We start from the raw sequence: 54,658 nt of genomic DNA, 5'->3' as shown, positions 1-54,658 counted from the left end.
CGATTGACATCGACAGGCTCGACCTGTCGTCGGGTACGGCGCGCATCACCGTGTCCGGACCGGTCTCCGTCGACGCGGAAGGTCTGGTCGACGCAAGCCTGATGATCAAGCTCAAGGATCCCAAGGCGGTGGCAGCCATCCTGGCCGGCGCGGTTCCGGAGCATAAAAGCGAAATCGAGCAGGGTTTCGCCGCCATCGCCATGCTTGGTAAGGAACCGTCCTTGCCGCTGAGGGTCGTCAAGGGCAAGGCCTCGCTCGGCTTCATCCCGCTCGGCAAGATCAAGCCGTTGGAATAACGCAGCGATGGCGAAGCCGGTCAGACTGCTCAGCGTCGGCGCCTTCACCCTCGACACCATTCTCCGCGTCGAGACGCTGCCCGCGCATCAGGGCAAGTTCATCGCCAGCGACGGCGTTCAGATCGCCTCCGGCATGGCGACCAGCGCCGCCTGCGCCGCGCATCGCCTCGGAGCCGAGGTCTCGCTATGGGCAAGCGCGGGCGACGATCCGGTCGGCGACCAGTTGATCGCCGATATTCAAGCCGAAGGCGTCGACTGCAGCCTAATCCGCCGCGTTCCCGGCGCGCGATCGGCGCTGGCCGCGATCGTGGTGGATGCGCATGGCGAGCGCATCATCGTCCCCTTCTACGACAAAACGGCGCAGGCCGATCCCGAGGCACTACCGCTCGCCGACCTCTCCGCCTTCGATGCCGTGTTGGTCGATGTCCGCTGGCCTGGCGCCGCGGCGCTCGCCTTGAGCGCGGCGAGATCGATCGGCCGCCCGGCGATCCTTGATGCCGACACCGCGCCCGTCGAGGTGCTGGAGCGGCTCTTGCCGTTGGCCTCGCATATCGTCGCGTCGGAGCCTGCGGCGCGCATCGTCTGCGGCCACGCGCTGGACCCTGAAAGCGCTTGCGCCGATCTCGCCTCGCGCACCGACGCCTTTGTCGCCGTGACCGGGGGCGCGGCCGGAACCTGGTGGCATGACCGGGCAACCGGGCGCGTGCGCCATGTCGAGGCGCCGAAGGTCAAGGCCGTCGACACGCTCGCCGCCGGCGACGTCTTCCACGGCGCCTTTGCCGTCGGTCTCGCCGAGGCCATGCCGATGGAAGAGGCCCTGCGCTTTGCCAGCGCCGCCGCCGCGCTCAAATGCCAGCGCTTCGGCGGCCGCCTCGGCGCGCCGGACAGGGCCGAGACGCTGGCCATGATGGCGGCGCACTGGCCGCCAGCCCGGGAAGGCGAAGGGAGCTGAGATTCAGGTCAGGCCGAGTCGAAAATGGCGGATTTCGAGAACCGGAGCGGAGCGTACTTTTCGTACGTGAGCACCGGAAGCGCAGAAAGCCGTCATTTGCAGGCCGGCCTCACCTGAATATCAGTTCCCTTTGGGATGTTCGATGGCCTGCCGGCCAAAATCCGGCACATCGATGTCCTGGCCGGCCTCGATGATCGAGCGGCGGATAGCGCGCGTGCGGGTGAAGAGGTCGAACAGTTTTTCGCCGTCGCCCCAACGGATCGCCCGCTGCAGCGAGGCCAGGTCCTCCGAGAAACGCGCCAGCATCTCCAGGATCGCGTCCTTGTTGTGCAGGCACACGTCCCGCCACATGGTCGGGTCGGAGGCGGCAAGGCGGGTGAAATCGCGAAAACCGGAGGCGGAATATTTGATGACTTCGCTCTTGGTCACCGCTTCCAGGTCATCCGCCGTGCCGACGATGTTGTAGGCGATGATATGCGGCAGGTGCGACACGATCGCCAAGGTCATGTCGTGATGCTGCGGGTCCATCGTGTCGATGTTGGAGCCGCAGCGGCGCCAGAATTCCGAAAGCGTGTCGAGCGCGGCGGGGTCGGTGCCCGGCAGCGGCGTGAAGATGCACCAGCGGTTCTCGAAGAGATCGGCGAAGCCGGCATCGGGTCCGGACTTTTCCGTGCCGGCCAGCGGATGTCCGGGGATGAAGTGCACGCCTTCCGGCACATGCGGTTGCATCTGCGCGATGACGGAGGCCTTGGTCGAGCCGACATCGGTGAGGATGGCGCCTTTCTTCAGCGCCGGCGCGATCTCGGCCGCGACCTCGCCGGACGAGCCGACCGGCACCGAGACGATGACGAGATCGGCGTCGCGCACCGCTTCCCTGGCATCGGTCGTATAGGAATCGCCAAGGCCCAACTCCTCGGCTCGCTTCAGAGTCGAGGCGCTGCGCGTTGCGATGGCGATGTGCCTGGCGAGGCCCTCGCGGCGGATGACGCGGGCCAGCGACGAGCCGATCAGGCCGATGCCGACCAGCGCTATTTTCTCGAACATCGGTGATGCCATGGTGTCTAGCTTTTCAGGAAGGTCTTGAGCGCGTCAATGACACCGCGATTGGCTTCCTCGGTGCCGACGCTCATGCGCAGCGCGTTGGGGAAGCCGTAGCCGGTGACGCGGCGCAGGATATAGCCGCGCGCGCTCAGATAATCATCCGCGGCCGCCGCCGAGCGCCTGTTATCGTCTGGAAAATGGATCAGCACGAAATTGCCGACGCTGGGCGTGACGCGCAGGCCAAGCCCGGTCAGCTCCGCGCCGAGCCAAGCCAGCCATTTCTCGTTATGTGCCGCGCTGCGCTCGATATGGGCGCGGTCGCGGATCGCGGCGATGCCGGCCTCGATCGCGGTGGCGTTGACGTTGAAGGGGCCACGGATGCGGTTGATCGCATCGACGATATGCGCCGACCCGTACATCCAGCCGATACGCGCGCCGCCAAGGCCGAGCTTGGAGAAGGTGCGGGTCATCACCACGTTCTCCGAGCTGCCGGCGAGCTCGATGCCGGCTTCATAGTCGTTGCGCCGAACATATTCGGCATAGGCCGCGTCGAGCACCAGGAGCACGTTCTTCGGCAAAGCCGCGTGCAGCCGGCGCACCTCCTGGAACGGAACATAGGTGCCGGTCGGATTGTTCGGATTGGCAAGGAACACGATACGCGTCGCAGGCGTGACCGCGGCGAGGATCGCGTCGACATCGGCGCGCTCGTCGGTTTCCTTCACCGCCACCGGCTTGGCGCCCGCCGCCTGGATGTAGATCTTGTAGACCATGAAAGCGTGTTCGGTGAACACGGCCTCGTCGCCGGGCGCGAGGTAGGTCTGTGCCAGAAGCCCCAGGATTTCGTCGGAGCCATTGGAGCAGATGATGTTCGCTGGGTTCAGCCCATGCGTCTCGGCGATCGCCTCGCGCAGTCGCCGCGCCGTGCCGTCGGGATAGACGTCGAGCTTCGCCGCCACCTCGCGCGCGGCCTCGATCGCCTTCGGCGAGGGCCCGAGCGGGTTTTCGTTCGACGACAGCTTGTAGACTTTCGTCACGCCGGCCGGCGCGGTGCTTTTTCCCGGCACATAGGCCTCGATGTCCATGATCCCCGCGCGGGGCGTCGGACGGGGCTGATCCTGCTTCATGTCACAAATCCGTCGAGAGGGCCTTCAAAGGCCGCAGCGGAAATACAAGCCGTGACAGGCAATGTCGAGAGGTCTACTGCATATCGCCGAGAAGTGTGCAGCGGTTCCTAGGACAACGACACGCATTAAAACAAGGGTTTGAAGCGCGTGGCCCGGATCTGTTTCGGCGCCGCGCTTCAGCCGGTCACAGCGTCAATCGTCGCGGCTGACAACCCGGGTCTTGCGCGTCTGCTGAAGCTGCAAAATCCCTCGGCGCAGTTGCTCGAACAAAGCCGGCGGCAGCATTCCATAGGCGTAACTGCCATCGGAACGCGGTCGAACATCGTAGCCGGGCCAAAGGAACCGGTTCAATTCATCAAGGCGCAGCCAATGCCGGCCGCCGTCGAGGCCAAGGGCCCGGCATACTGCCGGCGGAATCTCGATCGACGCGGAATTGTCCGGTGGCGGGCTATGGGTAATCGGTGCGACTATGGTGTGGATGTGGCCATCCGCATCGCGTGGCGTAGCGACAACGATCGCGCAGGGGCGATCCTTCGTACCTTCGATACCGCCCCGCTCATGTTCGGTACTCCAAAGAAAACTATAGCGAATGACAAGACCTGGCTTTGGAGCCGGCAGCGTCACTTCGGTTCCACGCCATATTCGGCAGCTTCGATGGAGGCGATCGTATCCTCATCGAGGTCGCCCACGATCAGGATTTCGCGCTCCCGGCGCTTCAGCAATTCGTAGTGCGCGAACTCGGCGGCAGAGAGATACGCTCCGACAATCCGGCCATGACTGGTCACGTTGATGACCTTCCTGGCGATGGCTTCGTCCTGATATTTCGCAAAATTTCGGGCGAAGTCACTGGCCGGAACCGCAGTGTTGCGTGGCATATCTGCCTCCATCCGATAAAAAGAGCCGGTGAAGTGAGTGAAACGGATCTGTCATGCAATATGCGTAATCTACGTAAATTACGCAAGATGGGCTCATCGGAACGCCGCCGTTGACGTTCGCACAACGCAGACGTAGAAGAGCCATGAACTTCGTGGTGATTTGGCCGGTCGGCTTGCAGCCACGTTAAACAACTCGCTAAAGGGCCGTTTGCAACCTGTAACCGGCTTTGCGACGGCAAGCCGGTTTTTTGTTGTCCGCCGCTGGCCGGACACCGCATCGCGACGAGACAGATGCGGAACAGGATGGGGACGGACATGGCCGCTCAGCGCACTGCAAGAACCAACGACGAGGCAGACCATCCGTCGAGCCCGGTGCTGCAGTTCGGCCCCGACAAGCCGCTGAAACTCGAGGCCGGCACGCTGCTCTCGCCGTTCCAGATCGCCTACCAGACCTATGGCAGCTTGAACGACGCGCGCTCCAACGCCATCCTCGTCTGCCATGCGCTGACCGGCGACCAGCACGTTGCCAACACCAACCCGGTAACCGGCAAGCCGGGCTGGTGGGAGGTGCTGATCGGTCCCGGCAAGATCATCGATGCCAACCGCTTCTTCGTCATCTGCGCAAACGTCATCGGCGGCTGCCTCGGCTCGACCGGCCCGGCCTCGACCAATCCGGCGACCGGCAAGCCCTACGGCCTCGACCTGCCGATCATCACCATCCGCGACATGGTGCGCGCGCAGGCCATGCTGGTCGATCATTTCGGCATCGAAAAGCTGTTTTGCGTGCTTGGCGGCTCGATGGGCGGCATGCAGGTGCTGGAATGGGCGGCGAGCTATCCGGAGCGGGTGTTCTGCGCGCTGCCGATCGCCACCGGCGCCCGCCATTCCTCGCAGAACATCGCCTTCCATGAGGTCGGCCGGCAGGCCGTCATGGCCGATCCGGACTGGCATGGCGGCAAATATCTCGAGTTCGGCAAGCGCCCGGAAAAGGGGCTCGCCGTCGCGCGCATGGCCGCCCACATCACCTATCTTTCGGAAGCGGCGCTCCACCGCAAGTTCGGCCGCAACCTGCAGGATCGCGAGGCGCTCACCTTCGGATTCGACGCCGATTTCCAGATCGAGAGCTATCTGCGCCACCAGGGCATGACCTTCGTCGACCGCTTCGACGCCAATTCCTACCTCTATCTGACCCGCGCGATGGACTATTTCGACCTTGCCGCCGATCATGGCGGGCGCCTCGCCGACGCCTTCGCGGGCACAAGGACGCGTTTTTGCCTGGTCTCTTTCACCAGCGACTGGCTGTTCCCGACCGAGGAGAGCCGCTCGATCGTGCACGCCTTGAACGCGGCGGGCGCTTCCGTCTCCTTCGTCGAGATCGAGACGGATCGCGGCCATGACGCCTTCCTGCTCGACGAGCCGGAGCTGTTCGCGGCCATCAACGGCTTCATCGCCTCAGCCGCCCGCGCCAGGGGGCTCAGCCTATGAGCGTCAATCGCGCCCAGCGTGTCGACCTCGAAGTCGTCACCGATCTCATTCCGGCCAAGTCGCGCGTGCTCGATGTCGGCTCGGGCGACGGCGTGCTCCTGGAACTGCTGCAGGAGACCAAGCAGGTCGACGGCCGCGGGCTGGAACTGTCGCAGCGCGGCGTCAACGAATGCGTGGCGCGCGGGCTATCAGTCATTCAGGGCGACGCCGACACGGATCTGAAATTCTACGCCGACAAGGGCTTCGACTTCGTCGTGCTGTCGCAGACGCTGCAGGCGACGCGCAACCCGAAGGTGGTGCTCGATGAACTGCTCAGGATCGGCAACCGCGCCATCGTCTCCTTCCCCAATTTCGGTCACTGGCGCGTGCGCTTCTCGCTGTTGATCAAGGGCAGGATGCCGGTCACCAAGGACCTGCCCTATTCCTGGTACGACACGCCCAACATCCACTTCTGCACCATCCGCGACTTCGTCAATCTGTGCGAGGAGCTTGGCGCGACCGTCGAGAAGGCGACCGCGCTCGACGCCAACGGCCAGAAGATCGGCCTGTCGATGCCCTGGTGGTTCTGGAATTTCTTCGGCCAGCAGGCGGTGTTTTTGTTGAAGCGGTAGCAACGCTTATCGTTCCTGTCATTTGACAGCGAACAGTAGCGGCTATACCGACCTGAACTAAGGCAGCCTTTTGAAGACACAGCGATGATCGGCAACCTTCCAACTTATTCAATCGTCATCGAGATGGAAAACGCCAGGACGATCGAGTGGGATGAGATCCGCGTTGGGCTAACCGCTTTGGCGAATGAAATCGCCTCCGTTTCGGCGGCCGGCTTCGCAAGGCCGAAAGTCATTATCTCGCACGCCGGGTACGACGCGGACGCGCCGTCGCTGCAAAGCCACATCAACAGACACGCACCCCGGCTGGAAGAGGTGGCCGAGCTCCGTCTGGCTGCCTGTCCCGAAGGCCGCTATTACGAACTCAAGAACAACGGCATCCAGGCGACAGACGCAGATGTCGTGATCTTCATGGACTCCGATACGGTTCCGGAACCGGACTGGCTCTCGATCCTGCTCGACCCGTTTCGGGACCCCGCGACGGTTTGCGTCAATGGCTACACCTATCTTTTCTACGATGACTTCTTCACGCGAACCTTCGCCTTGATCTGGTTCTTCCCTATGGCTCGGGGAGACAAGAGATTCGCCGCGAAACGGGCGATCAACGCCAACAACGTCGCCTTCCGGGGCGACTGGATTGCCGGCCATCCCTTCCCGCGAAACAACGGCTTCAAGGTCTCCTGCACTTTGCTGATGCATCAGCTTCGGAGCGAGGGCCACGAAATCGTCCATGCCGACGCGCGAGTCTATCACTACCCCCCACGGGGTTGGCGTTTCTTTTGTTGGCGCGCGCTGGTGACCGGCAGGGATGCCGACCGTAAGTATGCCGCGCTCTATTCCCCTAATCGCGCGCAACGCGTGGTCAAATCATTTACACGCTGGGGAACAATGTCCTGGCGCACCATCCGACGCGTGACGAGCCTCGCGTCCGAAACCGGCATGCCGCTGTGGCAGATCCCGTTTGCAATGATGGTCGGCCTGGCCTTCTACACGCTGGCGTTTTTCGGCCATTTCGGCCTCGCGACCAGCCTCGTTCGCGACGAGGCCGAAATGATACCGAACTACGTCGGGCATACCTAGACAGCGACCCTGCCTGCTTAGCCAAGCACGTCCGTGGCCTTGTGCGGGTGTTCGACGCCGTCGGGGAAGATGACGTCGGACCGCGAATTCTCGGTACGCAGCGAAAGGATCGCCTGATAGGCCGGCGACTTGTACCAGTCCCGCACACGCCGCCTGTCCGGGAACTCGATGACGATCAGGTGCCCGGACCAGCTGTTCTCGACGACCTCGACGTCGCCGCCATGGACGATGAAACGCCCGCCGAATGGCGCCAGCGTGGCGTCTATCTTCTCAAGATACTCGATCATCCAGGGACCCGGCGTGACTTGGCGCATATGGGCAATGGCGTAAGCGGTCATGATCCTGCTCCTTGATGGGTCGAAGCCGATCGGCCGGCCTCGCGGAGATCACGATGCGGGAGCCAGGTAGTCCGGTCGATTACCTCAGGCGTCATCGAGACAAGGCCGGCTCTTTCGCGCCTGCCGGCGGACGGCCCCGCGGACCGGGAAGGCCGATCCTGTTGCCCTCAAACCGCAATGTTGCGGAAAAGCCGCCAGTTTCGGCATTTCCCAGCCCGCTCGGCGTGACACAAAGGCGGCTTTTTTGTAGCGTCAGCCGCAAATCAAAGGTGAGCCATCAGACCCATCCGACAAACGCCAGATCCGACCGGCAGTGGCAGGCCGATGTCGAGCGAAGACGTTCCGCTGATCACAGTGATCACGCCGACGCACAATCGGCGCAGCCAGGTCGTGCGGGCGGTGGAAAGCGTTCTGGCGCAAACGCTTACCCGCTTCGAGCACATTGTGGTCGACGATGGTTCGACGGACGGAACGGCCGCCGCGCTTGCTGAAATCCGCGACCCCAGGCTGATCTATGTCGGCGCCAAATGGCGCGGCGCCAATGCCGCGCGCAATGCGGGCATCGAGCGCGCCCGGGCGCCTGTGGTGACTTTCCTCGATTCGGACGATGTCTATCTGCCGGACCGGCTGGAGCAGACGTTGGCGCACTTTGACGAGAATCCTTCGCTGGAGGTGCTGATCAGTTCGTTCCTGTCGCTGAAGGGGAGCCGCAGCACCAAATGCATCAATCGCGGCGCCTTTCTCGACAAAAGCAAACTGCAGCGAGCCCTGGTCTCGCAGACCATCTTCATCGCAGGCTCGGCGATCACCGCGAGGCACGAGTCGCTGCTTGCGATCGGCGGCTACGATAGCGACATCACGCGCATGCAGGACCGCGAATTGCTGTTGCGCTTTGCCCAGCGCGGCGGTGCTCTGCTGTCCGAGGACATCGACTGGAAGAAGTACAATTCGGAGGATTCGATCTCCCGCCGCCGCGACGGCTATGTCGAGGCTTATGCCAATCTGATCGACAAGCACCCCTATATTGCCGACCGCTTTCCCGATGTTCCGCCCTATATGATCGCGCGCCAGATCATCGCCGATATCTTGAGAGGCCGTCTGCACCAAGCATTTTCCGGCTATCTCGCCAACCGCTCGTCCAGGGTGCTCGGCTATTCGCTGCCGCAACTGCTGCGTGGTTATGTCGTCGGCCGGCGTTGGCGCCGCGACTGCTATGACGAGTTCCGCGCCAAATACGGCGCCCGCGCGGTCTGAGACGGACTGCTAGAGCAATTCCAGGAAAAGTGTGAGCGGTTTTCCGTCCGGAATTGCGTAAAAACAAGGAAATAGTGCGTTTCACCGTTTCCGTGCAACGGTGAAACGCACTATTTGTCGAGTTCCGGAAAATAGGGATCGGAGAACCGCTGCCGGAGACGCTCGCCCAGCAGGCAATCGACGGGTGCCGTATCGTCGATGTGAATAGGCTTGGCGTCGGCAAGACCGCTCACCTCCTGGATGAGTTTGCGGCGGATGGCTGTCGAGAACTCGGACTCCGCATGGATCGGCAGCACGAAGGATCCTGGACCGCCTATCACGCAGTCGGCATAGTAGCTGTCCAGATGGCCGACACTCGGCGATGGGCTGATCAGAATTGGCAGGCCGTTTATGACGATGCCTTTGGCCAAAGCGGCGTCGCGGGTCGTGGCGACGGGCAGTCCGGTATTGTTGGGGCCGTCGCCAGATATGTCGATGACCCGGCGGGGGGCCGAAAAAGCGCTTTTCTCCAGAAGCCCGGAACCGAAGCCCAGCGCGCCCGAGATCGAGGTGCCGCGAAAGCTCCGGAACGGCCGGGAGGCGATCTTGTCGGCAAAAGCGTTGGCGCTGGCCTCCCCATCGATGATTTGCCAGGTAATGACCCCGTCGTCGCGCACCACCCCTGCCCATTCGAAATAGGCAAGCGCGATGCGCCCGTTCGTCCCCGAACGCACTGCGTTGATGAAATCGCGATGGCGCAGCGCCTCGACATAACCGGCGCGCTGCAGCGCGAACTCGTCCTCGTCCATCGACTGCGAGATGTCGACGGCAAGCACGAGTTCGACATCCACCGGCGCGCCGTCGCCTGGCGCTGGCATCGGCACCGCCGCGGCGCAGGCAAGGCAGGCAAGCAGGCCAAGTTTCGCAAGCATGGCAGCCTCGAACGACCCAGCGAATCTTCCCGGCGATCGCGGCGAAAATAAAGCTACTTCTTCTTGCGGCGGGCAAGAATGGGTGGTGGCTCGATTGCTCCGGCGCGGACGCGGGCCGGCTTCAAGGCCTGAGCCCCGGTGTCCTTCACGATGCTCAGCGCGCGCGGGAAGAACTGGGTGTTGTGCAGGCCGCGTCCGATGTTGAGGATGGCGGTCCCCGGCAGGTGCTTTTCCATCATCGCCAGCACCCGCCGCAGCGAGGGGCCGTCGAACGCATCGAGGGCTTCGTCGATGATCACCCAGTTCGGCTTGCGCAAGGCGAGCCTGGCAAAGGCCAGCGCTCGCTGTTCGTCATCGCTGAGCTCGCGTTCCCACCGCCCGGGATGGTCCAGATCGACTGACAGCCGATCAAGGCCAACCTCGGCAAGCACCGCCGTTATTTCGGCATCGCTGGCTGGGGCCCTCCCGTACGGATGATCGAGAACCTCGCGCAAGGTGCCTGCCGGGAAATACGGCACGCGCGGCACGAAGATCGGAGCCTCGCCTGCCGGCAGGCCGATCCGCCCGCTTCCCCATGGCCACAGGCCGGCAATGGCGCGGAAGAACAAAGTCTTGCCGGCGCCCGGCTCGCCGGTGATCATGACGCGCTCGCCGGCATGGATTTCGACCTCCGCCTCGACAAGCTTGGTGCAGCCTTCCGGCGACGACACCTGAAGCTTGTCGAAGGTCAGCAGGCCATTGGCGTTTTCACCGAACTGGATGCGTTTTTCGGTACCATGCAGCGCGTCGGTTTCGGTGAGCGCGATTCGGAAGTCCGCCACGCGCATCAGCGTGGCGCGCCAGTCGGCGATGCTGCCGATGTTGTTGATGAACCAGCGCAGCGACGAATGGACCTGGTTGAAGGCGCCGACCGCCATCATCAGCCCACCGAACGAGATGTCGCCGGAAAAGTAGACCGGCGAGGCCACCAGGATGGGTGCCACCACCGTTATCCATCCATAGGTGTCGGTCACCCAGGACAGGTTGATCTGCGCGGTAAAGATGCGCCGCATGGCGACCAGCACCATGCCGAGGTCAAGCTCGAGCCGGCGCCGGGCATCGGGCTCGCCATGGTAGAGTGCGATGGCGTCGACATTCTCGTTGACCCTTACCATCGAGGAGCGCAGCTCCGCTTCGCGGGTATAGCGCTCGCTGTTGAGTCCGATCAGCGGACGCCCGACCAGCCAGCTCAGCCAGGAGGCAATGCCGGCATAGAGGAAGGCCGCCCAGACCATGTAGCCCGGTATCGCCAGCGAATAGCCGCCGATGTGGAAGACGAAGCCCGAGGACAGCTCCCACAGCACGCCGATGAAGGAGACGAGCAGGATAAATGACTGCAGCAGGCCGACGCCGAGATCCGTCGACAGGTCCGACAAATGGGCGGCGTCCTGCTGCATGCGCTGGTCGGGATTGACGCCGATGGCGCCGGCATTGGCCAGCCGGAAGGCTCGCGCCGGACGCATCCATTGATCGATGAGGTCGAGCGTCAGCGCCTCGCGCAGCCGCAGCCGGATCATCTGGTTGAGCCAGGTCTGGCCGATATTGAGCACCAGAAGCCCGCCGGCGATCATCGCGAAGACGAGAAGCTGGTCCAGGAAGTCCGCCATGTCGCGCCGCGCCAGCGCATCGTAGAAAGGCTGGTTCCAGCGGTTGAGCAGAACCTGGCCGATCGAGGTTGCGACGATGACCGCGACGATCCCGATCGAGACCCAGGCAAGCTGCCGGCGCACCGGCGAGGACTTGAGCCCCTGCCTGATCGTCGCCACCTGGTCGGCGAGGCTGCTTGCCTCGACCGAGACAGTGGCCCTTTGCGGCGCCGGCTTTTTATTGGTCTGGTCGTCCATGAAGGATATTCCTGATTTCCGCGGCGGTCACGAATGCCGCGCCAAACGAGCATGGCTCAGATCGAGCATGCCTCAGATAGGGTGACGATCGCCGCGCGATGCAAGGCGCTGCCGCGATCACGAACTCGTCACTTGGCCGGGCGCGGCGTCGGCCGCCCGCCGGCCAAGCCGCGTCGCGCCCTGTGGCGAGAAGACCGGCACGAAGACGCGGCGCGAGGCGCGCTGCGCGACCGGCACGCCCTGGTAGAGCCGCTTTTGCGCCTCGACGACGATGACGCCGGAAAAGATCGGCCAGAACCGCCGGCCGGCCCGCTCCAGCACGTTGTGGAACCGCATCATGAACCGCCGCGGCGACGGCGGGAAGAACAGCGCATCGCTCCACGTCGCCGGGGTGAAGTTCGCCTCGCGCAGCAACTCGGTCAGCTGGCCGCGCGAGAACGGACGGCCGTTGCCGAAGGGCGTGTGCTCGAAGCGCGCCCACACACCACGCCGGTTGGGCACGACGATGACGACTCTGCCCGCCGGCGACAGCACGCGCCAGATCTCGTTCAGCGTCTCGCGCGGGTTTTCGGCGTGTTCGAGCGAATGCGCCAGGAGCACGCGATCGATGCAGGAATCGACCAGCGGCAATTCCTCGTCGAAGACCAGCGCCGTCGCCGCCGGCCCGATCGCCGGCCACACCACGGCGCCCTGCGTCGCCGGCATGAAAGCGAAGACGCGCTCGGCATCGGTGCCAAAGCGTTCCAGCCACGGCAGCGTATAGCCGAGGCCGACCAGCCGCTCGTTGGGCACGTTCGTCCAAATGGACGACAGCGCCGTGGTGATCGAATGCTCGGCCAGGCGGCCGAGCGTGGACGAGTAGAAGGAACGCAGGTCGACGATGTCCGAATGCATGCGCGGGACGGTAGCCGCGATACATGCCAAGTTCAACAAAAGCGCCAAGTTCGATAAACGCGCCAAGTTCGATAAACGCGCCAAGTTCGATAAACGCGGATGACATCGGCGGCCGGTCGCCCTATGTCTGCGGCAATAACGGAGAAAGATGCCGATGGCCGTCGAGATCGAGCAGTTCATGTGCCGCACCGACAATTTCGGCGTGCTGGTTCACGATCCGAAAAGCGGGGAGACGGCGATCATCGACGCGCCGGAAGAAGCGCCGATCCTGGCGGCGATCAAGCGCACCGGCTGGACGCCGACATTGATCCTCACCACACACCATCATGCCGACCATGTCGAAGCCAATCTGGCGCTGAAGGAGCGCTTCAAATTGCGCGTCGTCGGCCCGGAAGCCGAGAAGGCAAAGATTCCGGGCATCGATGAGACAGTCAGCCAAGGCTCGGTCGTGCGCCTTGGCGATGAACGGATCGAGGTCATCGAGACACCCGGCCATACTGCCGGCCATGTCTCCTACCATCTTCCGGCCTCGAAGGTGGCGTTCACCGCCGACACTTTGTTCGCGCTGGGTTGCGGCCGCCTGTTCGAGTGCAAGCCGCCGGTGATGTATGAATCGCTGAAGAAGCTGGCGGCGCTGCCGGCGGAAACCGCCATCTATTGCGGCCACGAATACACTCTCGCCAACGCCCGCTTCGCGGTGACGGTCGATCCGGGCAACCCGCTGCTGAGGCAGCGCGCGGCCAGGGTCGAGGCATTGCGCGCCGACAACAAGCCGACGCTGCCGACGACCATTGGCGAGGAACTGTCGACCAATCCGTTCCTGCGCTGGCACGACCCGGCGATCCGCAAGCATCTCGGTATGGAGAAAGCTTCGGACGTCGAGGTGTTTGCCGAGATCCGCAAGCGCAAGGATAATTTCTGATCCATGTCGCCCGAAAGTGTGCAGCGGTTCTGGGATAACGACATGCATCAAGGCAAAGAATGCGGATGACCACCAGCGCCGCCGAGATCATCGCAACGCTTGGCCTCGAGCCGCACCCCGAGGGCGGCTGGTATGCCGAGACGTTTCGCGACGCCGCTGGCGGCCCGCGCGGTCATTCGACCGCGATCTACTTCCTGCTCGAGCAAGGCCAGCTTTCGGCATGGCACCGGGTGAAGGACGCAGCCGAGGTCTGGCACTTTTATGCCGGCGCGCCGCTGGCGCTGTCGATGCATGAGGAGGGCGCAGGCGTGGTCATCGAGCAGGTGCTGGGCACAGTCCTTGCCGCCGGCGAGCGGCCGCAGCTCATCGTGCCGGCCGGCTGGTGGCAGTCGGCGCGCAGCCTTGGCGAATGGACGCTGGTCGGCTGCACGGTGGCGCCGGGCTTCGACTTTGCCGCTTTCGAGCTGGCCGAGCCGGGCTGGCAGCCGAGGATCGGCTAACTGATTAGAAATCCCAGCGTGACGGTCAGTTGGGCCGCATAATACAGCACCCAGACCGTGTAGCGCATCCACACGCGATGCGGCGAGATCGCCGCGAGCAGGAACCGCTCGGACGCCAGCAACCCGTCCGAGGCGATGAACAGCACCGCGCCGGCGATGACCCATGCGCTGCCGGTGGTGAGCGCCGAAATGCCCATGGCGAGGATCGCCGCGACATAGACGGCGATCGGGATGCGCAGTTGCGGACCGACGCGGCGCCAGAGCGCGGCAAGCATGACGACGCTGAACGCGGCCATGGCGAGCGCGATCGCGGCCCGCCAGGATTCGGCGCTCAAAAGGCCGAGCCCGCCGCCTGACTGCGCGAACAGCGCGACATAGGCGACGTGGCCGGCGAGGAAGCTCGCCAGCCCGCCGAGAAAGGGCTTTTCGCCGTCGCGCGACAGGAAGGCGTCGCCGGCCGCGCTGAGTGCCAGCGCCGCGACGAGCAGCGGCGGACCGCCCTGCATGGCGGCAAGCACGGCCAGCAAGGCGACGGCAAGCGTCTTTGCCGCCGTGCGCGTCCATTTCGGCGGCATGTCGAGCGCAAAGGCATAGATCACCGCCGCGACAAACGAGAACAGAAGCGCCGCGTTGGCATTGGCCTCGATGCCGCCGGGAAACGGCATCATGCGTTCACCTCTTTGGCCGCCGGCTTGCGCATCAGCAGCGACTTCGCGGCCAGCGCAGCACCCCCGGTGATGAGCACGCAGGCCGCGAGGATGCGCAGCGACGGCTCGGCGACGCCGGCGGCGATCAGCACCAGGGTCGACAACAGCGGCGCGGCATAGCTCGCGGCGCCAAGCACCTGGATGTTGCCGCGCTTGACGCCGATATCCCAGGCGTAGAAGGCCGCGCCAACCGGCATCAGGCCGAGCCCGATGACGGCCAGCCACTGTCCGAGACCCTCCGGCAGCACCGTTTTCTCAAGCAGAAGATGACAGGCCAGCGAAAGGACCGACGTCGCTGCGCAGAACCAGGTGACGATGGAGGTCGGCACCGAGGGGAAGCGCCGCGACAGAAGCGAATAGGACGACCACAAAAGCGCGCAGACGGCGGCCATCGCGTAGCCGAAGGCATAGCGCGCGTCGAAGGCCAGCCCGCCGCCCTTGGTGACGATCAGGACCGTGCCGGCAAGGCCGAGCAGAGCGCCGACGACATGGTTCCAGGCCAGCCGCTCGCCCGGCATCAGCGCGGAACCCAGCACGATCAGCAACGGCCACAGATAGGCGATGAGGCTCGCCTCGACAGCCGGCGCGTTGCGCAGCGCCGTGAAGTAGAAGAAATGGTAGCCGAACAGCCCGGCTATGCCGATCACCCAGACCTGTGGCGGGATCTTCTCACTGCGATCGGGCGCCGGCATCACCAGCCGCGCCGCCAGCCCGACGCATGTGCCGATGGCGAAGGTGATGGCCGACAGCAGGAACGGCGGCACTTGGCCCGAGGCGTCGGTGAGCAGCGCCAGCAGCGCCCACATGGCGACCGCCGAAAAACCGATCAGTGTTGCGCGCCCCATGCGTTTCCCCGGCGGCGCGCCAGGCGCCTGACTTAATTAACTGCCTCGAACCGTCCGGCGCTGATGGTCAGCGGACCGATCTGGGTCCCGACCGTGGCGCGGATCGGCGCATATACGCCGGATTGACCGACCGGTGCAAACGTCACCAGCATGCGGCTCCTGTTCTTGAGGTAATTCAGCGCCTTGCGGCCCTTGCGGTAGCCCGCCACCGGCTCGAAACCCATCCTGCAGGTCACCGTGTCGCCCTTGTAGCCCGGCACCGAGATCGAGCCCTTGGAGGCATAGGTCAGTGTCAGGTCGGCGCGCATCTCGCCATCATAGAACTTGACCGTGCGTCCGCAGACCTTGTCCAGGCTGTCGGCGTGGATGACGGTCGCGGCCATCGGGTCGAGCACCGATTTCAGGTCTCCGTCGCCGATCGGCACCCAGCTCTTCGGATCGCGCTTCTTCGGAGCGGGAACAACTTGCGTGGAGGTGACCGACCCGTTGCTGAAGCGGATGTCGACCATCGAGGCCTTCTTGCCGGACGTGTAATCGGCCCTGAACACCTGCGGCGTCATCCGCTTGTCCGAAATGATGCCTTTCGACGAAATCGTGCCTTTGGTGTCGTCAAACAGCCGGCCGAGCCCCGCAGCCGAGACGGTGCCGTCGATGGCATAGCTGTCGCCTTCGTAGTGGCTGGAAAAAGTCGCCCTGGCGATCGAAAGCCCAAGAAAGGAGACCGTATATTCGCCCTTGAAGGACCGTGGCGAGGTGGCGGCGGAGCTTGTTGCCGGCACGGCAAGGGCAAGCAGGCTGGCAAGTGCACGAGAAGGACGGAGCATGGCGGCTGGCGAATCCCTGGCAGTTCGGCCGAAACGCGAAGGTTCCAGCCTGGCATATCCCTTCGCGAAGGGCTTATAATGTGAAATCCGGCCTTTATATGGAGCGCGCCGCACGGCAGGCTACGTGCCGGAGCTTGACGCAGTGGTGAAATGCCACTATGGAACGCCAACTTTTCCAAAGGCCGCCTGACCGAGACCGCGCGCCGCCTGGCGCGGGCAGAATGGTTTGGCAGGTTTAGAAACTGAAGGTTAGTCAAGATGTCCCGCACCTGCGAACTCACTGCCAAGGCAGTCCAGACCGGCAACAATGTGAGCCACGCCAACAACAAGACCAAGCGTCGCTTCCTGCCGAACCTGGTCAATGTGACGCTGATTTCCGAAGCGCTGAACCAGAACGTTCGCCTGCGCATTTCGGCCAACGCGCTGCGTTCGGTCGAGCATCGCGGCGGCCTCGACGCCTTCCTGGTCAAGGCCGACGTCAAGGAATTGTCGCAGCGCGCTCGTCTGCTGAAGAAGCAGATCGCCAAGAAGCTTGCCGAGCAGTCGGCCGCTTAAACAGCTGTCAGGCGGGGGACGACCGCCTCGAGCATCGGCCAAAACCGTTACTCGCAACAAGAGCGAGCGTCGGCACGACGCTCGGCTGGTTCCATTACCCAGGATAAAAAAATGAATTTCCTGACGCGATACCTGCCCTTCGTGGCCGCCATGGCGCTTGTCGTCGTGGCGTCGAACATCCTTGTGCAGTTCCCGATGCAAGGCCAGGTCGGCGGCCTGTCGCTCGCCGACCTGCTGACCTGGGGCGCCTTCACCTATCCTTTTTCCTTCCTGGTCACCGACCTAGCCAACCGCCGCTACGGCCCGGCCGTGGCGCGCAAGGTGGTGTTCGTCGGCTTCATGACGGCGGTGACCTGCTCGATCCTGGTCCCGCCCTTCCTGTTCCGTCATGGCCTGATTGAGTTCGAGACCGCCGCCGACCGGCTGGTGCGCATCGCGGCCGCCTCCGGCGCCGCCTTCCTCGCCGCGCAATTGCTCGACGTCACCGTCTTCAACCGGCTGCGCCGGCAGAGCTGGTGGCGGGCGCCGATCGTCGGCACGCTGGTCGGCTCGGTGTTCGATACGATCGTCTTCTTCGGCGTCGCCTTTTCCGCCGCCTTCGCCTTTGCCGGCCCCAACGACAGCTTCGCGCTGGAATCCGCGCCGCTGATGGGCGTGCTGCCGGTCGAGACGATGCGCTGGGTCTCCTGGGCGCTTGGCGACCTTTCGGTCAAGCTGATCATCGCTGTCGTGGCGCTGATCCCCTACCGGCTGCTCGCCGCCCGCTGGAGCCAGCCGGCGGTCGCGGCCGGAGCGTGATCCCAAAAAGTGGGACTCGGTTTTTGGAAAAGATCATGCTCCAAACAAAAAGAGAGAGCATGATCCCAAAAACGGGGCCCCGGTTTTTGGAAAAGATCATGCTCAAACCAAAAGAGAGACCGTGATCCCCTGGGTCCAGCTTGATTCCGCCCGCACGCCCGATGGCGGCCAGGAACTGCGCCTGAAGCAGCGCGGCACTGAATTTTCGATCATGCTCGGCACCAACGAGCTGATGAACAGCCGCCTCAGCGGCTCGGAGGAGGCGCTTGCCAGGCTTTCCTGCGAGCGGATCGCCGGCCGCAACCAGCCAGGCATCCTCATCGGCGGGCTGGGCATGGGCTTCACCTTGCGCGCCTCCCTCGCCGCACTAGAGAAGGACGCCACCGTCACAGTCGCGGAGCTTGTCCCAGCGGTCGTCGGCTGGGCGCGCGGCCCGATGTCGACGATCTTCGGCGGCTGCCTCGACGATCCTCGCGTCAGCATTCGCGAGGCTGATGTCGGTCAGCTGATAAGGGCGCAGAAAGCCGCTTGGGACGCCATCCTGCTCGACGTCGACAATGGTCCCGAGGGCATCGTCTACAAGGGCAATGACTCACTCTATGACCTGGCCGGGCTGGCCGCCGCGCGCGCCGCATTGAAGCCAGGCGGCGTGCTGGCGGTCTGGTCGCAGGGACCGGACAGCGGCTTCACCCGGCGGCTGAAGCAGGCAGGCTTCGCCGTCGAGGAAGTCAACACGCGCGCCCACGGCAAGCGCGGCGCCCGCCACGTCATCTGGATCGCCACTGTCGCGGATAGATTTTAGGCCGCCAAGGCCCCAGTATTACCCTTCAACGACAGTAGAAACGACTCTGTCGCTGCGTTGGCCTCCCCAGCATAGCGGGCGTCATAGCCAAGCCAGCCGTCGCCGCCGGATGGAAGGTTGGGATTGGTGAAGGCATGCTTGGCGCCGGCATAGAGGGTCAAGGCGCAGTCGCAACCCTTGGCGTCGAGCCAGGCCATGACCTTCGTGACCCGCGCCACATCGGCCACCGCGTCACGCGTTCCATGATGAAACCTGATAGGCGTCTCGATGGCGGCATAGTCGCCGTCCGGCTGACCGAGCGCCCCGGATAGGATGACGGCTCCATGAACCAGCGGTGCGTCCGTAAGCATTTCCAGGACGCAGAAACCACCGAGCGAGAAGCCGACGGCGGCAAGGAAAGGTGCCTCTGGCACGATGTCACGAAATGCCCGGACCCCGGCTTGCACGCGGCGCGACGCGGTGCGTGGATTGTCCCGTAGGAATTGGCTGGCTTGCGTCGCCTCGGCGTCGGAAGTGATGCGCACGCCAGCACCATAGATATCTACTACCATCACAGCGAAGCCCAGGCTTGCGAACCGTCGCGCCTCGGCGAGCGGATAGTCATAGATGCCATACCAGTCGGGAACATAGATAAGGCCTCCGCTTACCGTGCCGTTGGGCATGACTATTTGGCCGGAAAAATCGATTCCACCCTCGTGATAGACCAGGGACTGACCGGAGGCTGCCAACTGACCGGTCGCGGTCTCGGACATCAGGATGCCTCCAGAGGCCGGCAGCGCGGTCGTGGGCCGCCCGGTAGGGTGATTCAGCATGGTGACTACACTCCGATTGACAGGTTGGCCCGCAACATATTTTGTTTCCAAGAAACGAAAAAGATAAGCTCAATGAATAAAACTGTTGCCAAAAAGGAAACGATATCGCTAGCCGACCTGGCCCTGTTCCTTGAGGTCGCGCGCGAGCGCTCGCTGACCAGAGCTGCCTTGCAGGCGGGTACGACAAAGAGTGCCGTGTCGAAGGCTATCCGGCGGCTCGAACTGCAGCTGGGATGCGTCTTGCTTGAGCGCACCACTCGCCGTCTTATCATCACACCGGCCGGTGAACTGCTACGCCAGCGCGGGCAGGCCCTGCTGGGCGACGTTGATGACTTGGCGCGAGCCCTGGAGGCGCAGGCCGATGGTCTCGCAGGCCCCTTGTGTGTCTGCGCGCCGCCCGAACTCGGCACTTGGCTTTTGCAGACGTGTCTTGCACCGTTCCTGGAGTTGCATCCCCGTATTCGCCTGATTCTCCGTCTCGACTATGCCTATCAGGATCTGTTCGATCCCCACCTCGATCTTGCGTTCCGAGTCGGGGCAGTCGTCGACGATGCCATGATTGCGCGCCGCATCGGCCAATTCCGGCGGGTACTCGTCGCGAACCGGGCCATCGCCGATAGCCTGGCCGGCAAGGACCTGACAGCCGTGGCCAGTACTTTGCCCATGCTGGCCTTCGGCGATGGCGAAAGCGAACTTGCCTTGTCGCGCGAGGACGAAACCGCCACAGTGACGGTTCGCTCGGACCGCTTCAGCGCCAACACCTATCCAGCCTTGCTCGAAGGAGCCGCGCAGGGCTTGGGTATCGCCGTCCTGCCCGATTTCTTCGTGCGCCGGCATGTCCAATCCGGCTACGTTGTCAGGCTTTTTGCCGATTGGCAGTCCACAGACATACCAATCTATGTCATCCATCGCCGCGCCAGCCGTCGATCGCGGCGAGCCGAAGCTCTGCTGTCCTTCATTGGACCGGAACTGGTGGGTCTATCGGAATTGGCCCGCTCTACTGAAGTGACTCCGAGTTGACTAAGTGAGTCCTGCCATTCTCCACCGGTTTGCGGGGGATGAGGAACAGCATGGAAAGACGTTCACGACGAAGCAGGACATCGGCATCCTGCGCGAGACCGAAACGCGGGTGCCCCGCTGCCAACGGCCAAGCTGTAATCCGGATTGCCACGGCGGCTTTACGCTTTGTTACGGCTGATGGTGGAGGATCGCGAAAACTCTCCAGGGCATTGCAACCAGCATGACCGTGCAAGGCACCGGTTGGAAAAACGATCTCCTGCTTGCTGCATGCGCCACCCTGGTGGTGCTGACGATCAACGCCGTCTCCGGTTTTCCGTCGCTTCGCGATTACGGCGCCGACAATGACAGCATGCTGCGGTTGGTCGAGGTCCGCGACCTGCTCGGCGGCCAAAGCTGGTTTGATCTCCATCAGTACAGGATGGGCACGGCGGGCGGCTTCGTCATGCACTGGTCGCGGCTGGTGGATGCGCCGCTCGCATTGCTTGTCATGGCCTTCGATGCGCTCGGCGCCAGCACCGCCACCGCCGAACGCGCCGCGCAGATCATCTGGCCGACCGCGCTCTATGGACTGACCATACTCGTGCTCATGCGCGCCTCGCGGCGCTTCGCCGGCGCCAACGTCGCGATGCCCTCGCTCATTCTGTCGACGGCGGCGCTGTTCTATCTGGTGATCTACAGCCCGGGCGTGATCGATCACCACAATGTCCAGCTGCTGCTGACGGCGGCCGGCCTCTGGCTTCTGATGGAAGCGCCCTCCTGGCGCCCTGCTGGCCTTCTTTCGGGCATTTGCGCCGGCCTGACGCTGGCTGTCGGCATGGAGACCGCTCCCTATGTGGCGACGCTCGGTGTCTGCGCCGCGGTCCTGTTTATCCTTAACGATAAGGACCGCCTCCCGGCGCGCGGCTTCGGCCTTGGATTTGCCGGCGTCGCCTTCCTGGTGTTCGTGGCGACCATCCGGCCGGCCGACTGGGGCGTCGCCCAATGCGACGCCTTCTCGTCCTTCCAGTTCGCGGTTGCGGCACTTTCCGGTTTCGGCCTCGCGATCGCCAGCGCGTTGACCCCGTCGACGACGCGGGCCAGGCTTGTCTCGATGCTGGCGCTCGCGGCGGTGGTCGCGGCCGTGGCGATCGTGTTCTTCCCGCAATGCCTGGCATCGCCCTATGCGGGCATGGACGAACGCATTCGCACCTATTGGCTGGCCGACGTGGTCGAAGCGCAGCCCTTCTGGAGCGTCGCCATCCACCAGCCGAAGCTGATGGCGGCGCGCTATGTGACGCCCTTCATCGCCATGCTGCTGATCGGCTTTCAGTTGCGAAGCCGTCGCCTGCGCCGCGAGGAGATGCTTGCCGCCATCCTGCTGGTCGTCGCCTTCGTCGTCAGCCTCTGGCAGGTGCGCGGCTCAACCTTCTCCGTCGCCTTCGCCGTGCTACCGCTCTCGGCCTGGATCGCGAAAATCCGCCTGCGGGCGGACACCGCGCCCTCGTGGCGCCTTTCCACCGGTATTGTCATGGCGTGGCTGGTCTCGCTCAATGCGACCTGGGCCGGGGTCGCGGTGGCGGCGCAATCCGTGGTCCAGAAGGCGCCGCAGCGCATCAATTCCGATCCCGATCATGCGGTGAGCTGCGGCAAGCCGGGCGACTTCCAATATCTTGCCGCCATGCCGGCGACGACGGTGCTTGCCTCGTCCAATCTCGGCTCGGGGATATTGATGTTCACCGGACACCGGGCGCTGGCTGGCCCTTACCACCGCAATGTCGGCGGCAACCTCGCCATGCTCGACGCTTTTATGGGAACGCCGGAGATAGCCCGCGCCGTCATCCGGCGCGAGCAAGTGGGACTGATCGCGATCTGTCGCGGCAACACGGAAGAGATATCGCTGGGCTTGGACGCGCCCAAGGGCCTTGCCGCGGCACTGCTGCGGGGCGACCTGCCGGATTGGCTCGAACTGACCCCCTCGACCGTGGGAAAGCCGATCGAGATCTATAAGGTTCGTTGAATATCGGCCTGGAGCCAGATCAGCATCGTCGGCATCACGCTTTGCACCGCACTACTCTTGCGCTGAACCATCTTCACTTTGTGAGGCGGCAAACCGCGATTAAGATCAGTCCTGTGGATCATTGCAATCCAGCCTGTGCTTTGGTTAGCATTTCGCCCGAGCAGCGATATATCCGAGCAGGAAATTTGGATTCGGGGTTTCAGTTGGGGAGAGAATATCCATGTTGGTCATAGACGGCGCGGCGGCGCCAGCATCAGCCACACAAACGCTGCAGCATGTTGTCTCCCACATGGTGGAGGCGGTGAACCGCGCCGCCTTCGTGGAAAAGCCCTTCTGGCATCTTGAGATGACGGAAGTCTTTCCGGCGGACCTCTATCAGCGCATGCGCGCGGCCATGCCCGAAGCGCGCGAATATCGCGCGCTCAAGGGCCGCAACAATGTGAACATCAAGGCCGACGGCAGCGCGACACGGGTCAAGATCGATCTCTACCCCGAATATATCCGCCATCTGCCCAACGAGAAACGGGCCGTCTGGGCCCTGGTCGGCAAGGCATTGCATGCGCCGGAGCTGAAGGACGCCTTCATGCGCCGCCTTGCCCCCGGCCTGGAGCGCCGGTTCGGGTCGGACTTCATGAAGGTCGGTATGTATCCGGTGCCGATGCTGACGCGCGACGTGCCGGGCTACAAGATCAATTTCCACACCGACACGAAATGGAAGGGCATCACGGTACAGTTCTACCTGCCGGAGGACGAAAGCATCAACCACATCGGCACGCGCTTCGCCCAGCGCAAGCCGGGCGGAGGCGGTTTCGAGAATTCACACCGGATGTCGTTTTCGCCGAACACGGGCTACGCCTTTGCGGTCGGCACCGACACCTGGCACGCGGTCGACACCGTCGGACCGGAGGTCCGCACCCGCGACAGCATCCTTCACACCTATTTCGTCGACAACACCGCGACGCTCAAGATCCGCAACCGGAGCAAGCGCGCCGCCAATTTCCTGATGAACGAAGTCCGCCACGTCGGCCGGTAATCTCTCGGCGCTTCGCCGGCCGGTCTTGCTCAGTCCTGGTGCAGGATGAATTCCAGGTAGAGGCTGCGCTGCAGGATCGATTGGTTGTCGTCGGATATCAGCGACACCATCAGCGCGCCGTCGTCCCGGGTCCAGACGTCGAGGCCTTCCATATTGTCGATCTGGTAGCCCATGTCGGCTTCCATCAGCACCGGCCCGTCGGCGACCGCGCCCTTCTCGACGCTCTCGCCATAGATGCGCCGCAGCCGCATCTTCACCCCGCGCGCGATCGAGAAGCTGCGCTCCAGGAGCAGCAGGTCGCCGTCCGGCAGGAAGGCACCGTCGGTGATGTCGAAATCGCGGTTGCGCTTGATGGTGAAGACGCCTTTGTGCGGCCCTTCGATAATGGCGGCGTAGACGTTGCCCGCCTTGTCGAGGCTCCTTTCCGAGACCACGACTAGGCCGCCCGCGTGCTGCCCGTAAGGGTTGGCGTGGGTGACGGTCTCGAAGCCGCGGTTCTGGCGCAGTTCCCTGGCGGGAACCAGATAGTCGAGCTGCCGGACCGGCGCTTTCATATTGTCGGGATCGATCTTGAACTGGGCGACGCGCTGGTCGCGTTCGAAACCGACGGTGGCGATGCCGTCCTTGACCGCGAGCCCTTCCGCGTCGACCTCCCATTTCCGGTCGATCGGCCGGCCCGAGGCGTCGACCATCTGCTGCATGCGGAAATTCTTAACACCCGAGGGGCGCTTGCCGGCGTCATGCGCGATCGTGCCGAAGAACCAGAAGCCGGTGTCGGCGACTCCGATGAAGTCGCTGCCCTGCTTCAAGAAACGAAGCGCCGACAGCGCGCCGAAATCGCGTGTCGGCGAGGTCATCTCCAACCCGCCGACGAATTCGAACGGCCCAAACCGCGTCTCGTCATGGCCGACATGGAACTGGGTGATCGGCCGTGACGAAATCTCGACGGTCTCGACGGAAGCTCTTTGGGCGGCAATGGCCGGCGAGGAGCAGATCAGCACGCAGGCGAAGAGCGTACGCCGCGTACGCCGCCCCAAAAAGATCATCCGACGCGCCGCAGCCCGCCGCGCCGGGTATCGCGCGCGCTTTCCTCGCCAAACAGTGAGGCGAGCTGCTCGGTCATGGCGCCGGCCAGTTCTTCGGCGTCGACAATGGTGACGGCGCGGCGGTAGTAGCGCGTGACGTCGTGGCCGATGCCGATGGCCAAAAGCTCGACCGGCGAGCGCGTCTCGATCAGCTCGATGACCGCCCGCAGGTGCCGCTCCAGATAGTTGCCCGGATTGACCGAGAGCGTCGAATCGTCGACCGGCGCGCCGTCAGAGATCATCATCAGGATCTTGCGCTGCTCGGGCCGGCCGATCAGCCGGTTATGCGCCCAAAGCAGTGCCTCGCCGTCGATGTTCTCCTTGAGCAGGCCCTCGCGCATCATCAGCCCGAGATTGCGCCGCGCGCGCCGCCATGGATGGTCGGCGGACTTGTAGATGATATGGCGCAGGTCGTTGAGCCGGCCGGGATTCGGCGGCTTGCCGTCCTTCAACCATTTCTCGCGCGCCTGCCCGCCTTTCCAGGCGCGAGTGGTGAAGCCGAGGATCTCGACCGATACGCCGCAGCGCTCCAGCGTGCGCGCCAGGATGTCGGCGCAGGTCGCGGCGACCGTGATCGGCCGGCCGCGCATGGAGCCCGAATTGTCGAGCACCAGCGACACCACCGTGTCGCGGAACTTGGTGTCGCGCTCCTGCTTGAAGGACAGCGGTTGCATCGGATCGATGACGACGCGCACCAGGCGCGCCGGATCGAGATAGCCTTCCTCTAGGTCGAAATCCCAGGAGCGGTTCTGCTGCGCCATCAGCCGGCGCTGCAGCCGGTTGGCCAGCCGTCCGACGACGCCGGACAGGTTGGCGAGCTGCTTGTCGAGGAAGGCGCGCAGCCGGTCGAGTTCCTCTTCCTCGCAAAGGTCCTCGGCCCCCACCGTCTCGTCGAAGGCGGTGGTGAAGACCTTATAGTCGATTTCCTTCGGCAGGTTGAGGAACGGGTTGTCGTTGCGCTTGGCCTCGCCCGGCGTCTCGGCGTCGGAATCGTCTTCATCGGAGAGGTCGTCCGAGGTGGCGTCCGTCGCTTCGGTCTCGGCCGACTCTTCCTCGTCGGCGGAGGCTTCGGCATCCTCCGACTGAGACTGCTCGGAGCCCGAATCCTCCTCGCCGCCTTCCTCGCTCTGTTCCTCGCCCTGCTGCTCGTTCTCTTCGTTTTCCTCGGAGTCGTCGGTTTCCTGGTCGTCGCCGAGTTCCTCGGCCATCTCCATGGACACCAGCATGTCGCGCACGACGCGGGCAAAGGCCTGCTGGTCCTCCAGCTTGGCCGACAGGCCGTCGAGGTCGCCGCGGGCCTTTTCCTCGACCCAGGGCCGCCAGAGATCGACCAGCCGCTCGCCGCTCTTCGGCACCGCGCGTCCGGTGAGTTTTTCGCGCACAATCAGCGCGATCGCTTCCTCGAGCGGCGCGTCGGCCTTATCCCTGACGTCGACGAGATTCGCCTTGGCGTATTTGTCCTCGAGCATCGAACCGATATTGTCGGCCACACCCTGCATGGCGCGGCTGCCGATCGCCTCGACGCGCGCCTGCTCGACGGCATCGAAGATGGACCGCGCCAGCTTGCCTTCCGGCGCCAGCTTGTTGTGGATGCGCTGATCGTGGCAGGCGCGCTTCAGCGCCATGGAGTCGCCTAGGCCGCGGGTGATCGCGATGTCGTTGCGGGAAGCCTTCTTCGGCAGCTCGGGCAGCCGGGCGCGGTTGCCGGCCAGCGCCGGCCGGTCCTTGGCGAAGCCGACCTCGAGGTCCTTGTCGCCGGCGACGGCGCGCATGCAGACGGTCACGGCGCGCTTGAAGCTGTCCGCTTCAGACCCGTTCTTCGGCTTGTTGCGCGTGTTGTCGCCCGGACCCGCCATTGATCATTCCCTGCGCGTTTTCATGCTGAAAAGCCGGAGGCCTTTCAGCTGCGCGCCTAGCCCAGCACCACGTTGGCGGCGCTCTCCGGCAGATCCTCGCCGAAGGCGCGCTGGTAGAACTCGGCTACCACCGAACGCTCCAGCTCGTCGCATTTGTTGAGGAAGGTCAGCCGGAACGCCATGCCGATATCGCCGAAGATCTCGGCGTTTTCGGCCCAGGTGATGACGGTACGCGGGCTCATCACGGTCGACAGGTCGCCATTGATGAAGGCCGAGCGCGTCATGTCGGCGACGCGCACCATCTTGTTGACGATGTCCCTGCCCTTGTTGTCGCGATAGTGCTTGGCCTTGGCCAGCACGATGTTCACCTCATTGTCGTGCGGTAGGTAATTGAGCGTGGTGACGATCGACCAGCGGTCCATCTGCGCCTGATTGATCTGCTGCGTGCCGTGATAGAGGCCGGTGGTGTCGCCGAGGCCGACCGTGTTGGCGGTGGCGAACAGCCGGAAGGCCGGATGCGGGCGGATGACACGGCTCTGGTCGAGCAGCGTCAGCCGCCCCGACGATTCCAGCACGCGCTGGATGACGAACATCACGTCCGGCCGGCCGGCGTCATACTCGTCGAAGCAAAGCGCCACATTGTGCTGATAGGCCCAGGGCAGGATGCCGTCGCGGAACTCGGTGACCTGCAGGCCTTCCTTGACGACGATGGCGTCCTTGCCGACGAGGTCGATACGGCTGACATGGCTGTCGAGGTTGACGCGCACGCAAGGCCAGTTGAGCCGCGCCGCCACCTGCTCGATATGCGTCGACTTGCCGGTGCCGTGATAGCCCGACACCATCACGCGGCGGTTGTAGGCAAAGCCCGCGAGGATCGCCAATGTCGTCGCCTTGTCGAACAGATAATCCGGGTCGATGTCCGGGACATGCTCGGTCGCCGCCGAATAGGCGGGAACGATCATCTTGGAGTCGAAACCGAATTTCTCCTTCACCGACACCGTCGTATCGGGCAGGTTGGCGATGTCGCGATCGACCTTGTTCATCTCTATCAACGTCTCCACGGGCGAAACGCCGCGTTTCGCCGGCAACCGATTTTGTCCGGGGGCGGTCTTAGAGCCTTTTCCAACCTTATGAAAGTTGGAAAACGACTTGGGACCATAAGGCCGCTCAGCACAATCCTGCTTGCTTGAGCACGCGATAGGCCTGCAGCACATCGCGGAACCGGTCTTCCGAACCTCTGTCGCCGCCATTCGCATCCGGATGGTGACGCTTAACCAGTTCCTTATAACGCGCCTTGATGTCCTGACCAGTCGCCTTTGTATCAAGGCCAAGCGTTTCCAGCGCCTTGGCCTCAAGCGGCTTTGCCTTGCGTTCGCGCGGTTCGCGCGCGCCCGAGCCGAACAGGTTGAACGGGTCGCGCATGCGGTTGTAGTAGCCGGCGCGCCCCGAGCGCTGCTGCGCGAAATCCGGCGCCGAGCGCGTCCCGCCGCCATTGGCGCCCATGCGCCAAGTCGGCCTGTGGCCGGTCAGCGCCTCTTTCTGGAAGCGTGCGATCTCGCTGTCCGACACGCCGGAGAAATAGTTGAAGCCCTTGTTGTATTCGCGCACGTGGTCGAAGCAGAAGCGGAAATACTCGCCTTCCTTGAGCCGCCCGACCGGCGCCCGATGCGTGCCGGCCTCGTTGCAGCCGTCCCACTGGCAGACCGGCGCGCGCGACTTCAGCTCGGCGTCCTTCTCCGGCCGGATCCGGATCTTTTCGAAATATTTGGGGTACGCTTTCATCTCACCCATTTATGGGCTGTTCGCATATGCGAAACAAGAATTGACATTTCGCCGATGATCGCCCTAACCGCTGAATCGCGGCTTAAAAGCGGTCGAAATTCAAGATTTTGCGGCTGTGCCGCATATGTGGTGAAGGGAAGCCCTGATGTCCATACAGGCCAAGATGGAAGACAAGCTGAAAGCGGCATTTTCGCCCGAACGGCTCGCCGTCATCAATGAAAGCCACCTTCACGCCGGCCATCACCATGTCGAGTCCGGCCATCACGCGACATTCGACGGCACAGGCGAGACGCATTTCCGCGTCCGCATTGTCTCGCCGAGTTTTGCCGGCATGAGCCGCATCGACCGCCACCGCGCCATCAACGAACTGCTTGCCGACGAACTGAAGGCAGGCGTGCACGCGCTGGCGATCGAGCCGGCGGCACCCGGTGAGAAGACGCGCTGGTAATCAGGCCACCGTCGCCTTCAGGAACGCCAGCGCCGCCGCGGTCAGGGCATCGCCCTCCTCGCCGAAATCGCCGTTGATCGACATATGCGTATAGGCGCTGCCGTCGAACAGCGTGACCTTGGTGCCGGTGGCGCGCATGCGCTCGGCGAAGGCTTTGGACTCCTCGCCTCGCCCGGGCGCGCGCGAATAGGCGATGAAGGTCGGCGGATGTTTTTTGCCGTCGACATAGCTCGACGGCGACAGCGCCGCCCATTGTTTCGGGTCGGAGAAGACACGCGCATAGGCGCGCACCATGCCGCCATTTCTCGAAAGCGCGGCGAGATCATAAGCCCTGGTGTCGTCCAGAATCAGCGCGGCGACGCCCGGCAACCCTCCGCGCATGCCGGTCAGCGCAACAAGATGGCAGCCGGCCGAATGGCCCATGCCGACGATGCGGTCCGGATCGCCGCCATGCCGGGCGATGTTGGCGCGCACATAGGCATAGGCCTTTTCGACATCGCCGGCCTGGGTGGCGACATCCGCTTCCGGCAGCATTCGATAGTCGATCGAGACGAACACGAAGCCATTGGCGAGCAGGAAGTCCGGCTTTGAGCCGACCTGGCTGCGCTTGCCGAACCGCCAGGCGCCGCCATGGACGAAGAAGACCACCGGCAGGTTCTTCGCGCCGGCCGGCGCGTAGACGTCGAGCTTGGCCGGGCCGTAATCGAGTGTTTGCGGTTCCGGCTGGCTCGAACGCTCGGCGGCTGACGCCCCCGCCGGCAACAGCGCCGCCAGGGTTGCCACGATGAAACTGCGTCGATCGATCATCGCCATCTCCGGCCAGGCTGTGTCCCGGCGGTCACGGGTGCTCGCCAAGCGTCTCCTTTAAGAAGCAAAAATGACAACTTTCGGTGCGAAACCAAATCCGCTCCTTGACCGTCCGCTGGCAATCACCACGTATGTTCATAGGCGAGCATTTACGGCCGAATCGGGGTGGCCCGAAGGCCAATACCGGAGTGTATTGTGCGCTCTTCCTTCACGTGAAGGGAACCACAATGCTTTCCGGCGGTTGATGAAGCGATGAGCCGATTGGCAGCCTATCGGCTCCGAGGCAAAGCATCATGCGCGAGAACCAATCCGACGTCTTCGATCTGTTTTCGGAGATCTATTCCAACGCGGCCCAGGAAGAGATCAGCCTCCAGCAATATCTGCTGGCATGCCGCGAGGACAAATCCATGTACGCCTCGGCGCCCGAACGCATGGTCGAGGCGATCGGCGAGCCGAACCTGGTCGATACCAGCAAGGACGAGCGGCTCGGCCGCATTTTCTCCAACCGCACCATCAAGATCTATCCTTCCTTTTCCGACTTCTACGGAATGGAGGATACGATCGAGCGCATCGCCGGATATTTCCGCTACGCCTCGCAAGGCCTCGAGGAGCGCAAGCAGATCCTCTATCTCTTAGGCCCGGTCGGCGGCGGCAAATCCTCGCTCGCCGAACGGCTGAAGAAGCTGATGGAGGAGCGGCCCATCTACACGCTCAAGGTCGGCAACCAGATCAGCCCGATCTTCGAATCGCCGCTCGGCCTTTTCCATCCCGACCGCATGGGCGACCTGCTGGAGGATAAATACGGCATCGCCCGCCGCCGCCTGAACGGACTGATCTCGCCCTGGGCGGCCAAGCGCCTGGATGAGCTGTCGGGCGACATCTCGAAATTCAGCGTCGTCAAGCTGATTCCGTCGCGGCTGCGCCAGATCGCCATCGCCAAGACCGAGCCCGGCGACGAGAACAATCAGGATGTCTCGGCCCTGGTCGGCAAGGTCGACATCAGGCAGTTGGAGCATTTCAGCCAGTCCGACCCGGACGCCTATTCCTACAGCGGCGGCCTGAACCGGACCACGCAAGGCCTGCTCGAATTCGTCGAGATGTTCAAGGCGCCGATCAAGGTCCTGCACCCATTGCTGACCGCGACCCAGGAAGGCAGCTACAACGGCACCGAGAATTTCGGCGCCTTCCCCTATCAGGGCATCGTCGTCGCCCATTCCAACGAATCGGAATGGCAGCAGTTCAAGAACAACAAGAACAATGAGGCCTTCCTCGACCGCATCCTCGTGGTCAAGGTTCCCTATTGCCTGCGCATCACCGAGGAGCGGCAAATCTACGAGAAGCTGTTGCGCGAAAGCGAGCTGGCAAAGAGCCCCTGCGCGCCCGAAGTGCTGGACATTCTCAGCCGCTTCACCGTGTCGACCCGCCTTGCCGAGCATGAGAACTCGCCGCTCTACACCAAGATGCGCGCCTATGACGGCGAGAACCTCAAGGAGATCGATCCGAAGGCGAAGTCCGTCCAGGAATATCGCGATGCCGCCGGCGTCGACGAGGGCATGACCGGGGTCAGCACACGTTTCGCCTTCAAGATCCTGTCGCAGACCTTCAATTACGACACCAAGGAGGTGGCCGCCGATCCCGTCCACCTGATGTACATCCTCGAAGAGGCGATCAAGCGCGAGCAATTCGCGAAGGAAACGGAGGCCGCCTATCTTGAGTTCATCAAGTCGGAACTCGCTAGCCGCTATGCCGAGTTCATCGGCCACGAGATCCAGAAGGCCTATCTGGAATCCTACAGCGAGTACGGCCAGAACCTCTTCGATCGCTACATCGCCTATGCCGACGCCTGGATCGAGGATCAGGACTACAAGGACCCTGACACCGGCCAGATCCTCAACCGCGAGGTTCTGGAGAAGGAGTTGTCGCAGGTCGAAAAGCCGGCCGGCATTGCCAACCCCAAGGACTTCCGCAACGAAGTGGTCAAATTCACCTTGCGCGCCCGTGCGCGCAACCATGGCCGCAATCCTTCCTGGACGAGTTATGAAAAGCTTCGCGAGGTTATCGAGAAGCGCATGTTCGGCCAGGTCGAGGACCTGTTGCCGGTGATCAGCTTCGGCTCCAAGCAGGACAGCGTCACGGAGAAGCGGCACAATGAATTCGTGCAGCGCATGGTGGAGCGCGGCTATACCCAGCGGCAGGTGCGCCGACTGGTCGACTGGTACATGCGCGTGAACAAGGCGGGTTGAACGCCCGAGCAGTGCCATGCCGATCTTCATCGACCGCCGTCTGAACCCGAAAGACAAGAGCCTTGGCAATCGCCAGCGCTTCCTTAGGCGTGCCCGCGAGGATCTCAAGCGCAGCATCCGCGACAAGGTCCGCACCGGCGGCATCGCCGAGCTCGACCGCGAACACGCCGTGCCGATGCCGCGCAAGGGCACCGACGAACCGACCTTCGGCGACGACAGGGAAAGCGGCCGGCGCCAGCACATCCTACCCGGCAACAGGACGTTCAGCCCTGGCGATCTCATCGACAAGCCTGCCGGCGGCGGAGGTTACGGATCGGCTCCGGGGACCACGGAATCCGAGGACGACTTCCGCTTCGTGCTGTCGCGCGAGGAAGTGCTCGACCTTTTCTTCGAGGACCTCGAACTGCCGGATCTGGTCAAGCTCAACCTCAAACAGATACTGAGCTTCAAGCCGAGACGGGCAGGTTTCGCGGCAAGCGGGGCGCCGACCAACATCAATGTCGGACGCACGATGCGCAACAGCCACGGGCGGCGCATCGCGCTGAGGCGCCCCAAGCAGGCGGAAGTGGACGAAATCGCCCGGCAGATCGCCGAGCTGGAAGCGAAGCCGGCAAGCGCCGCTGTGCGCGAACGCATCACGACGCTGCGCGAAGAGCTTGAGCGGCTTGAGCGCCGGCGCAGGCGGATTGCCTATGTCGATCCGGTCGACATCCGTTTCAACCGCTTCGATCCCCAGCCCGTGCCCAATGCGAACGCGGTCATGTTCTGCCTGATGGACGTCTCCGGCTCGATGGGAGAGCGCGAGAAGGATCTGGCCAAACGCTTCTTCGTGCTGCTGCATCTCTTCCTGACGCGCCGCTACGAACGCATCGAGGTCGTCTTCATCCGCCACACCCACCAAGCCAAGGAGGTGGACGAGCAGACATTCTTCTATCACACCGAAAGCGGTGGCACGGTCGTCTCCACCGCGCTCGAGGAAATGCATCGCATCATCAAAGAACGCTATCCGGTCGCCGAATGGAACATCTACGCCGCCCAGGCCTCCGACGGTGACAACTTCGCCACCGACTCCGAGCGCTGCATAGAACTGCTCGACCGCAAGCTCATGCGGCTTTGCCAGTATTTCGCCTATGTGGAGATCATCGACGAGCGGGAAAGCCACATCTTCGGCTCGACCGAGAACGGCACGTCGCTCTGGCGCGCCTACAACGCCGTCGACGGCAAATGGCCGAACTTCCAGATGAGGCGCATTGCCGCGCCGGCCGATATCTACCCGGTCTTCCGCGAGCTCTTCGCCAGGCAGCCCGCCCTGCGCAAGAGCGCTTGAGGGGCTTCGGCAATGGTCAGCCAAGCGCGCAAATCCGAACTGCTGTTTTCCGGCTCGGACTGGAATTTTGCAAAGCTGTCCCGCGTCTATGACGAGATCGAGGCGCTCGGGACCGAAGAGCTGGGCCTCGACATCTATCCTGTGCAGATGGAGGTGATCTCTTCCGAGCAGATGCTCGATGCCTATTCCTCGGTCGGCATGCCGCTGATGTACCGGCATTGGTCTTTCGGCAAGCGTTTCCTCTACGACGAGTTTCTCTACCGCAAGGGCGCGCGCGGCCTGGCCTATGAGTTGGTCATCAACTCCAACCCCTGCATCGTCTATCTGATGGAAGAGAACACCATGGCCCTGCAGGCCCTGGTGACCGCGCATGCCGCGCTCGGGCACAACCATTTCTTCAAGAACAATCATCTCTTCCGGCAATGGACCGATGCCGGCGGCATTTTGAGCTATCTTGATTTTGCCAAAGGCTACATCGCCCGATGCGAGGAACGGCATGGCCTGGCCGCTGTGGAGGCGATCCTGGACTCGGCCCACGCGCTTATGGAGCAGGGCGTGTTCCGCTATCATCGGCCGCCGAAACTGTCGTCCGAGCAGCAGCGCGAGGGGCTGCGTGAGCGCCTCGAATACGAGGAGCGCTCTTTCAACGATCTGTGGCGAACGCTGCCGCCTTCGCAGGGAAAGACCAAGCCGGAAGCGGGGGACGAAATCCTTGCCGAGCGGAAGAAATCGCTCAAGCTGCCGGAGGAGAACCTGCTCTATTTCCTCGAGAAGAACAGCCTCGTCCTTGAGCCCTGGCAGCGCGAGATCGTCAGGATCGTGCGCGTCATCGCGCAATATTTCTACCCGCAGCGGCAAACCCAGGTGATGAACGAAGGCTGCGCCACCTTCGTGCACTATACGATCATGAACACGCTTTTCGATCGCGGCCGCATCAGCGAAGGCGCCATGCTCGAGATCCTGCGCAACCACTCCAACGTGGTCTTCCAGCCGACCTATGACGACCCGCGCTATTCCGGCATCAATCCCTATGCGCTGGGCCTCGACATGATGCAGGATATCCAGCGCATCTCGACCGCGCCCACCGCCGAGGACCGCGACTGGTTCCCGGACATCGCTGGCCGCGGCGACTGGCGCGACACCCTGCTCGACGCCTGGGCCAACCACCGCGATGAATCCTTCATCCGCCAGTATCTGAGCCCGACGCTGATCCGCAAATGGCGGCTCTTCATGCTGGCCGACGGTGCCGACGAGCCGCATTACGAGGTGGCCTCGATCCACAATGAGCGCGGCTATGCCAGGATACGGTCGGCGCTGGCGCAAAGCTACGATATCGGCGCCAGCCGCCCCGACATCCAGGTGGTCGACGTTGACCTGCTGGGCGACCGGCATCTGCGGCTGCAGCACAAGGTCAAGGACGGCATCATGCTCGAGGGCCAGAGCCGCGATGCAACCCTGCGCCATATCCGCAACCTTTGGGGCTACGAGGTCAGCCTGGCGGCAATTGACGCCGGAACCGGCGCGACGCTCAGCGAGCGCTGGACGAAAGAACTCTGAGCGACACGGCTTGGATCTTGGGACGCGTCAGGTTTCGCCCGCGGGCCTGATCCTCAATCTCGCAATGCGGTTCTTGTCGCGCTTCATCACCACGAAACGCTTGCCGTGGAAGGTGAAAGCCTGCTTCTCTTCCGGGATCGACTGCGTCTCATGGATGACGAGGCCGGCGATCGTCGTGGCTTCCTCGTCGGGCAGGTCCCAGTCGAGCGCGCGGTTCAAGTCGCGGATCGGCACGGTGCCGTCGACGACGACCGAGCCGTCGGCTTCTTTCTTGACGCCCTGCATGTCGACATCGTGCTCGTCGGCGATCTCGCCGACGATCTCCTCGATGATGTCTTCCAGCGTCACCAGCCCTTCGACCTCGCCATACTCGTCGACGACGATGGCGAAATGCGTCTTGCGCCGCAGGAAGGCGTTGAGCTGTTCCTGCAAGGTGGTGGTGTCCGGCACAAACCAGGGCTTCGCCGCGATCTTCATGACGTCGATCTGCGAAAAGTCGTTGCCGACCTCATTGAGGGCCCTCAGCAGGTCTTTCGCGTGCAGGACGCCGACGATGTTGTCGAGCGAACCTTTCCACAGCGGCATGCGGGTGTGCGGACTCGTCAGGATCTCGCGCACCACCGCTTCGGGCGCATTGTCGGCATTGACGGAGCGCATATTGGTGCGATGGACCATGATATCCGACACCTCGAGCTCTTCGAGGTCGAAGAGGCCCTCAAGCCGGTTGCGCTCCTCGCGGCCGGCTTCGCCGTCGCGACGGGAATCGTCGCTGTCATGATCCTTGCCGTTGCGCTCGGATCGCTGCGGCGGCTCGATCGGCCGCAGCGCGTAGCCAAAAGCGGCAAGCAAGCGGGCGCGGAACAGAAGCGCCGAAAGCAGGATGACGGCGAGGACGGCGGCGACGATCCAGCCGGCGTCGGTCATCCGGAACGGCCCCTCTTGGACCGTTCGGGATGGCTCACCTTGAGCGCCGCGGGATGGCTTGTCTTGAGGAAGGAGAGCACTTCCGAGGGCGGCACGTCCTTGGCGATGAACGACTGGCCGATGCCGTGTGTGAGGATGAAGGTCAGCGCGCCGCGCGAGACCTTCTTGTCCTGGGTGATGAAGCCGAGCAGCGCCTCGGCGTCGGGCAGTTCGCCCGGAATATCCGCCATGCGCCAGGGCAGGCCGACGGCGCGCAGATGCGCTTCGACGCGCTCCGCGTCGTCCGGACTCGCCAGGTTGAGCCGCGCCGAAAAACGATGCGCCAGGGCCATGCCGATGGCGACGCCCTCGCCATGCACCAGGCGCGCGCCGTCATAGTGGGTGGCAGCCTCCAGTGCATGGCCGAACGTGTGGCCAAGATTGAGCAGCGCGCGGTCGCCGGTCTCGAACTCGTCGCGGGCGACGACGTCAGCCTTGGCGCGGCAGGCCTCGGCGATCGCCTCGACCCGCGCCGGGCCGCCGACAAAGACGTCACGCCAGTTCTGTTCCAGCCAGTCGAAGAAGGTCGGGCGATCGATGAGCCCGTATTTGGCAAGCTCAGCATAGCCGGCGCGGAACTCGCGGATCGGCAGCGTGTCGAGCACTTGAGTGTCGGCGAGCACCAGCCTGGGCTGGTGGAAGACGCCGACCAGGTTCTTGCCGCGCGGGCTGTTGATGCCGGTCTTGCCGCCGACGGAGGAATCGACCTGCGCCAGGAGCGAGGTCGGGATCTGCACGAAATTCATGCCGCGCCGCACGATGCCGGACGCAAAGCCGGCCAGGTCGCCGATGACGCCGCCGCCGAGCGCGATCACCACGTCGCGGCGTTCGAGCTTTGCGGCGAGTACGCCGTCGACCACCTCCTGGAGATGGGCGAAACTCTTGGTCTTCTCGCCGGCCGGCAGCGTGATGACGGCGGACTGGATGCCGCCTTTCTCCAACCCCGCCTTCAGCGTGTCGAGATGCGCGGCGGCGACGTTCTCGTCGGTTACGATGGCCGCGCGGGTGCCGGGAAGCCGGTGCGCGATCTCCTCGCCGGAGCGCGCAAGCAGCCCCGAGCCGATCAATATGTCATAGGCGCGGTCGCCCAGCCCGACCTCGACCTTCACCGGTTCGGCATGGCTCACGACTGCACCTCGTCCGTTGTGGCGCCTGTAGCGCCCGTCGCGATCGCCTCGACACCAAGATGGGCGCAGAGCGCCCCGACGACTTCGCCGGCAATGATCTCCTTGCGGTCATCGCGCGTCGGCACGGTCAGGTCGGCCATGGCGTAGACCGGATAACGCTCGCCCATCAGCTTTTCCAGCACGCCGCGCGGATCGGGGTTCTTCAACAGCGGCCGGTTCTGTTTCTTCGAAACCCGCTCCATCAAGAGGTCCAGATCGGCCTTCAGCCAGACCGATACGCCATGCGCCGAAATCGCCTCGCGCGTGTGCGCGTTCATGAAGGCGCCGCCGCCGGTCGACAGCACCTGCGGTCCGTTCTCCAGCAGGCGCAGGATCACGCGCTGCTCCAGCGCACGGAATTCCGGCTCGCCATAGCGCTCGAACAGTTCCGGCACCGTCATGCGCGAGACGCTCTCGATCTCCTGGTCGCTATCCATGAAGGGCAGCGACAGCATCGTCGCCACCTTGCGGCCGATCGCTGTCTTGCCGGCGCCCATCAGCCCGACGAAGACGATCGAGCGGCCGCCGAGCCGTTCGACCAGCGCGGCATGGCCTTCGTCCGTTGGATTTGCGGGCAGAGCGTTCATCAGGGCCTCTTTGCGCCGTATCGACATCAAAAGCCTGTTTGCGTCAAGCACGGCCGGACAAACGTCCTAAGCAGGTTCCGCAAAAGTGGCCCAAGGTTTTGCGAAGAGAACCTGCGAAAAACAAACAATCCCTAAGCAGGCATTCGTGGGCTTGCCCGCGAATGCCTGCTTAGGAGCTTTTCCGGCAAAACCTGCGGCGACCGGAATCCTTCGTCCTTGAATTGCCCAGTTTGGCGTCCCATAAGGGCACAGGGCTTTGGAAACGCAGAACAACAAGACGGGCGAAATTTGAATGCCGACTTTGTTTCGCTTCGTCGTGACGCTGGCGGTTCTTGCGGGTATTGCCTATGGCGCGATGTTCGCGCTGGCGATGTTCGTGGAGCCTAAAAAGGCGGAGATGAGCATCCGCATTCCCGCCGAAAAGCTCAACCCCAAGAAGAACTGACAAACCCGGCCCGATGAACAGCGCCGCCCGCATCGAAGCCTTCCTCGAAATGATGAGCGCCGAACGGGGGGCGGCCGAAAACACGCTTGCCTCCTACCGCCGCGACCTGGAGGACGCTTCCGAAGCGATCAAGGGCGGACTTGCGGGCGCCGGATCGGCCGACATTCGCGCCTATCTCGACGACGTTGCCGCGCGCGGCTTCGCGCCGACCTCGCAAGCGCGCAAATTGTCGGCGATCCGCCAGTTCTTCAAATTCCTCTACACCGAGGGCCTGCGCGGCGACGATCCGACCGGCACGCTGGACAGCCCGCGCAAGGGCCGGCCGCTGCCGAAGACGATGAGCGAGGCCGAGACCGGCCGCCTGCTCGACCGGGCGGCGCAGGAAGCCGGCGAAGCTGGTCCGGATGGCGACCGGATGGCGGCGTTGCGCCTGCACGCGCTGGTCGAGGTGCTCTACGCCACGGGCCTGCGCGTGTCTGAGCTGGTCGGCCTGCCGGTGACGGTGGCGCTGCGCGACGACCGCTTCTTCATGGTGCGCGGCAAGGGCGACAAGGAGCGCATGGTGCCGCTCTCGACCAAGGCGCGCGCTGCCATGCGCGCCTGGCTCGCCGCCAGGGCCGAGCGGCCGGCCTTTGCCGAGAGCACGTTTCTGTTTCCGGCCTCCTCCGACAGCGGCCATCTTTCCCGGCAGGTTTTCGCCCGCGATCTCAAGGGCTTGGCCGCGCGGTCAGGCATCGCGGCGGCGAAAATCTCGCCGCATGTCCTTCGCCATGCCTTTGCCAGCCATCTCCTGCAAAACGGCGCCGATCTCCGAGCCGTTCAGCAACTCCTGGGCCATGCCGACATCTCGACGACCCAGATCTACACCCATGTGCTGGAGGAGCGGCTGGTGCGGCTGGTCAACGATCATCATCCGCTTGCCGACTAGGCCTCATATCGCTATGTGAGGGCGACGTTCCACCGCCCGGAGCCGGCATTTCAGCGGTTCCGCCAGCCATTTCGCCTTCCGACGGATCGGTCCGCTCAAGCATGTACAACTACCTCGACTTTGAAAAGCCGGTGCAGGATCTGGAGCTCAAGATCCTTGAGCTGAAGAAGCTTGCCGAGAACGGCGAGGCGGTCGATGTCGCCGAAGAGATCAGCCGGCTGGAAAAGCGCTCGCGCGACGCGTTGCGCGACCTCTACAAGGCGCTCACGCCCTGGCAGAAGGTGCAGGTCGCGCGCCATCCCGACCGCCCGCACTGCGTCGACTACATCAAGGCGCTGTTCACCGATTTCACGCCCTTGGCCGGCGACCGTAATTTCGGCGACGACCAGGCGATCGTCGGCGGCTTCGCCCGCTTCCGCGGCGAGCCGGTTGCGGTGATCGGGCAGGAGAAGGGTTCCGACACGGCAAGCCGCATCAAGCACAATTTCGGTTCGGTGCGGCCGGAAGGCTACCGCAAGGCGGTGCGCCTCATGGAACTGGCTGATCGCTTCAGCATCCCGCTGTTGACGCTGGTCGACACCGCCGGCGCCTATCCCGGCGTCGGCGCCGAGGAGCGCGGCCAGGCCGAAGCGATCGCTCGTTCGACCTCGGCGTGCCTTTCGCTGAAAGTGCCGTCAATCTCGGTGGTCATCGGCGAAGGCGGCTCCGGCGGCGCCATCGCCATCGCCACCGCTAACCGCGTCTACATGCTGGAGCACGCCATCTATTCGGTGATCTCGCCCGAAGGTGCGGCCTCGATCCTGTGGCGCGACACCACCCGCTCGAAGGACGCGGCGACCAACATGAAGATCACCGCGCAGGATCTTCTCGAGATGAAGATCATCGACGCCATCATTCCCGAGCCGATGGGTGGTGCCCAGCGGGCGCCGGAAACGGTGATCGCCTCCACCGGCGACCTCATCGCCAAGACGATGAAGGACTTTGCCGGCGCCAACACCGATTTCCGTGAACAGCGCCGCGAGAAGTATCTCGCGATGGGCCGCAGCCTCTAAATCGGGCATCTGGCGGTAAACTGTGGCATCACCGAGCAATTTCGCCACAAAAATGCCGCCGCATTCGGCTCAATGAAACTTGTCGCGAGGGGTTGGCCAAGATTTTCTGGCGAGACTTGCGGTAAGGAATTTTCAAGGTTAACGGGCTTACGGTCCACTGGTGTTCAGCCTGCGGGCCCGGCCATGCCGAGAGCCGTTGGCCCGAGACCCGAGAGAAAAGCATAGCCGTACCCATGTTTGCCAAGCTTGCCCGCACCGGAATCCTGATCGCCGCCGTCGGCGTCGCCGGCTGCAATGATTCGTCGATGAAGGATTTCGCGCCGGAGGCCAACAAGCCGCTGCCGGACAAGATCCTCGCCGACATGAAGGCCAAGGGCATGGTCCGCACCTCCTCGGTGATGGCGCGCATCTTCAAGGAAGAAGGCAAGCTCGAGATTTGGAAGGCCAAGACCAACGGCCGCTACGATCTCGTCGCCAGCTACGACATCTGCAAATGGTCGGGCAAGCTCGGTCCAAAATACACCGAGGGCGACCGCCAGGCGCCGGAAGGCTTCTACACGGTGCGTCCCTCGCAGATGAATCCGCGCTCGAACTATCATCTGTCCTTCAACATCGGCTTCCCCAACGCCTATGACCGCGCCAATGGCCGCACCGGCCAGAATCTGATGGTGCACGGCGCCTGCTCCTCGTCCGGCTGCTATTCGATGACCGACGCGCAGATCGAGCAGATCTATGCCTTCGGCCGCGACGCCTTCCAGGGCGGCCAGACCGAGTTCCAGATCGAGGCCTTCCCTTTCCGCATGACCGCCGCCAACATGGCGCGCTACCGCAACGACCCGAACTACGAGTTCTGGAAGATGCTGAAGGTCGGTTACGACAATTTCGAGATCACCAAGGTGCCGCCGAAGGTCGACGTCTGCGAGAAGCGCTACGTCTTCAACCAAGTGGCGCCGGAAGGCACGACCTTCGACCCGACCGGCCCCTGCCCCGCGACGACGCAGCCGGATTCGCTGAAGACCGCCTTCACGAATTACGAGAAGAGCTACGACGCGGCCTTCAATTCGGCCGTAAATTCCAGCACCCAGCCGCCGAAGCCGACGATTGCCGGCATCAAGGAAGCCAGCATCGTCTCCGACTGGTCGAAGCGCCGCGCCCGCGGCGAGCGCGTGCCGATCGAACCGCCGTCGATGAATGCGGACGGCTCGGTGACGGAAACGACCCGCATGGGCCGCATCGATTCGCCGGCCGGCCGCAAGATGGCCGCGCTCGACGCCGAGAAGGAAGCCAAGCGTAAGGCCGAGGAGCAGCGCCTGGCGGCGATCGAGGCGGCCAAGGCCGCCAAGGAAGCAGCCAAGCAGCAGGCTTTGGCCGAGAAGGAAGCCGCCAAGCAGGCCGCGCAGCAGCCGGTCGTCACCGCCGGCGTCGAGCCAGCGCCCGCGCAGGAAACCCAGCAGGCGGCCGACGCCGACCAGGGCACCGTGTCGAAGCTGAAGAAGAAGCTGCTCGGCATGTTCGGCGGCTGAGAGCCAATGCATGTCGCCCAAAAGTGTAAGGCGGTTTTGGGATAACGACATGCATGAACAAAGGGCAAAACCGGCCGCCACCTACGATCTCAAGGGACTGAATTGTCCGCTGCCGGTGCTGAAAGCCCGCAAGCGGTTGGCCGCCATGCGGCCGGGCGCCAGGCTTTGGCTGGAAACCACGGATCCGCTGGCCGTGATCGACATCCCGGCCTTCTGCGCCGATGCCGGCCACCAATTGGTCGAAACGGCCGCGGTCACCGGCGGCCACCGTTTTCTGGTCGAACGCGGCAACGCGGCCTGAGCCGGGGTCGTTTCGGCCTATAAACCTGCAATCGCCAGCGGATTGGCTTCCAGCGCGGCCCGGTCGGGCGTGTCGATCGACGGCTTGTTGGTGAAGGCGGCGAACAGCCGCTGGATATAGTCCTGTGGCATGTCCAGCGTGATCAGCACCAGCCTGGTGCCGCGCTGGCCGTCGGGCCATGACGGCAGCCTTGCCGGCGGATGCAGGATCTTCTGCACGCCATGAATGACCAGTGGCCGCGACGGATCCTCCGCAAGCTCGATGACGCCCTTCATCCGCAGCAGCTTCTCGCCATGCGTCGAGCGCAGAAGGTCGAGGAACATCTCGATCGCCGAGAACGGCACCGGGCCGTCATGGACGAGCGAATGGGTGCGCACGCGCGCGTCATGGCGATGCTCATGATGGTGGTGATCATGGTCGCCGTCATGGTGATGATGGCCATGATCATCGTGATGATATTGATCATGGTGATGATCCTGATCATGGTGATGATCTTGATCATGCGCCGCCTCTTCGCCAAGCCAGCGCCGCACGTCGGCGGACTTGGTCCGAGGATCATAGAGGCCGCAATTGAACAGCGCCGCGGCGCCGGCCTCGTTGACGTCGAGCACGACGGCGCCCGGATTGACCTGCTTCAGCCTCGCGCGCAACGCCTCGACCTCGGCCGCGTCGGCAAGGTCCGTCTTGGTCAGCACGATGCGATCGGCCACCGCCGCCTGTTTCACCGCCTCGACATGCGCGTCGAGCGTTGCCTCGCCATTGACGGCGTCGACCAGCGTGACGACGCCGTCGAGCCGGAAAGCCTGCACCAGCGCAGGATGCGCCATGATCGACTGCAGCACCGGCGCCGGATCGGCCAGTCCCGTCGTCTCGACAACGACGCGGGCGAGTTTCGCGATGCGGCCGGTCTGCAGCCGGTCGACGAGATCGGCAAGCGTGTCGACCAGGTCGCCGCGCACCGTGCAGCACAGGCACCCGTCGGAAAGCTGGATGATGCCGTCGGACGCCTGCTCGACCAAAAGATGGTCGATCGCGACCTCGCCGAACTCGTTGATGATCACCGCCGTGTCGGCAAGCGCCGGATCCTTGAGCAGCCGGTTGAGCAGCGTCGTCTTGCCGGCGCCGAGAAAGCCGGTGAGCACCGAAACGGGAATGGGAAAGCCGCCCATCATAATGGCTAGTTCGCCGCCTTGGCGGGCTGGTCGCCTTGCGCCGCGGCAGCCGCCGTTCCGGTCGCCGCCGGCTCGACGCCGGCCGGCGCCGGCCTGTCGGGCCGCCAACTCGGCAGCGGCACGTCGGCATAGTTCTGATCGGCCTGGTCGACGAATGCCTTCGGCGCCGGCCCGGTGGCGCCGCCCAAGCCGACCGCGATCAGCGTCGGATGGTCGAGCTTCACCTGGTAGGGGGATTTCGGCTTATCCTTGACAGCGACCTCGGGGGCCGCCTCGGATTGCTCCTCCTTCGGCTTCTTCTTGCAGATCTCGTCATGCATGTCGTTGGGCGACAGCGTGTCGCCATAGGGCTTGAGCGCGGCCAGCGTGGTCGAACCCGCCGCCGGCGTATCAAAACCCTGGTCGAGCAGCTTTGCCGCCGCCTCGGCGCGGCTGACCGCCGATTTCTCGCCAAGCACCACCGCGACCAGCGTGCGGCCGTTGCGCGTCGCGGAGCCGATCATGTTGAAGCCGGAAGAGCAGACGAAGCCGGTCTTCATGCCATCGGCACCGGGATAGCGGCCGATCAGGAGATTATAGTTCGGGAGCGCCTTCTTGCCGACGGCAAGGCCCTCAATCGAGAACCAGGGCGCGTATTGCGGAAAGTCATTGCGCAGCGCCGTCACCAGCACGGCGAGGTCGCGCGCTGTGGTGTACTGTTCCGGCGAATAGAGCCCGTTCGGATTGACGAAATGCGTTCCGACCATGCCAAGCCGGGCCGCCTCGGCGTTCATGCGGTCGGCGAAGGCTGCCTGCGATCCGCCGATATTCTCGCCCACGGCCATGGCGATGTCGTTGGCCGATTTGACCAGCATCATCTTCAGCGCATTGTCGAGGCGCATCACCGAGCCCGGCTTGAAGCCCATCTTGCTCGGCGGCTCGCCGGCCGAATGCTTCGTCACCTTGATCGGCGAATCGAGCGCCACCTCGCCGGCCTGGATGGCACGGAAGGCGACATAGGCGGTCATCAGCTTGCTGAGCGAGGCCGGATACCAGCGCTTGAACGCGTCCTGATGCTCCAGAATGGAGCCGCTCTTGAGGTCGAACAGGACCACCGGATTGGCGCGCGCAATGCCGGCGAACACCGGAAGCGCCAACGCGCCCGCCAGCAACAGGTTGAGAAAATGCCTCTGCCGCATGATCAAATCCGAAATCGCCTCTTGCCGTAATCGCCGCTGGGTCCGTAAGATTTCGTTACCCATCGCCAGCATAAATGCGGCCCGACCTCTCGACCCGGACCCCTTTGTTGCGGTGCTATTTACCCTATGTGACGCCAAAATGGCAAAGTTCAAGACAATCACAATTGCTGGGCAGCCGCTCTGAACCGCCTGCCGTCAACCAAGAAATGGACCGATCATGCCGATTCTGAACCGCGCCGCGCAAATGCAGGAAGAAGTCGCTGGCTGGCGACGACATCTGCACCAGACCCCGGAGCTGAATTTCGACGTCTTCCAGACCGCCGGCTTCGTCACCGAGAAGCTGAAGACCTTCGGCTGCGACGAAGTGGTGACGGGACTGGGCAAGACCGGCGTCGTCGGCATTATCCGCGGCCGCAAGGGCGATGGCCCGACCATCGGGCTGCGCGCCGACATGGACGCGCTGCCGATCGACGAGATCACAGGCAAGCCATGGGCCTCGACCGTGCCGGGCAAGATGCATGCCTGCGGCCATGACGGCCACACCGCGATGCTGCTGGGCGCCGCCAAATATCTTGCCGAGACGCGCAATTTCGCCGGCACCGTTGCTGTGATCTTCCAGCCAGCCGAGGAAGGCGGCGGCGGCGGCAACGAGATGGTCAAGGACGGGATGATGGAGCGCTTCGACATCGAAAAGGTCTTCGGCATGCACAACATGCCGGGCCTGCCGGTCGGCCAGTTCGCCATCAAGCCCGGCCCGATCATGGCCGCGACCGCCGAGTTCACCATCACCGTTAAGGGCCGCGGCGGCCATGCCGCAATGCCGCATGGCACGATCGATCCGATCGTCATCACCAGCCAGCTGGTGGGCGCGCTGCAGACCATCGCCTCGCGCAGCACCGATCCGGTCGAGGCCGTGGTGGTGTCGGTGACGAAGTTCCACGCCGGCGACGCCTATAACGTCATCCCCGAAACCGCCGAGATAGCCGGCACCGTGCGCACGCTGAAGAAGGAAGTGGCCAAGAAATCGGAAGAGCGCATCCGCGCCATCTGCGCCGGCATCGCGACCGCCTTCGGCGCCACGATCGAGGTCGACTACGACGCCAACTACCCGGTCACCTTCAACCATGCCGAGGAAACCGCGTTTGCCGGAGATGTCGCGGCCGACATCGCCGGCGACAACCACGTCCACCGCGCCATACAGCCGGTGATGGGCGGCGAGGATTTCTCCTACATGCTCGAAGCGCGCCCCGGTGCCTTCATCTTCATCGGCAACGGCGACACCGCCGGCCTGCACCATCCGGCCTACGACTTCAACGACGAGGTCATCCCGCACGGCATGAGCTACTGGGTGAAGCTGGCCGAGACGGCGCTGGCCGCGTGACGGCACAGGCTTGGCAATAGGAGGCGGCCGCCCATCGCAAGACGGCCGCCTGACCGGCTTTCAGACTCCTCTTGGCGAACCGGCCCGAAGCGTTTATGTGTCGGGCCGCGTGGTCCCGTAGCTCAGTAGGATAGAGCGGCAGATTCCTAATCTGTAGGTCGCAGGTTCGATCCCTGCCGGGATCACCAAGCAAAATCAAGGTGTTACGGGTTTAAACGTCGCGAAGCAAAATCGCATGGGGGCGCCGCTGGGGACGTGATCTGCCAACTGCGTCACACTCCAGCCGTCCTCAGGCCTCGCCTCACGTCTTCGACATACCATTGCAGCGCCTGCCACGGGTCATCGTCCAGTAACCTCACCGCCTCGGCGTATGCTTCGCCTTGGCCAAAGTCTTCCTTGACCTGTGCAACGTGGCCCTTCATCCACGCGGTCACCTCGGCCTCAAGGTTGCTGTACTCAACTCGCACGGTCTGCATTGCACCCACTCCTGTTGTCGCCTGCGTCGGTAGCGGACGTGCGCCCCGCCCGTCAACTCAAATAAATTCAATGCGTTAGCGGAACTTCTCCCTTGGCGGAGACATCCCGCCAGTGGAACGATTTCTGCTACAACGGCTCAGCCCCCGCCGCACCTCTTGGGGCGATGCGACGAGGGCCAAAGTCTATTCGTCGGCGAAGGCTGTTCCCGCCTTCCGTGCCGCTGCTATGGCTTGGGCATGCTCGTGGAAGACGTGCCATTCCCCCTTGGCTGCAGCCCTGCGGAGCGCCGGGTAATCAGCCTCGGCGACATGCTCGAAGTAGGTCGCCAGCGTCAGCCCATGCTGCCGCAGAACGTTGCGGTCGAGGTGCTGAGTGAATGCAGTCTCGACCACAGCCGCTTCCACCTCCTCGATCCCGAAGGCTTCCCCGGTTGGTATCTCTCCGGTCTCCACGAAGGCGTCCACAATGAATTGCTGCTGGGGTTCGCTGTGGGTGTCCCTGAAGCGGTCAAGGCTCTGGTCGGCCATGCGCACAAACTCGGCATGTTGCTTGTCTTCCTTCTCGTCGTCGGTCAGTTCCTCCTCTTCGGTCTTGTCGTCCACGGCAGGCAACTCAGGGGCCGAAGCCCCCTCGTCACTCTCGGCCTCCGTGGTCAGGCGAAAGACTTCGGTGCCGCGTAGCCCCGAACAGCCAGACCATCGACCACGGCCTTGTTGAACTCGGCCTGCGTGATCTGCCCTGTCTCGGCCATATCCTTCGCTTGACTAAAGCTGACCTCGATACCGCCAAGAACCTTGACCGTGGTCTTCTCGACCTCTGCCATGGGTGGCACAACCCCGACATCCTGAGACCGGATCGCTCCTTGGGTCTTCACACCCATGCGCTGGGCCTGAAGCTGCTGGTTCATGCGGGACATCGAGAGTTCGACCGCACGGTCAATTTCTTCCTGCTTCGCCCGCTCTGCGGCCTCGGCAGCCAGCGCACCTTGCTTTGCCCTGTCGGCTTCGGCTTGCGCTTCCCGCGCCCTCATCATGGCCTGCGCCACGGGCGTGTTGTCGGTCTGGTACTTGTTCGGGTTGTCAATGTAGTCGGTCATTTCGTTTCGTTCCTTCAACGTTGATGTGATCCCCAGAGCGGAATTGCCCCGAGGCTTGGTCTGCTTGATGCTGTGGTGGTGCTTGGTCAGCGCCGAGGCTGAAACCGTAGGTCAACGCCTCAGGGCTCTCAGGACGCGCGCAAGGGGCGGCTGGAGTGGCTGGACGGGAAAGGCTGGTGCTGCCTCCGGTGACCCCTTCCTGTGGCGCTGAGCGGGTGGGTCGCATCCACACTTCGGCAACTCTCCGGGCAATCGCCACAGCACCCAATTCAGGGTAGCCATAGACTTCAAAGCACCGCTCGGCTGCCACGGAAAAACTGCTCGTCCAGTCGATGCCGATGCCCGGCAGCCTACGGTCAAGCTCCGATGAGATTTCCCAGTCGTCAGCCTTCAGCCACTCGATCAACGCAAGAGCCGCCTCTCGCGTCGGGTAGGTTGCAACCCAGTCCCGCCGCTTGATCTCGTCAGGGGTCAAAGCGAGCGTTCCGGTCGTTACGCCACCTTAGCGGCCCGTGCTTCACGATCAGCGGGAGATGGTCATGGAAAGTCTCACCATGCTCGCTGCCCGCTGTCGACGCCTCCAGCATGTCCAAGACCGTGGGGACCTCCCGCGATGGGTGCCGATCCGGCAGGCTATCGAGCCAGTCCAGAACCTCTTGGCTGACATGCCCAACAAGGCCTGACGTCATCGCGTCGTTGCCAACAAGGCGTTTAAGTTCGCCGTTCAGCATCGTCCGGGTGGTGAGGTATGCGCGGTCGGTCCATTCGCCGGTCGACTGAGTGCCGCGCCGACGGGTCCGCTTCGTCTCGACCGCCTGGACGACCCATTCGCGGTCATTCTCGACAACTCGAAGTGTGGGGGTGATCTGGTGGACGCCCCTCATTGGGCTGGGGTCTCCACCGGCTTCAAGGTCTGCCGCCACTCGGTGAACAGCTTGCGCACCTCCTTGCGCTTCCGGTTGATGGTCTCTCGGTTCCGGTGATAGGCCCGGCTGTCCAGTTCCCGGTTGCGCTCCGGGTTCTCTTCGCGCCACTTGCGCTTGTACTCACGCCATTTCCGGCGCGTTGCTTCGTCCTGCATCTCAAATTCCTCTGCTTCTCTGCTGTTGCGTTGATGTTGTCGCCGGGCCTCTCTGGGTCCCAGCCTGTACAATTCGTACACCGTAGTGGTTGTACACCTGAGGGTTCTCAGAACTCCTCGTCGGCCACCTCGGGCAGGAACTCTTGAAGTTCACCGACCACCTCGGGAAGTCTCCTGCCGAAGTACGTGGCGAGGGCCATAGCGGCAATCTCAGGGTCCCGTAACAATCGCCCCGAGAACGTCTTCGCCAGCGTGTCCGCGTACCGATCTGCAACCTGTTGCTTCCACTCCTCAGGATCGAACCCGTCCACACCTTCCATGTCCTTCCCTTCCGCTGCTTTCCTCGCCTTGAACCACGTCGAGTAGTTCCGGGCGTCGACCCCCAGTGCCTTCTTGGCTTTCCTCATGGTTGCCACCTGTGACGTCGAGGTCCCCGATGCGTCTGCCACCCTCGCCTTGCTGTAGCGGTCCAGCACGACAAGCCGCCACGCAAAGTCTTGCCGCTCACTGGACGACATCGGCAGCTTGGCCTTAGCGTTCGCCTTCCCTGCCTCCAGCACGGCCTCCTCGGGGGACCCCTCGAAAAAGACCGTGGGGATGCTCTCGTTGCCCGTCCGCTGGTACGCTTCGTGCCGGTGGTGTCCGTCGATCAAGACGTAGGCGTCCCCAACAACCAATACGGTCACGGGGTCGAGGTCCTTCCGGCTCCTGAGGAGTTTCACAAGGTCGGACAGGTGTCGCTCGTCCATCCCGCCGCGTGGCTGGAACAGGTCCGGCAGCACCTTCACCTCGCCAAGGGGCAACCTGTCGGGCCGGCTGAGGGTGTCCTGGTGGGACCCTGATAGTTCAATGAGGCCGGCCAATGCCTCGACCGCTCCTGTGATCATGTTCACCTTTCAGATTGTGTTGTATGAGGAACCCCGCTGCCCTGAACCGTCCAGTCCAAAAGGGGAAACAGATAGAGGCACACACGGCCTCGCATCTACCGACCGGCCACAGCCACAGCGCGCCACAGCCCCAGAAGGGAACAGGGCAGGCAGCGGGAGAACGCTGGACAGATCGGTAGGTGAGAAGCCGTGAGGAGAGGGTGTTGTCGTCCGAACAGGTGGGTCTTAGCCGGCCAAGTAACCTCTACCGGCCCCTCGGAGCATCCCTCAAGATGGCCTGAAGTTCATTGAAGAGTTCCTTCTCGCTCTTCCGAACGCGCTCTCCGTCATCTGGCCTTTCCACTGGTTTGAAATGGTCCTCTATTTGTTCAATGCTATCGGCCATCCCCGGCTGTCTTCCGTCCCACTTCTGGTATTCGGAGGTCCCAACCACGAAGCTCCGTGCCGTCACTCGCTCCATCACCATGGCCTGGACGGCTCCCACCGACCGTCTGGCCTTCACCATCGCGTCAATCTCGGCCACCATCGGTTTGTAGACTTCCCAGTCAGCGGTCCAAGCCCGAAGCTGCCCGCGCGCCCAGTATCGGAGCGCCTTCCGTATCCGCTCCCGTCTCACCGCGCGACTTTCCTCTCCCGTCTTCGGGAACTTGACCTTGACCACTTCCGCGAAGCTCAGGCCGTCATGCTCCCAGCCCCCTTGATACCGCTTCGGTCCAGCGCCCTCATAGCGCCCGGTCTTGCCGCCAAGGAACTTCCTGCCCTTCTTCATCCTGTTGTCTCATCTCCTTTGAGAACGCTTTGCACGGTGGCGGTGGAGTACCCGACAGCAGCCGCAATGGCCCTCAGGGACGCCCCACCGGCCCGCATGTCGCGCACCTTCTGTTCAATCTCGGAAGTCACCGTCTTTGGCCTCCCGAGGTGGTCACCCCGAGCCTTCGCCTTGGCGATGCCTTCCATCTGCCGCTCCTTCCTGAGGGCGGTCTCAAACTCTGCAATGCTGGCGAGGATGCCAAACATCAGCTTGCCGTGCGGCTTGGTCGTGTCCAGCGACGGGTCGTTCAGAACCCGGAACCCAACACCCCGCTTGTCGAGGTCGTCCACGATCTGGTGCAGATGTGCCGCCGACCGTGCCAGCCGGTCAACCTTCGTCACCACCACCGTGTCACCCTTGCGGGCGTGCCGCAGCATCTCGGCGAGCTTCGGTCTCTTGTCGTCAAGTCCCGACAGCCGGTCTTCAAAGAGGTGGTCGTCCGTCACCCCTGCCGCCTTCAACTGGTCGATCTGGACTGCCGTGTTCTGGTCGGTCGTGCTGACGCGGGCGTATCCGACGATTGCCATGGTGTGAACTATCTCCTTAGAGCCAATGTTCACACGACTTACCTCACACGAAGTTCACATGTCAACCGCGATGTGAGGTAAGGATTACCTTTTTGTACGCGAGGTGCCGGTCACCCAGCCTGAAGCTGGAGCCGACGCAGATGCCTTAGGTGGTCTGTCTGGACCCACTCGAAGAGCCACAACAGCTCCAAGGCGAGGTCCGTCGGCTGTCCCCGTTCGACCAGCCGCGCGACGATTTCACGCTGCCGCGCAATATGCCCTTCGCATTCGCGGACATGCCGCTCAACCATTTGGAGTTCCGTTTCGTTGCGCATCCCTCAACGTATCAGCTCTCGCCCATGTAAGATACGGGCTCTAGGTGTCGTGCCGAACTGGGGGTACGGGGGGTCGGCGCGCGTGTCTGTTATCCGATCAACCGCTCGCATTTTTCTACCAAACATTTCCGCCTTCCCTATGTTCACCTCATGGTGCAGCAAAGGTTCAACCTCAGGCAGGAACCGGACGGGACGTGGACGGTGTTCGAGGTGTCTACCGGACTGCCGGCTGACGCCTGGGGTCGACCAGCGAAAGGCCTCGACAAAGGCTATGCCGACGATCTTGTGGACCTTCTGAACGTCTTCGACACGAAGCGCAGGATCACCCGAGGGAACATCGATTGACGCCGATTTCCGGCAGAGCCCGACGTTCTTCGGCCTCCAGCTGTGACAGGAGAGCCTCTCGGGTCTCTAATCCGGCTCGATAGAACCCCAGTAGTCGGAGTGCAAGGCGCTCTCGTTCTTCCTCGGTGGGTCGTTATCGTGCTTCTGCAGTACTCCGAAAGGACGTCCGCGAGCATTTTGACGTCGTCCGGGGGAACGAAGCCAAGGTACGTCATACCGATGCACCTCCCACGAAACCCGGTGCTTGTTACCAAGTTCCTCACCAGTCTGCCCCAACGGCACCCTGTGGTGGACAGTAGCTGAAAATGGCTAAGTCAAAGTCACCGTGTCAAGACCCAACCTTATCCGGGTCCCTTCGGCGTAGTTCTTGGTGGAGCGATCTATGCGGATCAAGCTGTGCCTCGGTATCGAGCAGCACTTGTTTCGAGCGTTCGATGCAACTTCTCGCTTCAGCAACAAGGTCCCTCTCGTACTCCGGGTGTTCAGGGTCGACACGATGATCGGACATGGTGTGCCTCCGGTCTGTTCAGACGGGAGCAGAACGTCCCTCGGCACGCGCGAGGGTATTAGCAGCGTCTTGCTACACCCAAGGGACGACCGCTGACGGGACAAACGCACGAATGCCTGCGGGGTTCCAGCCGCATCAAGTTGCGCCCAGAGACTTCTGTACCGCCAGCGCCGCATCACCCGAACGCCTTCTCCAGCGCCTCGGTCTGCTTCCCATCCATCACATGCGCATAGTGCTTCAACAGCACCGCCACTTGTGTGTGCCCGGTCAAGGACATCACCGTCTTGAGGTCGGCCCCTGATGCCACCAGACGGGAGGCGAACGCCTTACGCAAGTCATACGGTCGAACGTCCACAAGTCCGGCCGCCTCGAACACCTTAGCCGCGAACTTCTTGATCGTGGTCAGGTGCCCAGTCTTTGCGGCCCTATAGCCCCGCTGCCGTGTGCCCTTCGCTCCGTCTGACGGGAACACGAACGGGCTGTCACCGCGCTCTTCCATCATGCGCCTGAGCAGCGCCACAGCTTCCGCCCGCAGCGTCACACGATGGGTCCGCCGCTGCTTCACTGTCTGTGCCGGCTTCGTCCAAACGCCTGCGTCAAGGTCGACATCGTCCCATCGCATCGCAAACGCTTCTTGGGGCCGGCTCCCAGTCAACCACAACAGCCGCATGGCGTCGGCGTTCTGCCCGGCATTGGTGTCCAGCACCTTCAACAGGCCGTCAATCTCGGTGTTCGTCAACAATCGCTCCCGATGTCGAGCTTCGGCCTTAGTGCTACCCATGACTGGATTGTCGGCCCGGTAGCGCCCCCGTAATGCCGCCGTGAACACGCTCGAAAGGCCTGCTCTGACGTGATTGTGCAGGGCCGGTCGACGGGCGAGTTTCGTCAGAATGCGGTCAATCTCTGTGGCCGTCACGTCCCTCAGAAACCGAGACCCAATGGCCGGCTCAACGTGGTCACGCATCTGTTGCTTGAAATCGCGGACGTAGCGCGCCGCTCTCCCTTTCGCTTCCATCGTCTCGACAACTTCCTTGATCAGGTCGGACACGGTCACGCCAGTTCGCTTCCGCTCCCGCTGCTTCTCTGCTGGATCGTCGCCCGCAGCGAGTTCCCCAAACCGTTGCCTTGCAATTGCCCTTGCGTCATCAAGGTCGATCTGCTCCACTGGGCCAATGTTCATTTTGCGATCACGGCCATTCCGGCCCCCGAAGGTGTCGTCCTTCCAACGCATCGCGTAGGTCGGCCTCCTGCCGGGCCGAAGCCGAATGCCGAACGCCAGAACCTCGGTGTCCCAAATCCACGTCTCCGTGGTAACCTGCTTGGGCAAATCTCGCTCGATGAGCCGCTTGGTGATCTTCAGCCGCATTGTCGTTCCTCTCTCCGATGGGGGACCCAGCCGGGGACGCTATGGGGACGTTCGATGCCGCCACCGTACCCCTTGCGTTCCCGGTATTTCTGGGGCCGTCTTGGGGACGTGTAAATACGTTGGGTCTACTCTGCAAGCCTTATTTCGCTTGGAGACGAACCATGTGACGCAAGGGCTTCTCTGCCAAACCAAGTCGGCTCCGGGCACAGCTTCCTAATCTGTAGGTCACAGGTTCGATTCCTGTCGGGATCACCATCTCTTCAACCGACCGGTGAAAAATGCGGGCCGGCGGTGCCGCGCCCCTCCCGCAACCGGCAGATTCAGCCGGAGATAATCTCATAGTGCAGGATCTGGGCGTCTCCAAGGGACGATCTGCGTCCCGGCGAGATGACGCCGGAGCCGAAGAGGAGGATATCTTCGCGGCGTACGAATACTTCTTCTTGGCCGGGTCCCATCGAGACAAATGTGCCTGACGAGCTCCGCTCGACAAGCCGTGCCTTGCCGTTCGAAATGGTGAAGGTCGCGTGGTGCCTTGAGACCCAGGGCCGCTGGACGACGATGTCACATTCCGGAGATCGGCCGATCGTCACCAATTCATTGTTTCGGCAAGATCCCAACTGATCTCCATAGCGGATGACCAGATTGATCTGCCGCGGCGGCGCGGAGCGCCTTTCGATAATGGTGCCCCGGCTGGCGACGTTCGTGCTGGGGACCCCATCGTCGCTCCTCAGCGTATAGACATCGAAGAGTTCCTGCTTGCCCTTGAACGCCATTTTGTCAAGGAGCCGCAAGGCACCGCGGCTGCCCGCAGAAAGCGCTTCGAAGAAGCTCTGGCTGATCAGCACCTCCCCCGGATTGGCCGTGGTGGACAGTCTTGCGGTGACATTGACAACGTCGCCGAAAACCGCGCCACGCGCGCGAATGACCGCCCCGAAATGCAATCCGATCCGGGCGCTCAACGGCCCTCTCGTCAGTTGGCTGTTGATCTGGCACACGGCCCTCAGCGCCGCCTCCGAGCTCTCGAACAGACTGAGCACGTCATCGCCCTTCGAGTAAATGAAGTCACCGCCGTGCTGGGCGACGATCGCGCGTATCGCATCGAGGCAATCCGAGACCTGCCGCAGGGCGGCATCGTCGCCGATGCGCTCATAGAGCGGCGTGCTGCCCACGACATCAGCTAGGAGGACTGCGGCTAGAAGTCTTTCCTGATCCATTGCCCCGTATCCGCCACGAGAACGGAGCGTTTATAACATACCAAAGTCGACCTTGACCTATCTACTTGCGCGCCTTGGGGCCGGCGCATCGGGGCAAGTGCTTTCGCGCAATTGTCTCGGACGGACAGGCATCGGCCTTCATCCGACCAAACGGGTTCTCGGCCTCAAAAGATAGCGGCGATAAAAAGTTTCGTTGCCCTAACCCGGACTACCCGCCGCCGGATTGGCGACGACCGCCGCCCGGAAGCGGGCGACGAAATCGTCGAGCGCGGGGCGTTCGGCATCCGAGATCGCCCAGTAGGAAAAGGCGTCGTCGGTCCAGTGGACCAGGAGGAAGCCGCCTGCCTCGAGGTCGTCCGCCACCGGCACCGACTTGGCCTCGTTCTGCCGCGGCGCGGCCACCAGCGTGATCAGGTGCTCGTGATGGCGGTAGACCAGCGCCGGCATCGGCCTGTCGCCGATCACCTCGACGCGTCCGCCAAGCAGCGCGTAGCCGTCCTTGGCCATGTCCGGCGCCGCCGGCGACACGCCGATGCGGCCGTCGAGCCATGGTTTCACCGTATGGCGGTCGGACGACACGATGTCGACCGGCGTCGAAGCGAGCAGGCTGCGGCGATGGCCGTTGGCGACGGCCACGGCGAAACTTTCGGACCCGTTATCCGCCGTCGCGAGCCAC

59 protein-coding genes, 1 tRNA gene and 1 riboswitch (2 of these 61 running past the window's edge) are annotated in these 54,658 nt (G+C 63.4%); of the genes, 26 read left to right on the top strand and 34 right to left on the bottom strand.

Features of this window, described 5'->3' with window-relative positions; translation table 11 throughout:
- Together CK230_RS09390 and CK230_RS09385 are read left to right on the top strand one after the other, a co-directional pair.
- Positions 1-296, top strand: partial view of a DUF2125 domain-containing protein gene (locus tag CK230_RS09390; protein WP_095816875.1) — the 3' end only. 703 nt of this gene lie to the left of the window's left edge; only the last 296 of its 999 coding nucleotides appear in the window; the start codon falls outside the window, past its left edge; its stop codon occupies positions 294-296.
- Between the two features lie 7 nt (positions 297-303).
- Positions 304-1,248 (top strand): sugar kinase, encoded by a 945-nt coding sequence (locus CK230_RS09385; protein WP_095816874.1) that lies wholly within the window; start codon positions 304-306, stop codon positions 1,246-1,248.
- 120 nt (positions 1,249-1,368) lie between these two features.
- Here CK230_RS09385 and CK230_RS09380 read toward each other — a convergent pair whose 3' ends face one another.
- The 4 genes from CK230_RS09380 to CK230_RS09365 form a co-directional block, all read right to left on the bottom strand.
- Positions 1,369-2,304, bottom strand: a complete 936-nt coding sequence (locus tag CK230_RS09380) for a prephenate/arogenate dehydrogenase family protein (protein WP_176480056.1) — start codon at positions 2,302-2,304, stop codon at positions 1,369-1,371.
- Between the two features lie 5 nt (positions 2,305-2,309).
- Positions 2,310-3,413, bottom strand: a complete 1,104-nt coding sequence (gene hisC / locus CK230_RS09375; RefSeq protein ID WP_095816872.1) for a histidinol-phosphate transaminase — start codon at positions 3,411-3,413, stop codon at positions 2,310-2,312.
- A gap of 192 nt (positions 3,414-3,605) precedes the next feature.
- A complete protein-coding gene (locus tag CK230_RS09370; RefSeq protein ID WP_095816871.1) occupies positions 3,606-4,037 on the bottom strand; it encodes a hypothetical protein in 432 nt (143 codons plus the stop codon).
- Positions 4,034-4,288, bottom strand: a complete 255-nt coding sequence (locus tag CK230_RS09365; RefSeq protein WP_095817004.1) for a hypothetical protein — start codon at positions 4,286-4,288, stop codon at positions 4,034-4,036. Before CK230_RS09365 ends, CK230_RS09370 begins: the two co-directional genes overlap by 4 nt.
- 142 nt (positions 4,289-4,430) lie before the next feature.
- Positions 4,431-4,508: riboswitch (SAM riboswitch) on the top strand.
- Between the two features lie 95 nt (positions 4,509-4,603).
- On the opposite strand from CK230_RS09365, the gene CK230_RS09360 reads away from it, so the two are divergent.
- The 3 genes from CK230_RS09360 to CK230_RS09350 all read left to right on the top strand — a co-directional run bounded on the left by CK230_RS09360 (position 4,604) and on the right by CK230_RS09350 (position 7,461).
- Positions 4,604-5,773: a homoserine O-acetyltransferase gene (locus CK230_RS09360; protein ID WP_095816870.1), complete on the top strand. Its 1,170-nt coding sequence runs from the start codon at positions 4,604-4,606 to the stop codon at positions 5,771-5,773.
- Positions 5,770-6,384 (top strand): methionine biosynthesis protein MetW, encoded by a 615-nt coding sequence (metW, locus tag CK230_RS09355; protein ID WP_095816869.1) that lies wholly within the window; start codon positions 5,770-5,772, stop codon positions 6,382-6,384. The genes CK230_RS09360 and metW overlap by 4 nt, the downstream gene beginning before the upstream one ends.
- Before the next feature lie 84 nt (positions 6,385-6,468).
- Positions 6,469-7,461 carry a glycosyltransferase gene (locus CK230_RS09350; protein WP_095816868.1) on the top strand — a complete coding sequence of 331 codons (993 nt, stop codon included), beginning with the start codon at positions 6,469-6,471 and terminating at the stop codon, positions 7,459-7,461.
- 17 nt (positions 7,462-7,478) lie between these two features.
- On the opposite strand, the gene CK230_RS09345 is transcribed toward CK230_RS09350, so the two are convergent.
- Positions 7,479-7,799 carry a DUF1330 domain-containing protein gene (locus tag CK230_RS09345; protein ID WP_095816867.1) on the bottom strand — a complete coding sequence of 107 codons (321 nt, stop codon included), beginning with the start codon at positions 7,797-7,799 and terminating at the stop codon, positions 7,479-7,481.
- A 324-nt stretch (positions 7,800-8,123) separates the two neighbouring features.
- Here CK230_RS09345 and CK230_RS09340 point away from each other — a divergent pair, with 324 nt between their 5' ends.
- Entirely contained in the window at positions 8,124-9,053 is a 930-nt protein-coding gene (locus tag CK230_RS09340) for a glycosyltransferase family A protein (RefSeq protein ID WP_095816866.1), read from the top strand.
- Positions 9,054-9,163: 110 nt separating this feature from the next.
- On the opposite strand, the gene CK230_RS09335 is transcribed toward CK230_RS09340, so the two are convergent.
- The 3 genes from CK230_RS09335 to CK230_RS09325 form a co-directional block, all read right to left on the bottom strand.
- The gene (locus tag CK230_RS09335; RefSeq protein ID WP_095816865.1) at positions 9,164-9,964 is read right to left on the bottom strand and encodes a DUF1194 domain-containing protein; all 801 of its coding nucleotides are present in this window, start codon (positions 9,962-9,964) and stop codon (positions 9,164-9,166) included.
- Between the two features lie 53 nt (positions 9,965-10,017).
- Positions 10,018-11,847 (bottom strand): ABC transporter ATP-binding protein/permease, encoded by a 1,830-nt coding sequence (locus CK230_RS09330; RefSeq protein ID WP_095816864.1) that lies wholly within the window; start codon positions 11,845-11,847, stop codon positions 10,018-10,020.
- 117 nt (positions 11,848-11,964) lie between these two features.
- Positions 11,965-12,741, bottom strand: coding sequence for a methyltransferase domain-containing protein (locus tag CK230_RS09325; protein WP_095816863.1), 777 nt, complete (start codon positions 12,739-12,741; stop codon positions 11,965-11,967).
- Between the two features lie 154 nt (positions 12,742-12,895).
- Here CK230_RS09325 and gloB point away from each other — a divergent pair, with 154 nt between their 5' ends.
- Positions 12,896-13,663: a hydroxyacylglutathione hydrolase gene (gene gloB, locus CK230_RS09320; RefSeq protein WP_095817003.1), complete on the top strand. Its 768-nt coding sequence runs from the start codon at positions 12,896-12,898 to the stop codon at positions 13,661-13,663.
- A gap of 65 nt (positions 13,664-13,728) precedes the next feature.
- Positions 13,729-14,163 (top strand): cupin domain-containing protein, encoded by a 435-nt coding sequence (locus CK230_RS09315; RefSeq protein WP_095816862.1) that lies wholly within the window; start codon positions 13,729-13,731, stop codon positions 14,161-14,163.
- On the opposite strand, the gene CK230_RS09310 is transcribed toward CK230_RS09315, so the two are convergent.
- From CK230_RS09310 to CK230_RS09300, 3 genes are read right to left on the bottom strand one after another with little or no spacing between them, the layout of a single operon-like run.
- Positions 14,160-14,831 carry a lysoplasmalogenase family protein gene (locus tag CK230_RS09310; RefSeq protein WP_095816861.1) on the bottom strand — a complete coding sequence of 224 codons (672 nt, stop codon included), beginning with the start codon at positions 14,829-14,831 and terminating at the stop codon, positions 14,160-14,162. The two genes, CK230_RS09315 and CK230_RS09310, sit on opposite strands and share 4 nt — an antisense overlap.
- Positions 14,828-15,715: an EamA family transporter gene (locus CK230_RS09305; protein ID WP_095816860.1), complete on the bottom strand. Its 888-nt coding sequence runs from the start codon at positions 15,713-15,715 to the stop codon at positions 14,828-14,830. The genes CK230_RS09310 and CK230_RS09305 overlap by 4 nt, the downstream gene beginning before the upstream one ends.
- A gap of 32 nt (positions 15,716-15,747) precedes the next feature.
- The gene (locus CK230_RS09300) at positions 15,748-16,539 is read right to left on the bottom strand and encodes a DUF3108 domain-containing protein (RefSeq protein ID WP_095816859.1); all 792 of its coding nucleotides are present in this window, start codon (positions 16,537-16,539) and stop codon (positions 15,748-15,750) included.
- 258 nt (positions 16,540-16,797) lie between these two features.
- On the opposite strand from CK230_RS09300, the gene rpmB reads away from it, so the two are divergent.
- From rpmB to CK230_RS09285, 3 genes are all read left to right on the top strand, one after another.
- Positions 16,798-17,094 carry a 50S ribosomal protein L28 gene (gene rpmB / locus CK230_RS09295; protein WP_040989302.1) on the top strand — a complete coding sequence of 99 codons (297 nt, stop codon included), beginning with the start codon at positions 16,798-16,800 and terminating at the stop codon, positions 17,092-17,094.
- Between the two features lie 111 nt (positions 17,095-17,205).
- Entirely contained in the window at positions 17,206-17,892 is a 687-nt protein-coding gene (locus CK230_RS09290) for a queuosine precursor transporter (RefSeq protein ID WP_095816858.1), read from the top strand.
- 121 nt (positions 17,893-18,013) lie between these two features.
- Positions 18,014-18,694 (top strand): hypothetical protein, encoded by a 681-nt coding sequence (locus CK230_RS09285; RefSeq protein WP_095816857.1) that lies wholly within the window; start codon positions 18,014-18,016, stop codon positions 18,692-18,694.
- On the opposite strand, the gene CK230_RS09280 is transcribed toward CK230_RS09285, so the two are convergent.
- Complete coding sequence (locus CK230_RS09280) at positions 18,691-19,446, bottom strand: dienelactone hydrolase family protein (protein WP_176480055.1); 756 nt, start codon at positions 19,444-19,446, stop codon at positions 18,691-18,693. The two genes, CK230_RS09285 and CK230_RS09280, sit on opposite strands and share 4 nt — an antisense overlap.
- 132 nt (positions 19,447-19,578) lie before the next feature.
- On the opposite strand from CK230_RS09280, the gene CK230_RS09275 reads away from it, so the two are divergent.
- The 3 genes from CK230_RS09275 to CK230_RS09265 all read left to right on the top strand — a co-directional run bounded on the left by CK230_RS09275 (position 19,579) and on the right by CK230_RS09265 (position 23,555).
- Entirely contained in the window at positions 19,579-20,526 is a 948-nt protein-coding gene (locus CK230_RS09275) for a LysR family transcriptional regulator (RefSeq protein WP_095816855.1), read from the top strand.
- Positions 20,527-20,746: 220 nt separating this feature from the next.
- On the top strand, positions 20,747-22,522 hold the full coding sequence (locus tag CK230_RS09270; RefSeq protein WP_095816854.1) for a polysaccharide biosynthesis protein GtrA: 1,776 nt from the start codon (positions 20,747-20,749) through the stop codon (positions 22,520-22,522).
- Positions 22,523-22,742: 220 nt separating this feature from the next.
- Entirely contained in the window at positions 22,743-23,555 is an 813-nt protein-coding gene (locus CK230_RS09265) for a hypothetical protein (protein WP_095816853.1), read from the top strand.
- Between the two features lie 29 nt (positions 23,556-23,584).
- Here the strand turns inward: CK230_RS09265 and CK230_RS09260 are convergent, their stop codons facing one another.
- From CK230_RS09260 to CK230_RS09245, 4 genes are all read right to left on the bottom strand, one after another.
- On the bottom strand, positions 23,585-24,601 hold the full coding sequence (locus tag CK230_RS09260) for an esterase-like activity of phytase family protein (protein WP_095816852.1): 1,017 nt from the start codon (positions 24,599-24,601) through the stop codon (positions 23,585-23,587).
- Positions 24,598-26,496, bottom strand: a complete 1,899-nt coding sequence (gene cobT, locus CK230_RS09255; RefSeq protein ID WP_095816851.1) for a cobaltochelatase subunit CobT — start codon at positions 26,494-26,496, stop codon at positions 24,598-24,600. Before cobT ends, CK230_RS09260 begins: the two co-directional genes overlap by 4 nt.
- A 56-nt stretch (positions 26,497-26,552) precedes the next feature.
- Positions 26,553-27,539, bottom strand: a complete 987-nt coding sequence (gene cobS / locus CK230_RS09250) for a cobaltochelatase subunit CobS (protein ID WP_095816850.1) — start codon at positions 27,537-27,539, stop codon at positions 26,553-26,555.
- Positions 27,540-27,663: 124 nt separating this feature from the next.
- Entirely contained in the window at positions 27,664-28,287 is a 624-nt protein-coding gene (locus tag CK230_RS09245) for a J domain-containing protein (RefSeq protein WP_042643766.1), read from the bottom strand.
- Between the two features lie 136 nt (positions 28,288-28,423).
- Here CK230_RS09245 and CK230_RS09240 point away from each other — a divergent pair, with 136 nt between their 5' ends.
- A complete protein-coding gene (locus CK230_RS09240; protein ID WP_095816849.1) occupies positions 28,424-28,726 on the top strand; it encodes a BolA family protein in 303 nt (100 codons plus the stop codon).
- Here CK230_RS09240 and CK230_RS09235 read toward each other — a convergent pair whose 3' ends face one another.
- Positions 28,727-29,533, bottom strand: a complete 807-nt coding sequence (locus tag CK230_RS09235; RefSeq protein ID WP_095817002.1) for an alpha/beta hydrolase — start codon at positions 29,531-29,533, stop codon at positions 28,727-28,729.
- A 293-nt stretch (positions 29,534-29,826) separates the two neighbouring features.
- On the opposite strand from CK230_RS09235, the gene CK230_RS09230 reads away from it, so the two are divergent.
- Genes CK230_RS09230 through CK230_RS09220 form a run of 3 tightly spaced genes read left to right on the top strand, consistent with a single transcriptional unit; the run spans position 29,827 to position 34,660 of the window.
- Positions 29,827-31,776 carry a PrkA family serine protein kinase gene (locus tag CK230_RS09230; RefSeq protein ID WP_095816848.1) on the top strand — a complete coding sequence of 650 codons (1,950 nt, stop codon included), beginning with the start codon at positions 29,827-29,829 and terminating at the stop codon, positions 31,774-31,776.
- A gap of 16 nt (positions 31,777-31,792) precedes the next feature.
- Positions 31,793-33,103, top strand: coding sequence for a YeaH/YhbH family protein (locus CK230_RS09225; RefSeq protein ID WP_095816847.1), 1,311 nt, complete (start codon positions 31,793-31,795; stop codon positions 33,101-33,103).
- A gap of 12 nt (positions 33,104-33,115) precedes the next feature.
- Positions 33,116-34,660, top strand: a complete 1,545-nt coding sequence (locus tag CK230_RS09220) for a SpoVR family protein (RefSeq protein WP_095816846.1) — start codon at positions 33,116-33,118, stop codon at positions 34,658-34,660.
- A 27-nt stretch (positions 34,661-34,687) separates the two neighbouring features.
- On the opposite strand, the gene CK230_RS09215 is transcribed toward CK230_RS09220, so the two are convergent.
- The 3 genes from CK230_RS09215 to CK230_RS09205 are packed head-to-tail and all read right to left on the bottom strand — an operon-like array spanning position 34,688 to position 37,376.
- Positions 34,688-35,584, bottom strand: coding sequence for a transporter associated domain-containing protein (locus CK230_RS09215; RefSeq protein WP_095816845.1), 897 nt, complete (start codon positions 35,582-35,584; stop codon positions 34,688-34,690).
- Positions 35,581-36,750: a 3-dehydroquinate synthase gene (gene aroB / locus CK230_RS09210; protein ID WP_095816844.1), complete on the bottom strand. Its 1,170-nt coding sequence runs from the start codon at positions 36,748-36,750 to the stop codon at positions 35,581-35,583. Before aroB ends, CK230_RS09215 begins: the two co-directional genes overlap by 4 nt.
- The gene (locus CK230_RS09205; RefSeq protein ID WP_095817001.1) at positions 36,747-37,376 is read right to left on the bottom strand and encodes a shikimate kinase; all 630 of its coding nucleotides are present in this window, start codon (positions 37,374-37,376) and stop codon (positions 36,747-36,749) included. Before CK230_RS09205 ends, aroB begins: the two co-directional genes overlap by 4 nt.
- Before the next feature lie 292 nt (positions 37,377-37,668).
- Between CK230_RS09205 and CK230_RS09200 the strand changes: the two genes are divergently transcribed.
- The 5 genes from CK230_RS09200 to CK230_RS09180 all read left to right on the top strand — a co-directional run bounded on the left by CK230_RS09200 (position 37,669) and on the right by CK230_RS09180 (position 41,625).
- Positions 37,669-37,821, top strand: coding sequence for a hypothetical protein (locus CK230_RS09200; protein WP_042643428.1), 153 nt, complete (start codon positions 37,669-37,671; stop codon positions 37,819-37,821).
- A 13-nt stretch (positions 37,822-37,834) separates the two neighbouring features.
- On the top strand, positions 37,835-38,749 hold the full coding sequence (locus CK230_RS09195) for a site-specific tyrosine recombinase XerD (protein WP_095816843.1): 915 nt from the start codon (positions 37,835-37,837) through the stop codon (positions 38,747-38,749).
- Between the two features lie 101 nt (positions 38,750-38,850).
- Positions 38,851-39,801, top strand: a complete 951-nt coding sequence (locus CK230_RS09190) for an acetyl-CoA carboxylase carboxyltransferase subunit alpha (RefSeq protein WP_095816842.1) — start codon at positions 38,851-38,853, stop codon at positions 39,799-39,801.
- A 233-nt stretch (positions 39,802-40,034) separates the two neighbouring features.
- Positions 40,035-41,324 carry a murein L,D-transpeptidase family protein gene (locus CK230_RS09185; RefSeq protein WP_095816841.1) on the top strand — a complete coding sequence of 430 codons (1,290 nt, stop codon included), beginning with the start codon at positions 40,035-40,037 and terminating at the stop codon, positions 41,322-41,324.
- A 49-nt stretch (positions 41,325-41,373) separates the two neighbouring features.
- Positions 41,374-41,625 (top strand): sulfurtransferase TusA family protein, encoded by a 252-nt coding sequence (locus tag CK230_RS09180; protein ID WP_095816840.1) that lies wholly within the window; start codon positions 41,374-41,376, stop codon positions 41,623-41,625.
- Between the two features lie 17 nt (positions 41,626-41,642).
- On the opposite strand, the gene CK230_RS09175 is transcribed toward CK230_RS09180, so the two are convergent.
- Both CK230_RS09175 and CK230_RS09170 read right to left on the bottom strand, forming a co-directional pair.
- A complete protein-coding gene (locus CK230_RS09175; RefSeq protein WP_176480067.1) occupies positions 41,643-42,794 on the bottom strand; it encodes a GTP-binding protein in 1,152 nt (383 codons plus the stop codon).
- 8 nt (positions 42,795-42,802) lie between these two features.
- A complete protein-coding gene (locus CK230_RS09170; protein WP_095817000.1) occupies positions 42,803-43,975 on the bottom strand; it encodes a D-alanyl-D-alanine carboxypeptidase family protein in 1,173 nt (390 codons plus the stop codon).
- A gap of 217 nt (positions 43,976-44,192) precedes the next feature.
- Here CK230_RS09170 and CK230_RS09165 point away from each other — a divergent pair, with 217 nt between their 5' ends.
- Positions 44,193-45,356 carry a M20 aminoacylase family protein gene (locus CK230_RS09165; RefSeq protein ID WP_095816838.1) on the top strand — a complete coding sequence of 388 codons (1,164 nt, stop codon included), beginning with the start codon at positions 44,193-44,195 and terminating at the stop codon, positions 45,354-45,356.
- Positions 45,357-45,467: 111 nt separating this feature from the next.
- Positions 45,468-45,544 (top strand) — tRNA-Arg (locus tag CK230_RS09160).
- Between the two features lie 84 nt (positions 45,545-45,628).
- On the opposite strand, the gene CK230_RS09155 is transcribed toward CK230_RS09160, so the two are convergent.
- From CK230_RS09155 to CK230_RS09120, 9 genes are all read right to left on the bottom strand, one after another.
- On the bottom strand, positions 45,629-45,832 hold the full coding sequence (locus tag CK230_RS09155; protein WP_095816837.1) for a hypothetical protein: 204 nt from the start codon (positions 45,830-45,832) through the stop codon (positions 45,629-45,631).
- 183 nt (positions 45,833-46,015) lie between these two features.
- A complete protein-coding gene (locus CK230_RS09150; protein ID WP_095816836.1) occupies positions 46,016-46,435 on the bottom strand; it encodes a hypothetical protein in 420 nt (139 codons plus the stop codon).
- Between the two features lie 50 nt (positions 46,436-46,485).
- On the bottom strand, positions 46,486-46,929 hold the full coding sequence (locus CK230_RS09145) for a hypothetical protein (protein WP_141246010.1): 444 nt from the start codon (positions 46,927-46,929) through the stop codon (positions 46,486-46,488).
- A complete protein-coding gene (locus CK230_RS32405; protein WP_141246009.1) occupies positions 46,913-47,404 on the bottom strand; it encodes a hypothetical protein in 492 nt (163 codons plus the stop codon). Before CK230_RS32405 ends, CK230_RS09145 begins: the two co-directional genes overlap by 17 nt.
- Positions 47,394-47,813 carry a hypothetical protein gene (locus tag CK230_RS09140; RefSeq protein WP_095816834.1) on the bottom strand — a complete coding sequence of 140 codons (420 nt, stop codon included), beginning with the start codon at positions 47,811-47,813 and terminating at the stop codon, positions 47,394-47,396. Before CK230_RS09140 ends, CK230_RS32405 begins: the two co-directional genes overlap by 11 nt.
- Entirely contained in the window at positions 47,810-48,010 is a 201-nt protein-coding gene (locus CK230_RS09135; RefSeq protein ID WP_095816833.1) for a hypothetical protein, read from the bottom strand. Before CK230_RS09135 ends, CK230_RS09140 begins: the two co-directional genes overlap by 4 nt.
- A gap of 107 nt (positions 48,011-48,117) precedes the next feature.
- On the bottom strand, positions 48,118-48,897 hold the full coding sequence (locus CK230_RS09130) for a ParB N-terminal domain-containing protein (protein WP_095816832.1): 780 nt from the start codon (positions 48,895-48,897) through the stop codon (positions 48,118-48,120).
- Positions 48,898-49,141: 244 nt separating this feature from the next.
- Positions 49,142-49,666, bottom strand: a complete 525-nt coding sequence (locus CK230_RS09125) for a hypothetical protein (RefSeq protein WP_095816831.1) — start codon at positions 49,664-49,666, stop codon at positions 49,142-49,144.
- Positions 49,663-50,235: a recombinase family protein gene (locus tag CK230_RS09120; protein WP_095816999.1), complete on the bottom strand. Its 573-nt coding sequence runs from the start codon at positions 50,233-50,235 to the stop codon at positions 49,663-49,665. The genes CK230_RS09125 and CK230_RS09120 overlap by 4 nt, the downstream gene beginning before the upstream one ends.
- Positions 50,236-50,699: 464 nt before the next feature.
- On the opposite strand from CK230_RS09120, the gene CK230_RS09110 reads away from it, so the two are divergent.
- On the top strand, positions 50,700-50,894 hold the full coding sequence (locus CK230_RS09110; protein WP_095816829.1) for a hypothetical protein: 195 nt from the start codon (positions 50,700-50,702) through the stop codon (positions 50,892-50,894).
- 683 nt (positions 50,895-51,577) lie between these two features.
- Here CK230_RS09110 and CK230_RS09100 read toward each other — a convergent pair.
- The 3 genes from CK230_RS09100 to CK230_RS09085 form a co-directional block, all read right to left on the bottom strand.
- Positions 51,578-52,768 (bottom strand): tyrosine-type recombinase/integrase, encoded by a 1,191-nt coding sequence (locus tag CK230_RS09100; RefSeq protein ID WP_095816827.1) that lies wholly within the window; start codon positions 52,766-52,768, stop codon positions 51,578-51,580.
- Between the two features lie 320 nt (positions 52,769-53,088).
- Complete coding sequence (locus CK230_RS09090) at positions 53,089-53,982, bottom strand: adenylate/guanylate cyclase domain-containing protein (protein ID WP_095816826.1); 894 nt, start codon at positions 53,980-53,982, stop codon at positions 53,089-53,091.
- Positions 53,983-54,180: 198 nt separating this feature from the next.
- On the bottom strand, positions 54,181-54,658 hold the 3' portion of the coding sequence (locus CK230_RS09085) for an anti-sigma factor (protein ID WP_095816825.1). Its footprint extends 458 nt past the window's final position; only the last 478 of its 936 coding nucleotides appear in the window; its start codon lies off the right edge, out of view — the gene reads right to left on this strand; the stop codon is at positions 54,181-54,183.

This window comes from Mesorhizobium sp. WSM3859, assembly GCF_002295065.1.
Classification (GTDB): Bacteria; Pseudomonadota; Alphaproteobacteria; order Rhizobiales; family Rhizobiaceae; genus Mesorhizobium.
This window is presented reverse-complemented; position numbering and strand designations above follow the sequence as displayed.

Bases quoted from the DNA above. Each gene is read 5' to 3' on its own strand.
- CK230_RS09385 (WP_095816874.1), top strand. From the start codon at position 304: ATGGCGAAGCCGGTCAGACTGCTCAGCGTCGGCGCCTTCACCCTCGAC.
- CK230_RS09380 (WP_176480056.1), bottom strand. From the start codon at position 2,304: ATGGCATCACCGATGTTCGAGAAAATAGCGCTGGTCGGCATCGGCCTG.
- hisC (WP_095816872.1), bottom strand. From the start codon at position 3,413: ATGAAGCAGGATCAGCCCCGTCCGACGCCCCGCGCGGGGATCATGGAC.
- CK230_RS09365 (WP_095817004.1), bottom strand. From the start codon at position 4,288: ATGCCACGCAACACTGCGGTTCCGGCCAGTGACTTCGCCCGAAATTTT.
- CK230_RS09360 (WP_095816870.1), top strand. From the start codon at position 4,604: ATGGCCGCTCAGCGCACTGCAAGAACCAACGACGAGGCAGACCATCCG.
- metW (WP_095816869.1), top strand. From the start codon at position 5,770: ATGAGCGTCAATCGCGCCCAGCGTGTCGACCTCGAAGTCGTCACCGAT.
- CK230_RS09350 (WP_095816868.1), top strand. From the start codon at position 6,469: ATGATCGGCAACCTTCCAACTTATTCAATCGTCATCGAGATGGAAAAC.
- CK230_RS09345 (WP_095816867.1), bottom strand. From the start codon at position 7,799: ATGACCGCTTACGCCATTGCCCATATGCGCCAAGTCACGCCGGGTCCC.
- CK230_RS09340 (WP_095816866.1), top strand. From the start codon at position 8,124: ATGTCGAGCGAAGACGTTCCGCTGATCACAGTGATCACGCCGACGCAC.
- CK230_RS09335 (WP_095816865.1), bottom strand. From the start codon at position 9,964: ATGCTTGCGAAACTTGGCCTGCTTGCCTGCCTTGCCTGCGCCGCGGCG.
- CK230_RS09330 (WP_095816864.1), bottom strand. From the start codon at position 11,847: ATGGACGACCAGACCAATAAAAAGCCGGCGCCGCAAAGGGCCACTGTC.
- CK230_RS09325 (WP_095816863.1), bottom strand. From the start codon at position 12,741: ATGCATTCGGACATCGTCGACCTGCGTTCCTTCTACTCGTCCACGCTC.
- gloB (WP_095817003.1), top strand. From the start codon at position 12,896: ATGGCCGTCGAGATCGAGCAGTTCATGTGCCGCACCGACAATTTCGGC.
- CK230_RS09315 (WP_095816862.1), top strand. From the start codon at position 13,729: ATGACCACCAGCGCCGCCGAGATCATCGCAACGCTTGGCCTCGAGCCG.
- CK230_RS09310 (WP_095816861.1), bottom strand. From the start codon at position 14,831: ATGATGCCGTTTCCCGGCGGCATCGAGGCCAATGCCAACGCGGCGCTT.
- CK230_RS09305 (WP_095816860.1), bottom strand. From the start codon at position 15,715: ATGGGGCGCGCAACACTGATCGGTTTTTCGGCGGTCGCCATGTGGGCG.
- CK230_RS09300 (WP_095816859.1), bottom strand. From the start codon at position 16,539: ATGCTCCGTCCTTCTCGTGCACTTGCCAGCCTGCTTGCCCTTGCCGTG.
- rpmB (WP_040989302.1), top strand. From the start codon at position 16,798: ATGTCCCGCACCTGCGAACTCACTGCCAAGGCAGTCCAGACCGGCAAC.
- CK230_RS09290 (WP_095816858.1), top strand. From the start codon at position 17,206: ATGAATTTCCTGACGCGATACCTGCCCTTCGTGGCCGCCATGGCGCTT.
- CK230_RS09280 (WP_176480055.1), bottom strand. From the start codon at position 19,446: ATGTCCGAGACCGCGACCGGTCAGTTGGCAGCCTCCGGTCAGTCCCTG.
- CK230_RS09275 (WP_095816855.1), top strand. From the start codon at position 19,579: ATGAATAAAACTGTTGCCAAAAAGGAAACGATATCGCTAGCCGACCTG.
- CK230_RS09270 (WP_095816854.1), top strand. From the start codon at position 20,747: ATGACCGTGCAAGGCACCGGTTGGAAAAACGATCTCCTGCTTGCTGCA.
- CK230_RS09265 (WP_095816853.1), top strand. From the start codon at position 22,743: ATGTTGGTCATAGACGGCGCGGCGGCGCCAGCATCAGCCACACAAACG.
- CK230_RS09260 (WP_095816852.1), bottom strand. From the start codon at position 24,601: ATGATCTTTTTGGGGCGGCGTACGCGGCGTACGCTCTTCGCCTGCGTG.
- cobT (WP_095816851.1), bottom strand. From the start codon at position 26,496: ATGGCGGGTCCGGGCGACAACACGCGCAACAAGCCGAAGAACGGGTCT.
- cobS (WP_095816850.1), bottom strand. From the start codon at position 27,539: ATGAACAAGGTCGATCGCGACATCGCCAACCTGCCCGATACGACGGTG.
- CK230_RS09245 (WP_042643766.1), bottom strand. From the start codon at position 28,287: ATGGGTGAGATGAAAGCGTACCCCAAATATTTCGAAAAGATCCGGATC.
- CK230_RS09240 (WP_095816849.1), top strand. From the start codon at position 28,424: ATGTCCATACAGGCCAAGATGGAAGACAAGCTGAAAGCGGCATTTTCG.
- CK230_RS09235 (WP_095817002.1), bottom strand. From the start codon at position 29,533: ATGATCGATCGACGCAGTTTCATCGTGGCAACCCTGGCGGCGCTGTTG.
- CK230_RS09230 (WP_095816848.1), top strand. From the start codon at position 29,827: ATGCGCGAGAACCAATCCGACGTCTTCGATCTGTTTTCGGAGATCTAT.
- CK230_RS09225 (WP_095816847.1), top strand. From the start codon at position 31,793: ATGCCGATCTTCATCGACCGCCGTCTGAACCCGAAAGACAAGAGCCTT.
- CK230_RS09220 (WP_095816846.1), top strand. From the start codon at position 33,116: ATGGTCAGCCAAGCGCGCAAATCCGAACTGCTGTTTTCCGGCTCGGAC.
- CK230_RS09215 (WP_095816845.1), bottom strand. From the start codon at position 35,584: ATGACCGACGCCGGCTGGATCGTCGCCGCCGTCCTCGCCGTCATCCTG.
- CK230_RS09205 (WP_095817001.1), bottom strand. From the start codon at position 37,376: ATGAACGCTCTGCCCGCAAATCCAACGGACGAAGGCCATGCCGCGCTG.
- CK230_RS09200 (WP_042643428.1), top strand. From the start codon at position 37,669: ATGCCGACTTTGTTTCGCTTCGTCGTGACGCTGGCGGTTCTTGCGGGT.
- CK230_RS09195 (WP_095816843.1), top strand. From the start codon at position 37,835: ATGAACAGCGCCGCCCGCATCGAAGCCTTCCTCGAAATGATGAGCGCC.
- CK230_RS09190 (WP_095816842.1), top strand. From the start codon at position 38,851: ATGTACAACTACCTCGACTTTGAAAAGCCGGTGCAGGATCTGGAGCTC.
- CK230_RS09185 (WP_095816841.1), top strand. From the start codon at position 40,035: ATGTTTGCCAAGCTTGCCCGCACCGGAATCCTGATCGCCGCCGTCGGC.
- CK230_RS09180 (WP_095816840.1), top strand. From the start codon at position 41,374: ATGCATGAACAAAGGGCAAAACCGGCCGCCACCTACGATCTCAAGGGA.
- CK230_RS09175 (WP_176480067.1), bottom strand. From the start codon at position 42,794: ATGGGCGGCTTTCCCATTCCCGTTTCGGTGCTCACCGGCTTTCTCGGC.
- CK230_RS09170 (WP_095817000.1), bottom strand. From the start codon at position 43,975: ATGCGGCAGAGGCATTTTCTCAACCTGTTGCTGGCGGGCGCGTTGGCG.
- CK230_RS09165 (WP_095816838.1), top strand. From the start codon at position 44,193: ATGCCGATTCTGAACCGCGCCGCGCAAATGCAGGAAGAAGTCGCTGGC.
- CK230_RS09155 (WP_095816837.1), bottom strand. From the start codon at position 45,832: ATGCAGACCGTGCGAGTTGAGTACAGCAACCTTGAGGCCGAGGTGACC.
- CK230_RS09145 (WP_141246010.1), bottom strand. From the start codon at position 46,929: ATGACCGACTACATTGACAACCCGAACAAGTACCAGACCGACAACACG.
- CK230_RS09140 (WP_095816834.1), bottom strand. From the start codon at position 47,813: ATGAGGGGCGTCCACCAGATCACCCCCACACTTCGAGTTGTCGAGAAT.
- CK230_RS09135 (WP_095816833.1), bottom strand. From the start codon at position 48,010: ATGCAGGACGAAGCAACGCGCCGGAAATGGCGTGAGTACAAGCGCAAG.
- CK230_RS09130 (WP_095816832.1), bottom strand. From the start codon at position 48,897: ATGATCACAGGAGCGGTCGAGGCATTGGCCGGCCTCATTGAACTATCA.
- CK230_RS09125 (WP_095816831.1), bottom strand. From the start codon at position 49,666: ATGAAGAAGGGCAGGAAGTTCCTTGGCGGCAAGACCGGGCGCTATGAG.
- CK230_RS09120 (WP_095816999.1), bottom strand. From the start codon at position 50,235: ATGGCAATCGTCGGATACGCCCGCGTCAGCACGACCGACCAGAACACG.
- CK230_RS09110 (WP_095816829.1), top strand. From the start codon at position 50,700: ATGGTGCAGCAAAGGTTCAACCTCAGGCAGGAACCGGACGGGACGTGG.
- CK230_RS09100 (WP_095816827.1), bottom strand. From the start codon at position 52,768: ATGCGGCTGAAGATCACCAAGCGGCTCATCGAGCGAGATTTGCCCAAG.
- CK230_RS09090 (WP_095816826.1), bottom strand. From the start codon at position 53,982: ATGGATCAGGAAAGACTTCTAGCCGCAGTCCTCCTAGCTGATGTCGTG.